Source organism: Halopseudomonas sp. L-58, assembly GCF_056859475.1.
In genome coordinates this window covers 1-57,671 of record NZ_JBSXON010000064.1, presented here as the reverse complement: position 1 = coordinate 57,671, position 57,671 = coordinate 1, and the positions used below count along the sequence as shown (strand labels likewise).

48 protein-coding genes and 2 pseudogenes (1 of these 50 running past the window's edge) are annotated in these 57,671 nt (G+C 62.3%); 17 read left to right on the top strand and 33 right to left on the bottom strand.

The annotated features are described in order from the left end of the window. The 4 genes from ubiM to AC13EY_RS10510 form a co-directional block, all read left to right on the top strand. Positions 1-803, top strand: partial view of a 5-demethoxyubiquinol-8 5-hydroxylase UbiM gene (gene ubiM, locus AC13EY_RS10525; RefSeq protein WP_228246998.1) — the 3' portion only. 370 nt of this gene lie to the left of the window's left edge; 803 of the gene's 1,173 nt are visible here — the last part of the coding sequence; its start codon lies beyond the left edge, outside the window; the stop codon is at positions 801-803. Positions 804-856: 53 nt separating this feature from the next. After that, positions 857-1,003: a hypothetical protein gene (locus AC13EY_RS10520; RefSeq protein ID WP_160003199.1), complete on the top strand. Its 147-nt coding sequence runs from the start codon at positions 857-859 to the stop codon at positions 1,001-1,003. Between the two features lie 62 nt (positions 1,004-1,065). Continuing rightward, complete coding sequence (locus tag AC13EY_RS10515; protein ID WP_228246997.1) at positions 1,066-1,473, top strand: DUF2946 domain-containing protein; 408 nt, start codon at positions 1,066-1,068, stop codon at positions 1,471-1,473. 99 nt (positions 1,474-1,572) lie between these two features. Beyond that, positions 1,573-3,693 carry a TonB-dependent copper receptor gene (locus AC13EY_RS10510; protein WP_410172331.1) on the top strand — a complete coding sequence of 707 codons (2,121 nt, stop codon included), beginning with the start codon at positions 1,573-1,575 and terminating at the stop codon, positions 3,691-3,693. A gap of 56 nt (positions 3,694-3,749) precedes the next feature. On the opposite strand, the gene AC13EY_RS10505 is transcribed toward AC13EY_RS10510, so the two are convergent. From AC13EY_RS10505 to AC13EY_RS10490, 4 genes are all read right to left on the bottom strand, one after another. Beyond that, positions 3,750-4,391, bottom strand: coding sequence for a DUF1826 domain-containing protein (locus AC13EY_RS10505; RefSeq protein ID WP_228246995.1), 642 nt, complete (start codon positions 4,389-4,391; stop codon positions 3,750-3,752). Further along, a complete protein-coding gene (gene folE2, locus AC13EY_RS10500; protein ID WP_228246994.1) occupies positions 4,388-5,293 on the bottom strand; it encodes a GTP cyclohydrolase FolE2 in 906 nt (301 codons plus the stop codon). Before folE2 ends, AC13EY_RS10505 begins: the two co-directional genes overlap by 4 nt. Before the next feature lie 173 nt (positions 5,294-5,466). Beyond that, positions 5,467-6,312 (bottom strand): glutathione-dependent disulfide-bond oxidoreductase, encoded by an 846-nt coding sequence (gene yghU / locus AC13EY_RS10495; RefSeq protein WP_228246993.1) that lies wholly within the window; start codon positions 6,310-6,312, stop codon positions 5,467-5,469. A gap of 128 nt (positions 6,313-6,440) precedes the next feature. Then, positions 6,441-7,052 (bottom strand): LysE family translocator, encoded by a 612-nt coding sequence (locus AC13EY_RS10490; protein WP_228246992.1) that lies wholly within the window; start codon positions 7,050-7,052, stop codon positions 6,441-6,443. A gap of 143 nt (positions 7,053-7,195) precedes the next feature. Here AC13EY_RS10490 and AC13EY_RS10485 point away from each other — a divergent pair, with 143 nt between their 5' ends. Then, the gene (locus tag AC13EY_RS10485; RefSeq protein ID WP_410172330.1) at positions 7,196-7,681 is read left to right on the top strand and encodes an Lrp/AsnC family transcriptional regulator; all 486 of its coding nucleotides are present in this window, start codon (positions 7,196-7,198) and stop codon (positions 7,679-7,681) included. 9 nt (positions 7,682-7,690) lie between these two features. On the opposite strand, the gene AC13EY_RS10480 is transcribed toward AC13EY_RS10485, so the two are convergent. After that, positions 7,691-8,677, bottom strand: coding sequence for a bile acid:sodium symporter family protein (locus AC13EY_RS10480; RefSeq protein WP_228246990.1), 987 nt, complete (start codon positions 8,675-8,677; stop codon positions 7,691-7,693). A 94-nt stretch (positions 8,678-8,771) separates the two neighbouring features. Here AC13EY_RS10480 and AC13EY_RS10475 point away from each other — a divergent pair, with 94 nt between their 5' ends. Together AC13EY_RS10475 and AC13EY_RS10470 are read left to right on the top strand one after the other, a co-directional pair. After that, positions 8,772-9,566, top strand: coding sequence for an AraC family transcriptional regulator (locus AC13EY_RS10475; RefSeq protein WP_228246989.1), 795 nt, complete (start codon positions 8,772-8,774; stop codon positions 9,564-9,566). 255 nt (positions 9,567-9,821) lie between these two features. Next, a complete protein-coding gene (locus AC13EY_RS10470; protein WP_228246988.1) occupies positions 9,822-10,709 on the top strand; it encodes a cache domain-containing protein in 888 nt (295 codons plus the stop codon). A gap of 41 nt (positions 10,710-10,750) precedes the next feature. Here AC13EY_RS10470 and AC13EY_RS10465 read toward each other — a convergent pair whose 3' ends face one another. The 4 genes from AC13EY_RS10465 to AC13EY_RS10450 are packed head-to-tail and all read right to left on the bottom strand — an operon-like array spanning position 10,751 to position 13,130. Beyond that, the gene (locus AC13EY_RS10465; RefSeq protein WP_104739396.1) at positions 10,751-11,017 is read right to left on the bottom strand and encodes a DksA/TraR family C4-type zinc finger protein; all 267 of its coding nucleotides are present in this window, start codon (positions 11,015-11,017) and stop codon (positions 10,751-10,753) included. Between the two features lie 13 nt (positions 11,018-11,030). Continuing rightward, positions 11,031-11,792, bottom strand: a complete 762-nt coding sequence (locus tag AC13EY_RS10460) for an SIR2 family NAD-dependent protein deacylase (protein ID WP_228246987.1) — start codon at positions 11,790-11,792, stop codon at positions 11,031-11,033. Positions 11,793-11,839: 47 nt separating this feature from the next. Then, the gene (locus AC13EY_RS10455) at positions 11,840-12,649 is read right to left on the bottom strand and encodes a DODA-type extradiol aromatic ring-opening family dioxygenase (protein WP_228246986.1); all 810 of its coding nucleotides are present in this window, start codon (positions 12,647-12,649) and stop codon (positions 11,840-11,842) included. 25 nt (positions 12,650-12,674) lie between these two features. After that, positions 12,675-13,130 (bottom strand): DoxX family protein, encoded by a 456-nt coding sequence (locus AC13EY_RS10450; RefSeq protein ID WP_228246985.1) that lies wholly within the window; start codon positions 13,128-13,130, stop codon positions 12,675-12,677. A gap of 86 nt (positions 13,131-13,216) precedes the next feature. Here AC13EY_RS10450 and AC13EY_RS10445 point away from each other — a divergent pair, with 86 nt between their 5' ends. From AC13EY_RS10445 to AC13EY_RS10435, 3 genes are all read left to right on the top strand, one after another. Then, the gene (locus AC13EY_RS10445) at positions 13,217-14,149 is read left to right on the top strand and encodes a LysR family transcriptional regulator (RefSeq protein ID WP_228246984.1); all 933 of its coding nucleotides are present in this window, start codon (positions 13,217-13,219) and stop codon (positions 14,147-14,149) included. 64 nt (positions 14,150-14,213) lie between these two features. Then, on the top strand, positions 14,214-16,127 hold the full coding sequence (locus tag AC13EY_RS10440; RefSeq protein ID WP_228246983.1) for a DUF294 nucleotidyltransferase-like domain-containing protein: 1,914 nt from the start codon (positions 14,214-14,216) through the stop codon (positions 16,125-16,127). Next, positions 16,124-16,861 carry a 3'-5' exonuclease gene (locus AC13EY_RS10435; RefSeq protein WP_228246982.1) on the top strand — a complete coding sequence of 246 codons (738 nt, stop codon included), beginning with the start codon at positions 16,124-16,126 and terminating at the stop codon, positions 16,859-16,861. Before AC13EY_RS10440 ends, AC13EY_RS10435 begins: the two co-directional genes overlap by 4 nt. Before the next feature lie 60 nt (positions 16,862-16,921). On the opposite strand, the gene AC13EY_RS10430 is transcribed toward AC13EY_RS10435, so the two are convergent. From AC13EY_RS10430 to AC13EY_RS10420, 3 genes are all read right to left on the bottom strand, one after another. Next, positions 16,922-18,589 carry a BCCT family transporter gene (locus tag AC13EY_RS10430; protein ID WP_228246981.1) on the bottom strand — a complete coding sequence of 556 codons (1,668 nt, stop codon included), beginning with the start codon at positions 18,587-18,589 and terminating at the stop codon, positions 16,922-16,924. Between the two features lie 248 nt (positions 18,590-18,837). Next, a complete protein-coding gene (locus tag AC13EY_RS10425) occupies positions 18,838-19,512 on the bottom strand; it encodes a TetR family transcriptional regulator (RefSeq protein WP_228246980.1) in 675 nt (224 codons plus the stop codon). A 4-nt stretch (positions 19,513-19,516) separates the two neighbouring features. Continuing rightward, entirely contained in the window at positions 19,517-19,711 is a 195-nt protein-coding gene (locus AC13EY_RS10420; protein WP_088277286.1) for a hypothetical protein, read from the bottom strand. A 105-nt stretch (positions 19,712-19,816) separates the two neighbouring features. Here AC13EY_RS10420 and AC13EY_RS10415 point away from each other — a divergent pair, with 105 nt between their 5' ends. Beyond that, the gene (locus AC13EY_RS10415; protein ID WP_228246979.1) at positions 19,817-20,824 is read left to right on the top strand and encodes an amidoligase family protein; all 1,008 of its coding nucleotides are present in this window, start codon (positions 19,817-19,819) and stop codon (positions 20,822-20,824) included. Beyond that, positions 20,821-21,492 carry a gamma-glutamyl-gamma-aminobutyrate hydrolase family protein gene (locus AC13EY_RS10410; protein WP_228246978.1) on the top strand — a complete coding sequence of 224 codons (672 nt, stop codon included), beginning with the start codon at positions 20,821-20,823 and terminating at the stop codon, positions 21,490-21,492. The genes AC13EY_RS10415 and AC13EY_RS10410 overlap by 4 nt, the downstream gene beginning before the upstream one ends. Here AC13EY_RS10410 and AC13EY_RS10405 read toward each other — a convergent pair. The 12 genes from AC13EY_RS10405 to AC13EY_RS10350 form a co-directional block, all read right to left on the bottom strand. Continuing rightward, positions 21,484-22,692 carry a Wadjet anti-phage system protein JetD domain-containing protein gene (locus AC13EY_RS10405; RefSeq protein ID WP_228246977.1) on the bottom strand — a complete coding sequence of 403 codons (1,209 nt, stop codon included), beginning with the start codon at positions 22,690-22,692 and terminating at the stop codon, positions 21,484-21,486. The two genes, AC13EY_RS10410 and AC13EY_RS10405, sit on opposite strands and share 9 nt — an antisense overlap. Next, positions 22,685-26,056, bottom strand: a complete 3,372-nt coding sequence (locus AC13EY_RS10400) for an ATP-binding protein (RefSeq protein ID WP_228246976.1) — start codon at positions 26,054-26,056, stop codon at positions 22,685-22,687. Before AC13EY_RS10400 ends, AC13EY_RS10405 begins: the two co-directional genes overlap by 8 nt. A gap of 2 nt (positions 26,057-26,058) precedes the next feature. Continuing rightward, on the bottom strand, positions 26,059-26,913 hold the full coding sequence (locus AC13EY_RS10395; RefSeq protein ID WP_228246975.1) for a DUF4194 domain-containing protein: 855 nt from the start codon (positions 26,911-26,913) through the stop codon (positions 26,059-26,061). Positions 26,914-26,921: 8 nt separating this feature from the next. Beyond that, on the bottom strand, positions 26,922-28,382 hold the full coding sequence (locus AC13EY_RS10390) for a DUF3375 domain-containing protein (RefSeq protein WP_228246974.1): 1,461 nt from the start codon (positions 28,380-28,382) through the stop codon (positions 26,922-26,924). Next, positions 28,379-28,594: a hypothetical protein gene (locus AC13EY_RS10385; protein ID WP_228246973.1), complete on the bottom strand. Its 216-nt coding sequence runs from the start codon at positions 28,592-28,594 to the stop codon at positions 28,379-28,381. The genes AC13EY_RS10390 and AC13EY_RS10385 overlap by 4 nt, the downstream gene beginning before the upstream one ends. An 18-nt stretch (positions 28,595-28,612) precedes the next feature. Further along, the gene (locus tag AC13EY_RS10380) at positions 28,613-28,882 is read right to left on the bottom strand and encodes a hypothetical protein (RefSeq protein WP_245841414.1); all 270 of its coding nucleotides are present in this window, start codon (positions 28,880-28,882) and stop codon (positions 28,613-28,615) included. Between the two features lie 169 nt (positions 28,883-29,051). Continuing rightward, positions 29,052-29,168: a nucleotidyl transferase AbiEii/AbiGii toxin family protein gene (locus AC13EY_RS10375; protein ID WP_228246972.1), complete on the bottom strand. Its 117-nt coding sequence runs from the start codon at positions 29,166-29,168 to the stop codon at positions 29,052-29,054. Between the two features lie 170 nt (positions 29,169-29,338). Then, positions 29,339-30,745 (bottom strand): DUF6880 family protein, encoded by a 1,407-nt coding sequence (locus AC13EY_RS10370; protein WP_228246971.1) that lies wholly within the window; start codon positions 30,743-30,745, stop codon positions 29,339-29,341. Continuing rightward, complete coding sequence (locus tag AC13EY_RS10365; protein ID WP_228246970.1) at positions 30,742-31,989, bottom strand: RNA-binding domain-containing protein; 1,248 nt, start codon at positions 31,987-31,989, stop codon at positions 30,742-30,744. The genes AC13EY_RS10370 and AC13EY_RS10365 overlap by 4 nt, the downstream gene beginning before the upstream one ends. Next, the gene (locus AC13EY_RS10360; protein WP_228246969.1) at positions 31,986-34,844 is read right to left on the bottom strand and encodes a DEAD/DEAH box helicase; all 2,859 of its coding nucleotides are present in this window, start codon (positions 34,842-34,844) and stop codon (positions 31,986-31,988) included. Before AC13EY_RS10360 ends, AC13EY_RS10365 begins: the two co-directional genes overlap by 4 nt. Further along, positions 34,841-35,038 (bottom strand): helix-turn-helix domain-containing protein, encoded by a 198-nt coding sequence (locus AC13EY_RS10355; RefSeq protein ID WP_228246968.1) that lies wholly within the window; start codon positions 35,036-35,038, stop codon positions 34,841-34,843. The genes AC13EY_RS10360 and AC13EY_RS10355 overlap by 4 nt, the downstream gene beginning before the upstream one ends. A gap of 90 nt (positions 35,039-35,128) precedes the next feature. Then, the gene (locus AC13EY_RS10350; protein ID WP_228246967.1) at positions 35,129-36,079 is read right to left on the bottom strand and encodes an AraC family transcriptional regulator ligand-binding domain-containing protein; all 951 of its coding nucleotides are present in this window, start codon (positions 36,077-36,079) and stop codon (positions 35,129-35,131) included. A gap of 70 nt (positions 36,080-36,149) precedes the next feature. On the opposite strand from AC13EY_RS10350, the pseudogene AC13EY_RS10345 reads away from it, so the two are divergent. From AC13EY_RS10345 to AC13EY_RS10330, 4 genes and pseudogenes are all read left to right on the top strand, one after another. Continuing rightward, a pseudogene (locus AC13EY_RS10345) lies at positions 36,150-37,004 on the top strand (sterol desaturase family protein). Next, complete coding sequence (locus tag AC13EY_RS10340) at positions 37,001-37,591, top strand: NADPH-dependent FMN reductase (protein WP_228246966.1); 591 nt, start codon at positions 37,001-37,003, stop codon at positions 37,589-37,591. The pseudogene AC13EY_RS10345 and the gene AC13EY_RS10340 overlap by 4 nt, the downstream one beginning before the upstream one ends. 97 nt (positions 37,592-37,688) lie before the next feature. Then, positions 37,689-38,648, top strand: a complete 960-nt coding sequence (locus AC13EY_RS10335; protein ID WP_228246965.1) for a hypothetical protein — start codon at positions 37,689-37,691, stop codon at positions 38,646-38,648. Further along, positions 38,645-39,145 (top strand): NUDIX hydrolase, encoded by a 501-nt coding sequence (locus AC13EY_RS10330; protein ID WP_228246964.1) that lies wholly within the window; start codon positions 38,645-38,647, stop codon positions 39,143-39,145. Before AC13EY_RS10335 ends, AC13EY_RS10330 begins: the two co-directional genes overlap by 4 nt. Positions 39,146-39,150: 5 nt before the next feature. Here the strand turns inward: AC13EY_RS10330 and recD are convergent, their stop codons facing one another. The 6 genes from recD to AC13EY_RS10300 form a co-directional block, all read right to left on the bottom strand. Beyond that, positions 39,151-41,205 (bottom strand): exodeoxyribonuclease V subunit alpha, encoded by a 2,055-nt coding sequence (gene recD / locus AC13EY_RS10325; RefSeq protein WP_228246963.1) that lies wholly within the window; start codon positions 41,203-41,205, stop codon positions 39,151-39,153. Beyond that, positions 41,195-44,830: an exodeoxyribonuclease V subunit beta gene (gene recB, locus AC13EY_RS10320; protein WP_228246962.1), complete on the bottom strand. Its 3,636-nt coding sequence runs from the start codon at positions 44,828-44,830 to the stop codon at positions 41,195-41,197. The genes recD and recB overlap by 11 nt, the downstream gene beginning before the upstream one ends. After that, positions 44,827-48,309 (bottom strand): exodeoxyribonuclease V subunit gamma, encoded by a 3,483-nt coding sequence (gene recC, locus AC13EY_RS10315; RefSeq protein ID WP_228246961.1) that lies wholly within the window; start codon positions 48,307-48,309, stop codon positions 44,827-44,829. The genes recB and recC overlap by 4 nt, the downstream gene beginning before the upstream one ends. A gap of 242 nt (positions 48,310-48,551) precedes the next feature. Then, positions 48,552-49,901 (bottom strand): glutamine synthetase family protein, encoded by a 1,350-nt coding sequence (locus AC13EY_RS10310; RefSeq protein WP_228246960.1) that lies wholly within the window; start codon positions 49,899-49,901, stop codon positions 48,552-48,554. Between the two features lie 154 nt (positions 49,902-50,055). Beyond that, entirely contained in the window at positions 50,056-51,294 is a 1,239-nt protein-coding gene (locus tag AC13EY_RS10305; protein WP_228246959.1) for a saccharopine dehydrogenase family protein, read from the bottom strand. Positions 51,295-51,341: 47 nt separating this feature from the next. After that, complete coding sequence (locus AC13EY_RS10300; RefSeq protein WP_228247016.1) at positions 51,342-52,439, bottom strand: carboxynorspermidine decarboxylase; 1,098 nt, start codon at positions 52,437-52,439, stop codon at positions 51,342-51,344. Between the two features lie 288 nt (positions 52,440-52,727). Here AC13EY_RS10300 and AC13EY_RS10295 point away from each other — a divergent pair, with 288 nt between their 5' ends. Further along, the gene (locus tag AC13EY_RS10295) at positions 52,728-54,692 is read left to right on the top strand and encodes an alkyl/aryl-sulfatase (RefSeq protein ID WP_228246958.1); all 1,965 of its coding nucleotides are present in this window, start codon (positions 52,728-52,730) and stop codon (positions 54,690-54,692) included. 45 nt (positions 54,693-54,737) lie between these two features. Here the strand turns inward: AC13EY_RS10295 and AC13EY_RS10290 are convergent, their stop codons facing one another. From AC13EY_RS10290 to AC13EY_RS10280, 3 genes and pseudogenes are all read right to left on the bottom strand, one after another. Next, the gene (locus AC13EY_RS10290; protein ID WP_228246957.1) at positions 54,738-55,349 is read right to left on the bottom strand and encodes a TetR family transcriptional regulator; all 612 of its coding nucleotides are present in this window, start codon (positions 55,347-55,349) and stop codon (positions 54,738-54,740) included. Between the two features lie 48 nt (positions 55,350-55,397). Continuing rightward, positions 55,398-56,438, bottom strand: a complete 1,041-nt coding sequence (locus tag AC13EY_RS10285; protein WP_228247015.1) for a putative urea ABC transporter substrate-binding protein — start codon at positions 56,436-56,438, stop codon at positions 55,398-55,400. A 147-nt stretch (positions 56,439-56,585) separates the two neighbouring features. Beyond that, a pseudogene (locus AC13EY_RS10280) lies at positions 56,586-57,530 on the bottom strand (type III glutamate--ammonia ligase); the annotation flags it as partial. Positions 57,531-57,671: the final 141 nt, after the last annotated feature.

The following is a 57,671-nucleotide window of genomic DNA, read 5'->3' as shown; positions in this document are numbered from 1 at the left end:
GAGTGCATCTGCTGTGCGACACCCGGCTGCGCCAGGTGCATCAGCATAGCGGCGGCGTCGAACTGCTGATGAATAACGGTACCCGGCTGGAAACCCGCCTGCTGATCGCCGCCGACAGCCGCTTCTCGGAAACCCGAAGGATGCTGGGTATCGGTGCGCAGATGAAGGACTTCGGCAAAAGCATGCTGGTCTGCCGCATGAACCATGAAGCCGATCACCAGCAGGTTGCCTGGGAATGGTTCGGCTACGGTCAGACCCTCGCCCTGCTGCCGCTCAACGGCAAGCAGTCCTCGGTGGTAGTTACCCTACCGCCAAGGGAAATCGAGCAGCTGCAGCAGCTTGATCCGCAGGCGTTTGCCCGCGAAATGGAGAGCCTATTTGCTCACCGGCTGGGTAATATGGAGCTGGTCAGCGAACGCCACGTCTATCCGCTGGTCGGCGCCTACGCCCGCCGCCTGACGACTCACCGCGCCGCGCTGATCGGCGACGCCGCAGTCGGCATGCACCCGGTTACCGCCCACGGCTTCAACTTCGGCCTCGGCAGCGTGCAACGACTCAGTCGCCTGCTACTCGAAGCTCACCAACTGAACCGCGATATCGGCTCGATCGCCCTGCTGGCCCGTTACGAGCGCCAGCAGCGACTGGCTACCTGGCCGCTGTACCAGGCGACCAACCTGCTGGTCGAGTGCTACACCAATGACCATCTGCCGATGCGCCTGCTGCGAGGTGCGGCGCTACGCGCTGCCCAACAACTGGCACCGCTCAAGCGCGGCATTGCGCGACACCTGACCGCAGGCAACTGAATGGCAGATGATCTAAGCTGACGTTTGTCATTATCGATGAGTGGACCTGAGTCATGTTGCTGATCGAACTGGGAACGCTGCTGATCGTCGTGGGTACCTATGTGGCGATCCATCTGTGTCTGGCCAACTACCGTGACAACGAGCTGGAACAGGCCGCGCAACTGCCGTTTGCCGAGGAGCCTGACCGCCTTGACGCCTGATGCGGCAATAAGCCACAGCCGCCGCAGCTCTGCGCCGGGGCACCGGTGCTAAAATTGCGCGCATGAATCTGACCCAAGACAACCGCCTTTCACTCACCCTGGTGCTCTACCTGTGCACCCTGGTGAGTCTGCTGACCTGCGGCTTCCACCAGGGTCAGATGAGCGGGCAGCATCTGAGCGGCGCCGGGGTGGTGTTCTGCAACCTCGGCAGCGACAGCCTGGGTGTGGATCTCGACGATCAGAAGCAGCACCAGATGAGCGACCTGCAGGCCGGCTGCCCGCTGTGCTCTTCCATCGGCCACGGCAGCGCGGTGGCCATGCATGGCTGGTCGCTCGACTACCTGCCCGCCAGCCCGGCCAGTGCGCCACCCAGCGGCCAATGGGCTCGCCCGCCTCCGCGCCATATCTGGCCCTCAATCAATCCCCGCGCCTCACCCTCCCCGCTCGACGCTGCGTCCCGCGCCGTCTGAGCCCGCCTGCGGCCACCGGCCGTGCGTTGCGTCACACCCCACAACACCCTGATCTGATTTCGGCCCGGCGCCGACTGCGCCGCTTTGGCCACTGTGTGGATGACAACAATGCAACACGCCAACCGTTTTACCCGAACTCCTGTCAGCCTGCGCTGGCAAGCCGCCTTCGCCCTGCTGTTCACCAGCCTCGGCGCTACCGCCCAAAGCCACGAAGGCCATGACCATGAAAGCAGCAACGCTGCGCTGCAACTGGCGCCCGTGGTGGTGACCGCCGTTCAGCAAAGCTCGCCGCTGACCATCGTTGCCGACCCCAAGGACGCCCGCCAGCCGGTGCCCGCCAGCGATGCCACCGACTATCTGAAGACCATTCCCGGGTTCTCGGCGATTCGCAGCGGCGGCAGCAACGGCGACCCGGTCCTGCGCGGCATGTTCGGTTCGCGCATCAACCTGCTGGCCAACGGCGGCCAGATGATCGGCGCCTGTCCCAACCGGATGGACGCGCCCAGCTCCTACATCGCACCGGAAACCTACGACCGCCTGACCGTCATCAAGGGTCCGCAGAGCGTACGCTGGGGGCCTGGGGCTTCGGCCGGCACCGTGCTGTTCGAACGTGAGCCGGAGCGTTTCGAGGAGCCGGACAGCCGCGTGCATGCCAGCGTACTGGGTGGCAGCAATGGCCGCTTCGACAAGCTGCTCGATGCCGCCATCGGCAACCAGAACGGCTACCTGCGCTTCGCCGGCAACGACGCCCAGTCCGACGATTACGAAGATGGCAACGGCGATACCGTGCCGTCGCGCTGGAGCAAGTGGAACGGTGATATCGCCGCCGGCTGGACGCCCGATGCCGATACCCTGCTGGAATTCAGCGCCGGCAAGGGTGACGGAGAAGCGCGCTACGCCGGGCGCGGCATGGACGGCACCCAGTTCGCTCGCGAAAGCCTTGGCCTGCGCTTCGAGAAACTCAACCTCGGTCAGGTCAGCAAACTGGAGGCGCAGGTCTACTACAACTACGCCGACCACATCATGGACAACTTCCGCCTGCGCAGCCCCGATCCGACCAGCATGATGCCGATGCCGATGGCCTCGCAGGTGGATCGCCGTACCCTCGGCGGACGCCTGGCGCTGAGCTTCGACTGGGACGCGGTCGAACTGGTCTCCGGTATCGATGCCCAACGCAGCGAGCACCGTGCCCGCAGGTCCAGTTACAGCATGATGACCGGCTATACCGATGCGGACGAGTTCGCCTGGGAAAAAGACGCAGTCATGCACAACTACGGACTGTTCAGCGAAGCCACCTGGCACCAGAGCGACCTGACCCGCTGGATCGGCGGCGCACGGCTGGACCGCGCCTCGGTCAAGGACTACCGGGTAGGTATTCGCAACATGATGGGCATGACCACGCCCAACCCGACCGCCGGCCAGAGCCGCAGCGACACCCTGCCCAGCGGCTTCGTCCGTTACGAACAGGATCTGACCGCCCTGCCGGCAACGGTCTACGCCGGCCTCGGCCACGCCGAACGCTTCCCCGACTACTGGGAACTGTTCTCGGCCAGCCTGGCGCCAACCGGCGAGCTGAACGCCTTTGACGGCATCGAGCCGGAAAAAACCACCCAGCTGGACGTCGGTATCCAGTACCAGGACGCACGCCTGCAGGCCTGGGCATCGGCCTACGCCGGTCAGGTCGACGACTTCATCCTGTTCCGCTACTCGACCATGATGGGCATGCGCCGCAGCCAGGCCTACAACGTCGACGCCCGCATTGCCGGTGGCGAGTTGGGCGTGGCATACGATCTGACCAGCAACTGGAAGACCGACGCCACGCTGGCCTACGCCTGGGGTGAGAACCGCAGCGACGGCCAGCCGCTGCCCCAGATGCCGCCGCTGGAAGCCCGCCTGGGCCTGAGCTACGAGCAGAACGACTGGAGTGCCGGCGCACTCTGGCGACTGGTCCGCGCGCAGAATCGGGTGGATGAAGGCGCCGGCAACGTGGTCGGTCAGGACATCGGCAGCAGCGCCGGCTTTGGCGTGTTCTCGCTCAACGGCGCCTGGCGCATGACCGAGCAGATGAAGCTGAGCGTGGGTGTCGACAACCTGTTCGATAAGGCCTACGCCGAGCACCTGAACCTGGCCGGCAACTCGGCATTCGGCTTCCCCGCCGACCCGGTTGCCATCAACGAGCCAGGCCGCTCGCTCTGGGCCAAGGTCGATTTCGACTTCTGACCCGCGCCCGTTCTGCGCTCGGCCCAAACCGCGCGCAGAACGGCGTCCTCAGTCGCTCAAAAGCAGGGATCAAGGGTCAGCAGCAGACGTTGCTGACCGTCCTTCAGGGCCGGACTGCGGTGCACAATACCGCGCTCTTCGTTGCCCACCCAACCGCTGCCCTTGAGCAGCGCCACATCCCCACAGCCCAACTGGCGAATAGCGCCAGGCTCGCGCACTGGATCAGGCTTGCCCAGATCCGGCACCCCGAGACCGCCACGCTCAACCGCCGAATCCGGCAACCACTCGCTGCCGGGGCCGAGGTAGGTGGTCACCAGTCGCACCGGCAGGTTGTCGCAGTGAAAGCGCGGACACATCGCCTTCTCCAGCATGCGCAAACGCACCGCCACCCGTTCGACACCAAACAGGCAGGCCGTCGCTTCTGCCAGCAGCTGCAAATCCGCAACCAGTGGCCCTGCCTGGCCTGGCGCCGGCAACTGCGCCGCCAGCTCACTGGCCAGCGTCTCGCCGGGAATACCTAGCCAGGCCGCCTGCCAGCCACCGCTGCCGCCTTGCGCCAGTACACTGCTGCGCAGCGCCGGCCCGAGGCGTCGCTGCATGACCGCAAGACTTACCGCTTTCTCAAAGATCGCTGCCAATGCTCCGAGATCACTTCCCATCGCCCAGTGCGCGGGCTCTGTCATCAGCGCGGCATTCATGGGTGCGCTCCTGCCGACGCGACCGCATCATGCGGATGCAGACTTTCGATATGCCGAACATGGACCGCGGCATGCTGTGCACCGGAAGCACTCAACGCCGCCCCCAGCCGCCGGGCGGCGTCCTCGACGAACATCAGATTGGCCCCATTGAGCGCGGCAAAGGCCTGCTCGTCAGCGCGCTTGACCGCAGTCTGTACCGGGGTCGCCAGCGCCTGCTCAATCCGGTCGATCAGCGCCAGCAGGCCCAGGCTCTCCTCTGCTGCCTGCAGGTCGACGGCAACCTTGGCTTCGCTGCGCTGGCTGTGCGGCGTTGCCAGACTCCCGTTGCGCCCAAGCCATTGGCTTACCGCCACCGGATCGAGCTGCTGCCGACCGGCAAAAGCTTTATCAAAAGCGCTGACCAGCAACTGCCGGCTGAGGGCAGCCGAGCACGGACAGGTTGAGGAATAGCTGACCGTCAGCTCGGCACGCGCCCTGAAACGGCCCTCAACCAGCGTCGCCTCCAGCTTTACCGGGTAGGCTTTCCAGCCCGACAGCTGCGGCGTAACCAGCGCCGGTCGCCGACACAGCAGACTGAACTGCAGTACCAGCCGTGCATTGCGACTGCCGCAATCGGCATGGCTCTCGACCATTGCCTGCAACAGCGCCTGCAGCACGGTCGGCGCCAGCGCCCGATCCTGACCCAACCGGTCCAGCAAGGTGTAGAGGCGCGACATGTGGATACCCTTGACCTCGGGCCGCGGCAAGTCCACCTGCAGATCGGCACGGGCATGAACCGTCTGCCGCTGGCCGGTCTCAATCAGGGTAATCGGCAGATCAATCCCCTGCATACCAACCCAGTCCAGCGCGGCAGGGTCAGAAGACAGGTCACTCAGAGAAACATCGGGCAGTGCAGCGGTCATCGGCGAGTTCCATCAGCAGGCACATAAAAGAATGTTAAGAATGCATTATTGTTACGTTATAACAAATAAATACACCTAACAATCCGTGCACAGCCCCCGCGCGAGCAAAAAGAAGCCCGGCTGATGCCGGGCTTGGGATGCCAACGCGTGTGTGTGCTCCACCGGGCGCGGGATCAGACGTCGCCGATATCGCTGGCGTCGTGCCGTTCAGCCACCTGCAGGGCTTCGTCGCCCCACACGCGGTTGACCCGTCGACCACGCTGCACGGCGGGCCGCGCGGCGATCTCGGCCGCCCAGCGGCGCACATGTTCGTACTCGTGCACCGAGAGGAATTCGGCAGCGTCGTACAGAGCGCCTTCAACCAGCACGCCGTACCAGGGATAAATCGCGATGTCGGCGATGCTGTATTCGTCGCCCGCCATGTAACGGTTGTCGGCCAGATGGCGATTGAGCACGTCCAGCTGGCGTTTCACTTCCATGGCGAAGCGATTGATCGGGTATTCGAACTTCTCGGGCGCGTAGGCGTAGAAATGGCCGAAGCCGCCGCCCAGATATGGCGCCGAGCCCATCTGCCAGAACAGCCAGTTCATCGCTTCGGTGCGCTTGCCGTGATCCGTTGGCAGCAGCGCGCCAAACTTTTCGGCCAGATACAGCAGGATGGAGCCGGACTCGAATACCCGGGTCGACGGGTTGGTGCCGTGATCCATCAACGCCGGAATCTTGGAGTTGGGGTTGACCTCAACAAAGCCGCTGCCGAACTGGTCGCCCTCGTTGATGCGTACCAGCCAGGCGTCGTACTCGGCGCCGCTGTGACCCAGCGCCAGCAGCTCTTCAAGCATGATGGTGGCCTTGACGCCGTTGGGCGTGGCCAGTGAGTACAGCTGGAACGGGTGCTTGCCGATCGGTCGATCCTTGTCATGGGTCGGGCCGGCAATCGGGCGATTGATGCTGGCGAACTTGCCGCCGTTCTCGCTATCCCAGGTCCAGACCTTGGGTGGTGTATAGCGGTTGTCACTCATGCGATGTCTTCCTGTGTTCTGAAACCAGACAGCAAAGGGTAGTCGACAGAGCATGTCGAGCCGGGCACAGCAGGTCAATGCCGAATTCTCGCGCAGCGATGCCCGGAACTGCCGCCGCATTCCACCAACTAGAACATCAGCCGGGCACCAAAACCCACCAGCAGCGCACCAAATGCCCAGCGCTGCAGCTGTTGCAGGCGCGGCCGCTCGCGCAACATGCCCCCCATCAGCTTGCCGCCAGAGACGTAAAGCAGGTCAAAGCACACGCCGACCAGCAGCACAATCAGGCCCAGGAGCGTGAACTGCAGCGCGACGCTAGCGGTCTGCGGGTGAATGAACTGTGGCAGCAGCACCGAACAGAACAGCAGCGCCTTGGGGTTGCTGATGTTGGTCAGCAACCCGCGCCGGAACGCCGCGAGCGCGCTCCGCGAACGCTTGGCGCAAGCGTCCTCCGGTACCAGCGATGACGCCCGCCAGATCGAGATGCCAAGCCAGATCAGATACCCGGCGCCAAACAGCCGTACCGCGTTGAAGGCCCAGGGGGCCGCCTGTAGCAGCGCCGCCAGCCCCAACCCGGCCAGCGCCACGTGGGCTGCGCGGGCCAACGCCAGCCCGGCAATGGTTGCAGCGCTCTGTAGCCGCGAATGGCTCGCAGCGGTCTGCAAGAGCAACAGCATGTCCGGCCCCGGCACCAGATAGGCCACCGCCAGGACACCCACAAACATCCACAATTCCGTCATCTCAGGCGCGCTCCGGCCGTGTCATCTCTCAACAACTATCCTAGGGCCGAATGGCGATACAGGTCATTGCGAGTTAGTGCGCCAAAGTTTTATTTATTGGCATAAACTGCCAGTGAAAACCCAAATAAGTTGAGAATATGCCAATGCAATTGGATAACCTGGACAGACGCATCCTCGACGCCCTGCAGCGCAATGCCAAACTGAGCAACGTGCAACTGGCCGAAGAAGTCGGCCTGTCTCCTTCGCCGTGTTTACGCCGCGTGCGTCTGCTGGAAGAGGCAGGCGTGATTCGTGGCTACCACGCGCAGCTGGATCGCAGCAAAGCGGGCCTTGGGCTAACGGTGTTTGTTGGGGTAAAGGTCGAGCGGCACCACGACGCGTCGGCCAACGCCTTTCGCGCCGCGGTGATTGATTTGCCGGAAGTGATTTCCTGCCACGTGGTGTCAGGCGAGTCCGACTTTCTGCTGCAGGTGGTACTGCCGGACCTGGCATCCTACGAGGAATTTCTGTTCAGCGCCCTGCTCAAACTCCCTGCGGTCAGCGACATCCGCAGCAACTTCGCCATCTCGACCGTCAAGTCGCAGACGGCGCTGCCGCTGGATCATCTGCCGCAGGGCAGCCTGAGCTGACCTTCGTACTCAGGCGACGTCTTCGATGCCGGTCTCTTCGCGCCGGCCGTAACGCTCGGCCAGTACCGCGCAGACCATCAGCTGAATCTGGTGGAACAGCATCAGCGGCAGGATCAGCGTACCCAGTGCGCCGCCGGCAAACAGCACCTGCGCCATCGGTACACCGGTCGCCAGACTCTTCTTGGAACCGGCAAAGATGATGGTGATGCGGTCTTCAACGTTAAAGCCCAGTCGGCGACCCAGCCAGGCGGTCAGCCCCAATACCAACGCCAGCAGCAGGCAGCAGGCGACCACCAGACCCAGCAGCTCGGTCAACGGCACGGTTTGCCAGATACCCTCAACTACCGCGTGACTGAACGCACCAAACACCACCAGCAGGATCGAGCCCTGATCCACGCTCTTCAGCCAGCCCTTGTTGCGCGCCACCCAGTCGCCGATCCAGCGACGGGCAATCTGGCCGGCAATAAACGGCAGCAGCAGTTGCACCACAATCTTGCCGATCGCATCCAGGGTATTGGAGTCACCGGCCTGCGCGCCCATCAGCAGCAGCACCAGCAACGGCGTGACAAAAATACCAACCAGGCTGGAAGTCGCCGCGCTGCAGACCGCCGCAGCGACGTTGCCGCGGGCAATCGAGGTAAAGGCAATCGCCGACTGAACCGTTGCCGGCAGGGCGCAGAGGAACAGGATACCCAGATAGAGCTCATCCCCTACCAGCGGCACCAGCGCCGGTTTGAGCAATACGCCCAGCAGCGGAAACATGATGAAGGTGCAGGCAAATACCAGCAAATGCAGGCGCCAGTGGGTCATGCCGGCAATGATCGCCTCACGCGACAGCTTGGCACCGTGCATAAAGAACAGCAGCGCGATGGCGGCATTGGTCAGGCCATCAAAGGCGACAGCAGCCTGCCCGTGCACGGGAAACAGGCTGGCGGCAATGACGACAGCAATAAGGCAGAGGGTCATGTTGTCAGGTAAAAAGCGTGGGCGTGCCATGGCAATGTCTCGTTTTTCGTTATCAATGTTGCGACGTGCAGGGGAGGAGTTTACTGTCTGGACCAACGACCGACTAACGCGATTGGACAGCACAATGTCGACAAACGGACAAAAGCGCCTGAATCACCGTGCCGTACCCGATCTGCCCGCCCTGCCGCGGCCGTTGTATGCTCGCAGCGAATCGCTGCAACGCGGCACCACCACGCTCTGGCATAGCCACCCGTGGGCACAGCTGTCCTACGCCATTTCCGGCGTGCTGTCGGTGCATACCCACAGCGGGCGCTTTCTGGCCCCGCCGCAGCGGGCGATTCTGGTGCCGCCCGATCTGCCCCACGCGGTCATCAGCTCGCCCGACACCGAGATGCGCAGCCTCTACATCGAGCGCGACGCCATGCCGTGGCAGGCCGGGCAGTGCGCGGTGCTGGAGATCAACCCGCTGACCCGCGAACTGATCAACCAGTTCGGTCGCATTCCGGTCGAGTACGACGAGAGAGGTGCCGACGGGCGACTGGTCGCGGTATTGCTCGACCAGTTGACCGCCGCCCGCGATACCGGCCTGTATCTGCCCTGGCCGGATGACTCACGTTTGCAGCAGGTCTGTCAGGCGCTGTTCGACAACCCGGAGCAGGGCCTGACGCTGGGCGACTGGAGTCGGCAGCTGGGCTGTTCCGAGAAAACCCTGACCCGCCTGTTCCAGCGCGACACCGGCCTGAGCTTCCGGGCCTGGCGCCAGCGTTTGCGTCTGCTCAGCGCCTTGCCGATGCTGGAACGCGGCGAGCGGGTCACCGACATTGCGCTGGCCTGCGGCTACGACTCCACCTCGGCCTTTATCGCCGCCTTTCGCACGCAAATCGGCATGACGCCCAGCCAGTTCGCCAGCCACCAGTGATACTCAGCGGCGGACACTGACAATCTGCTTCCGACTATCAGCGTCCTGAATACCGCGCTCACTGAGCGCGCATCCTGCGCCGCCGAAGGCCCGTTTAGAGCGCGCCTCCGGGAATCAGCGTAAGATCAGTCCCAGTCCATTGGCACCGCGTTGATCCCGGACAATATCAGCCCGCTCGACAGCCCCCAGTATCCACCTAAGCTGAGGAAGGACGATTGCGTCCAAGCGACAACAACATCCCCCAGAGGAATGCTTATGAACTTCAAGAATCCGGTCATGATTGCTGCTCTGACCATGGCAGCACTGTGCCCGCCGGCCTTCGCCACTTCGCCCACTCCGCCCCCACCGTCGGCCGAACCAGGTTACGAACAGCAGGCAGCCAGCGCTGCCCAACTGCTGCAAAAGGCGATTGCTGCCTATCGCGAGGAAGGCAACGCGGCTTTTGCCCGTTTCAGCCGCCAGGGCGAATTTATCGATGGCGACCAGTACGTTTACGTGGTCGACGAGAACGGCTACATGCTGGCCAGTGGCGGCCCGTCGGCGGCCCTGATCGGTCGTGATATCACGCCGCTGCTGGACCCGGAACTGAAGGAAGCATTCAACTCGGCTCTGCAGGCACCGGAATCAGACACGGTGTCGAGCGCCGAATACCGCTGGATGAACTGGAACGACGGCAAGGTGGAACGCAAACAGGTGTTCTATCAGAAGGTCGACGGCAAGACCTTCGCCGTTGGCTATTACCTGCCACGTTCCAGCGAAGCTGCTGCCAAGGCACTGCTGGATGACGCGGCTGCCGCGATCGCAGACGATGCTGAGGCTACCATCGCCCGAATCAATCGACTGGACCCCGAGTTCAACCGGGACGACCTGTATGTATTCGTGGTGGATATGGACAGCATGAGCATGGTGGCGCACGGCTACAGCCGGCGTTTGCTCAACATTCACTTCCCGGATCTGAAAAACCGCGACGGCCTGCGCGTCGGCCAACAGATTCTGGATGCTGTTGAGGCCGGTGAAGACAGCGTCACCTACACCTGGCCCAACCCGGTAACCGAGAGGCCGGAAGAGAAGAAGACCCTGATCCGCAAGGTCGGCAACTATCTGGTTGCGGTGGGTTACTACCAGGAGCCGGTAACCGAGTAAGCCTGACAGGCTGGTGGCGCCCGCCATCAGCCTGCTTGCAGCTAGCGCAGCTGACTGTCCTTGCTGGCGCTGCGGTTATAGCCGGAATCGAACCGGGCGTCTTTCTCCTGCTCTGCCTGACAGGCCAGACACAGGCGCACACCCGGCAACGCCTGACGACGACGCTCGGCAATCGGCTCCCCACAGTGTTCACAGTGACTCAGACTTTCGCCCTTGGGCAAATCCTGCCGGGCGCGCTCGACAGCGGAATCGAGTGTCGCGTCGATCTGCTCCTGTACCGCTCCGTCCTGTGCCCAGCCACTGGCCATGATGCCTCCCGCTTTACTCGTCGAAAGCCGCTTGCAACAACAATGGCAGCACTTCGCCGGCCGCGCCAGCCAACAGCCATTCATGCTGACCACCCAACGCCTGCGGCTGCGGGTTGACGTGAACCACGGCCGCCCCGGCCTGCAGCGCAATTTCCGGCACCTGCGCAGCTGGATAGACCACGCCGGAGGTGCCAACCGAGAGCAGCAGATCACAATCAGCCGCCGCCGCAAAGGCCGCTTCGAGCGCATCGACCGGCAGGCTCTCGCCAAACCAGACCACGCCGGGCCGGACCAGACCGCCGCACTGCTTGCAACGTGGCGGCGCAAGACGCCGACCTTCGGCAGGTTCTAACGGTGGTTCGGGCGGCATGCTGAATGGCGAAGCACACCGACTGCACCGCGGCTGATGCAGGCTGCCATGCAGGTGCAACGCATCGGCACTGCCGGCGCGCTCGTGCAGGTCGTCCACATTCTGGGTGACCAGCGTCAGCTTCGGCACCCGCTTTGCCAGCTCGGCAATCGCCAGATGGCCCGGGTTGGGCTGAGTGCTCAGCACCTGCATGCGCCGCCACTCGTACCAGCCCCAGACCAGCTCCGGGTCATCCTCGAAAGCCTCGGGCGTTGCCAGGCGCATGGGATCAAACCGCGACCAGAGCCCGCTCAGCGCATCGCGGAAGGTGGCAATACCGCTCTCCGCCGACACCCCGGCACCGGTGAACACCACCATATGCTGCGCATCACGCAGCCGCGCCAGCAAGCCCTGATCAAACGTCATCACCGCGCCTCCATAACCAGTTGCCGTCATCGTGCACCAGGGCGGAGTCAGTCGGCAAATACAAAGCCGGCCAGCGGTACGCCCATCGCAACCTGATGAAAGTCAGCGCGACCGGGGCTGTCAGCAGCAGCGCCTGCCACCACATGCAGCGGCAGCAGATGCTCGGCATCAGGGTGTGCCAGCAGAGCGCCCGGCGCCTGCTGCCAGTCAGCCAGCGCAGCATCGCGCTCGGCCTGCGGCAGCACGATCATGTTCTGCAGCCAGCGATCAAAGGCTTCGACCGCCGGCGCCGGCGTCGCCAGATTGGCGCGCATCAGCGGGATATTGTGAAAGCTCATGCCACTGCCGACGATCAGCACACCCTGCTCGCGCAGCGGCGCCAGCACGCGGCCCAACTCCAGATGGGCCTGCGGGTCCATATCGGCCCGCAGCGACAACTGCAGCACCGGCATATCGGCCTCGGGCCGCACCAGCTTGAGCGGGATAAAGACCCCGTGATCAAACCCTCGACGGTGGTTGAACGCAGTATCGAAACCCGCTTTGCCCAGCAGCTCGGCGACCTCAGCTGCCAGCTCCGGCGCGCCCGGCGCGGGCCAGGTCAGCTGGTAGGTGTGCGGCGGAAAGCCGTAGTAGTCAAACAACAGGCCGGGGGCGGCCTGAGTATTCAGGGTAAAGACCGGTTCTTCCCAGTGGGCAGAGATCACCAGCAGGGCGCGGGGAGCCACATTCAGGCTCGGCAGCAGATTGCGCAACCAGGCTTCCATGCCCTGCCAGGTGTCGGCCGGTTCCCACTCCATGAAGAAGCAGGGACCGGCGCCATGGGGAAGAAAGACCGTCGGCAGTCGATTGGCAGACATCATTCGTCCTCCATCCGGTGAATGATCAGATACGCAGACCCAGGCGGGCATCCAGGGAGAAACGATCACCACCGCGCAGGAAGATACCGAAGGCAGTCATTGCCCACAGCAGCGGGTATTCGATTCCGCCATTGGTCCAGAAGAAGCCATTGGCCGTGTGCACAGTCAGCGCCACCCCAAGCATGAAGGTGACCGCCAGCGCTGCCGGACGGGTCAGCAGGCCAAGAACCAGTGCCAAACCACCAAAGAACTCGACCAGGCCGGCCAGCAGCGCAAACAGAATCCCGGGTGACATGCCCAGCGAACCTTCAAAGAACTGGCCGGTTGCTTCCAGACCGTAGCCGCCAAACCAGCCAAACAGCTTCTGCGCGCCGTGCGGCATCAGCATCAGACCGGCGGTAATACGAATCAGCGGATAGCCCAGCGGGGCCAGACGTTCAAAGATGGCCAGGCCGGGGGTAGCTGTGTGTTGGTTGCTCATGATGTGTCTCCAAAGGTTGCGTTGAGTTGATGGAGAGCAGAGTATGTTGGTTTCCAAAACGAAAGAAGACCGCAAAAAGGGAACCCATGGTTAACAAATCGGAAACCTTTGGCGGATCACTCGAAGACCTGTACGCCTTCTGCGCTGTCATCGAGTTTGGCACTCTTTCCGCCGCCGCCCGTGAACGGGGAGAAACCAAAGGCAGTATCAGCCGCCGCCTGTCGCGCCTGGAGCAACGCCTCGGCGTCGCCCTGCTGGCGCGCACCCCTCGGTCGGTATCGGCAACCGAGGAAGGCACCACGTTCTATCTGAAGGCCCGCGACGCCCTGACCTTGCTGGCCGACGCCAGCGCCAGCGCCCGCGCCGCGCAGGACGTGCCAGCCGGTCATCTGCGCCTGACCGCACCGCTGGACCTGGGAGTTGGCGTGTTGCCGTTGCTGCTTACACGGTTCCGCGCGCAGTATCCGCAAATCGACATCGAGCTGCTGCTGACCGACACCCCACTGGACCTCAGCGCCCATCGTATCGATCTGGCCCTGCGCGCTACGCCGGGCAACCTGCCGGACATGAGCTATCGCGCCTCTGCGCTGGTGAACTTCCACATCGGGCTGTATTGCTCACCAGGCTATCTCGCTGAACGCGAGCCGCCGAGCCAGCCTGCCCACCTGGCCGGGCATCAATTGCTGGCCTGTCGTGAGCGGGTCGGCGCAACAACCCTGCTGCTGAACGACAGTCGCGGGCATGGGGCCAGCCTGACCCTGAAGCCGGTCATGCGCACCAGCGACTACGCCAGTGCCCACCAACTGCTGTGCAACGGCGCTGGTATCGGCCCCCTGCCGGACCTGATTGCCCGCCAGAGTCTGGCCCGCGGCGAGCTGGTACCGATTCTTGCCGACTGGCAGGTAGCAACCGGAACCCTTTACGCAATCACTCTCAGCGGCGCTCAGGCCCCCGCCAGGGTGCGGTTGTTCCGCGAGTTTCTGCGCAAAGAGCTGACAACCCTGCAGCAACCGACCTGACCGCTGGCGCCATAGCCATTACACTGGCAACAGCTGCACTCCCCACACCCGAACCGGATGCCACATGCAGATTGAACTGATCGAGATTCGCGACCACCTGAGCCGCTTCCCGCCGTTCGACGAGCTGCCCGAGGAGCTGCTGGACGAGATTGCCCGGCAGGTCGAGATCGGCTACTTCAAGGCGGGAACAGATATTCTTGCCTTTAATCAGGAAATCCACGAGCTGCACTACATCCGCAGCGGCGCGGTCGATATCTTTCGCCGCGGTGGCGATCTCTACAACCGCCTGGGCGAAGGCGATATTTTCGGCCATTTCGGCCTGCTGCGACGCAACCGTGTGCGCTTTCCAGCCCGCGCTATCGAAGACACGCTGATTTACTACATCCCCGGCACGCTGTTCGACCAACTTTGTGAACAGCATGAGCACTTTGCCGACTTTGTCGAAGCCGAGGGCCAGTCACGTCTGAAAGCCGCCGTCGAAAACGGCCGCGCCAGTGAGCTGATGAAGATCAAGGTGCGCAAGCTGATATCCCGCCTGCCGGTCACCGTACCGCTGAACACCAGCGTGCAGGAGGCTGCGCAGGTCATGACGGCGCAAAGCGTGTCATCGCTGGTAGTCGTGGACCCGCACAGCCAGTGGCCCAATCCGGATCGCGTTCCGGTAGCCGATGCCCAGCACGGGGTGATGGTCGGCATCATTACCGACCGCGACTTCCGCACCCGGGTACTGGCCGAAGGCTTGCCACTGGACACGCCGGTCAGCGCGGTCATGTCACCCAACCCGATTACCGTTCAGGGTGACGACACCGTGTTTGAAGCCATGCTCAGCATGCTGCGCAACAATATCCACCATCTGCCGGTGGTCAAGCGTCGTCGCCCGATCGGACTGATCAACCTGAGCGACATCATCAAGTACGAATCCCAGAGCAGCCTTTATCTTGTCAGTGCGATTTACAACAAGAAATCGGTAGCCGAGTTGCAGGCCCTGCTGCCCGATGTGCGCGCCACCTTCGTGCGCATGGCCCGCGACGAAGCCAGCGCACACATGATCGGCAGTGCCATGTCGGGCATTGGTCGCAGCTTCAGCCAGCGTCTGCTGGAGCTGGCCGAAGACGAACTCGGCCCGCCGCCGGTCCCGTACGCCTTTATGGCGCTTGGCTCCATGGCGCGGGACGAGCAGCTGGTCGTATCCGATCAGGACAACGCGCTGGTACTGGACGACAGCTTCGACCCGGCCCTGCATGACGATTACTTTTTCAAACTGGCCACCTTCGTCAGCGATGGCCTGGCCGCCTGCGGCTACACCTATTGCAAGGGCGGCATCATGGCGACCAACCCGAAATGGCGCCAGCCGCTGTCGGTCTGGCGCAAATACTTTATCGACTGGATTGAGCACCCCAAGGCAGAGGCCCTGCTCAACAGTTGCATTTTCTTCGATCTGGATGCGGTCTATGGCGAGTCAGCACTGGTGGAAGAGCTGCAGGAATTGCTGGCAGAGCGCGCCAGCAGCAACGAGCCCTTCCTCGCAGCCCTTGCCCGCAATGCGCTGAACCGCACGCCACCACTGGGCATCTTTCGTACCTTCGTGATGGAGAAGGACGGCCGTCAACGCGATGTAATCAACCTCAAGCGCCGCGGCACTGCGCCACTGACCGATCTGATCCGAGTGCATGCACTGGCCTGTGGCTCACGGGCGCAGAACTCGTTCGAGCGACTGGATGCCATCGCCGCCACCAAGTTGATGCCGCCGGAATCACTGGAGCGGCTGCGCTACGCGCTGGAGTTCCTGTCGCTGGTACGCATCCGCCACCAGGCCATGGATATCGAGGACGGCATCGAACCGGACAACGAAATTGAGCCGGAAAAGGTACCCACCGTCGAGCGGCACAACCTCAAGGAAGCCTTTCAGGTGCTGAGTAACGCCCAGAAGTTCCTGCGCTTTCGCTACCCGCACCTGCCGGTCACCCGCACCCTATGATCCGCTTCAACCCCGCCGCCAACGCCGTCGACACGCGCACGCCTGAGTGGCCGACCGAGCTGGCCAGACTGGCCGAACGCAGCAGCCAGCCCGGCTTGCAGGCGTACTACCGCGCCGGCTGCCCTGCTGGTGACACGCCGCTGGAAGAGGTGCCGCTGGCGGCACTGGATATCGAAACAACTGGCCTGGATGCACGCCGTGATGCCATCGTCAGCATCGGACTGATGCCCTTCAACCTGCAGCGTATCCGCTGTCGCGAGGCCTTCTACGAGGTGGTGAAACCCGACATTCCGCTGAGCGAGGAGTCAATCACCTACCACCGCATCACCCACTCTGATATTCGCCAGGCGTCAGACCCTGCCAGCACCCTGAACCGCCTGCTGGAGGCCATGGCCGGGCGCATCATGGTGGTTCACTACCGGGCACTGGAACGCGCCTTTCTTGATCGAGCTGCCCGTCAGTATCTGGGTGAGCCGCTGTTTTTCCCGGTTATTGATACCATGCAGCTCGAAGCCCGAATGCACCGCGGCAGCGCCCAGCCCGGATGGCTGGCCCGCCTGTTCGGACGCGAGATCGAATCCATCCGCCTGGCGGACAGCCGCCAGCGCTACGGTCTGCCGCACTACCACGCCCACCACGCGCTGACCGATGCGCTGGCGACCGCTGAGCTGCTGCAGGCGCAGGTACTGACCCACTATCGGCCAGACACCCCGCTACGCGAACTCTGGTATTGAATAGGCAAACAAAAAAAGCCGCTCCCTGCCAGGGGAGCGGCCTTATCCGGCAGACGGCGATCAGCGCGGTTCGCTCATCAGCCCCTTGATGATCGCGATACAGCCAACCAGCAGCACGATGGTAAACGGCAGCCCGGTCGACACCGACATCGCCTGCAGCGCCGCCAGGCCACCACCCAGCAGCAGCGCGATCGCAACCACGCCTTCACTGATGACCCAGAACACCCGCTGGGGCACCGGCGCATTGACCTTGCCGCCGGCGGTTATGGTGTCGATCACCAGCGATCCGGAGTCGGACGAGGTAACGAAGAACACAATGACCAGTACGATGCCGACAAAGGAGGTAATCGCGGTCAGAGGCAACTCTCCAAGCATGACGAACAGCTTCAGCTCAAGCGCGGCGTCCTGAACGCCGGTGAACCCATCGGCCACGAACTGACCGATTGCGGTACCGCCAAAGGCCGTCATCCACAGTACCGACACCAGTGAAGGTACCAGCAACACCGCAATCAGGAACTCACGCACGGTGCGACCGCGGCTGACCCGAGCGATAAACATGCCGACAAAGGGTGACCAACTGATCCACCAGGCCCAGTAAAAGGCAGTCCAGCCCTGAGTAAAGTTGGCATCTTCACGGCCAACCGGGTTTGACAGTGCCGGCAGGTTGGCAAGATACGCCAGCAGATTGTCGAAAAAGCCGGTGGCAATGGCCAGCGTCGGGCCGACAATGATGACAAAGCCCATCAGTACGATGGCCAGTACCATGTTGATCTCCGACAGGCGCTTGACCCCCTTGTCCAGACCGGCGACGACCGAAAGCAGGGCCAGACCGGTGATCCCGGTAATCAGCAGCACCTTGGTGACATTGCCGGAGCCAACGTCAAACAGGTAATGCAGACCGGCAGTTGCCTGCTCGGCACCGAAGCCTAGTGATGTCGCCAGACCAAACAGCGTCGCGAAGACCGCCAGGGTGTCAATGACGTGCCCCGGCCAGCCCCAGACCCGCTCCCCGAGAATCGGGTAGAAGATCGAGCGAATGGTCAACGGCAGCCCCTTGTTGAAAGAGAACAGCGCCAGCGCCAGCGCCACCACCGCATAGATCGCCCAGGGGTGCAGCCCCCAGTGGAAAATGGTCGCCGCCATCCCCAGGCGCGCTGCTGCCTCGGTATCGCCTGCGGCGGCACCCAGCGGCGCCCAGTCGGTACGCAGGCCGTCCTCGCCAACTGAGACCCCGCCCAGCGATGAAGAGAAGTGCGACATCGGCTCGGATACGCCGTAAAACATCAAACCAATCCCCATGCCGGCAGCGAACAGCATGGAAAACCAGCCGAGGTAGCCGTAATCGGGTTTGGCCTCCATACCGCCAAGACGCACCTTGCCCAGCGGCGAGACGATCAAGCCGAGGCAGAGGATGACGAATATGTTGGCGGCACCGATGAAAAACCACGCCAGATTGCCAGTCAGCCAGTTGCGCAGGGCGGTAAACAGCGGCGCCACTTCGGTCTGCAGTGCCAGGGTCAGCACCACAAACAGCACGACCGAGAGCGCTGAAATGATGAAGACCTTGCCGTGAATATCCAGGTTCAGCACAAAGCTGCCGGAAATGTTGTCCTGACCAATTACGTAGTCGGTATCGATCAGGTTGGCATCACCGGTCGGCGCCGGGATACCGTCATTACCGATAGGATCGGCGTTAGAGTCGTGCTCGTTCAATGGTTCTCTAGCCATCTAAAGATGCTCCGATACTTCAGTGCGGGCTATGCCCGATGACGTGTCGACGGCACCGCGAGAGCGGCGCAGCGAAAACAATTTACAGCCCCTAAAGGCAGTGAGGTGCACACCACAAAGGGTGTGCAGCAAAAACATCCAATCCGCCAGGCGGCCGTGTCAATGCGAAGCGCTTTCCCAATAAAAGCAGCACAATGATAGCCAGTTGACAGGAATTAGTGAAATCGGCGGGACAATCAACAGCCTGTTCAGGGGCGCAATTCACCCTGGTCAAGCAGGCTGACGGCACCACGGAACAGCATCAGTACCTGCTCCTCTGCCAGCGCAAGAATGTCGCTACGGCGCGCAGGGTCACCCAGATAATCAAGCGACTGATAGAGCATGTTGCGGTTGACCATGCCAGCAACCCGGCGCAGCTGCGCCGGACTGACCCGCTCAGGAATCAGCCGCAGCTCGCGAATATCCTCGGCCATATCGTCGGCAAACTCGTCCATCTGCCGACGCAACTCCTCGCGCAGCAACGCCGAGGGCCCATGCAGTTCGCGCAGGGCGATCAGCACCCGATCGCGATGGGTGTGCACGTAATCGAAATACAGTCGCAGCGTCTGCCGACACACAGCGCGCCCCTTGCTTACGCCCGGCTCGCCGGTACCCTGCTCGACCTCGGTCGCTGCCTGACGACGCAGGGCTCGCAGCGCCGAGCGCAACTCGCTTTTGGACTGTCTCAGCAACTGCAGGCCGAGGTCTTCCATATCACGGAAGTGACGGTAGAAGGTATTGGGATTGAGACCCGCCTCACGGGCAAGTTCGCGCAACCCCAGACTGGTCACACACCGGCTGCTGGCGGCCAGGCGCTCGGCGGCATCAAGCAGCGCCCGCTTGCCGGGCGGCTCGGCATGTTTCTTCGGTTCGGTGCTGGCCACCACCTCAGTTGCCCGGTGCGGACCTCAGAATCGCCAGCACCTGACGGTTGGACAGGCCATACTCATCCATGAGTGCCCGCAGGGCATCGTTAAAGGCCAGCTCCTGCTGCAACCCGGAGTCCTGCTTCATCTTTTCCAGCTGGGCCAGCTGGGCGGCCAATTGACGCTCGGCGGCGCGAAACTCGGAAAGCTTGCTCATGTCATACCTGTGAGAGTGGATACAAGAGAACCAACGACGAGAATACTACACCAGTTCAGCGCAAACGCCCTGTCGCCACCGCTGAGCAACGCAAAGGAGTACGCCATGGATGACAGTCCCCCCGCACTGGTCATGCCCCCAAGACAGCAGACCGCAGAGGGAGCGCAGCGTCGCGTCGGCGTTGAGCTGGAGATGAACGGCATCGATCTGGACCGGTTGAGCACGCTGGTCGCTGCCAGAGGCGGCTATCGAATCGAACAGCCAGGCCGCTGCGAGCGACGCCTGACCGGTGACCCGGCTGGCGACTGGGTGGTTGAGCTGGACTCGCAGTGGATCAAGAAAATCGGCCGTGAGCCGCGACCGCAGGGTGACGAGTCGGCAGAACTTCTCGGTTCGGCCGAGGATGCCCTGATCTGGATGGCTGAATCGCTGGTGCCGGTCGAGCTGGTTAGCCCGCCGTTGCCGCTGGACCGCCTGGACGAGATCAACGAGCTGATCCACCAGCTGCGCGAGGCAGGAGCCAAGGGCACCAGCGACCGCCTTACCAACGCCTTCGGCATGCAGTTCAATCCGGAAATTCCGGACGCCGACAGCCGCACCCTGTGTGCCTATCTGAAGGCCTTTCTGTGTCTCTACGACTGGATGAACGAGCGGGCGCAAGTAAACCTGACGCGCCGTATCACGACCTACGTTGATCCGTTCCCGGCCGATTACGTCAGCCTGGTTACCGACCCCGACTACTGGCCCGACCAGGCCCAGTTGATAGACGACTACCTGAAGCACAACCCGACCCGCAACCGTGCGCTGGATATGCTGCCACTGTTTCGGCATCTGGACGAGGAACGGGTGCTCGCCTGCACCCAGGACCCGCTGATCAAGGCCAGGCCGACCTTTCACTACCGGCTGCCGGACTGCCGCATTGATGAGCCCGACTGGGATATGACCGAGGCCTGGAACGACTGGCTCGAGGTCGAGAAACTGGCCGCCGATCATGAGCGCCTGCAAGGCTGCTGCAAGGCCTATCAGCAGTGGCAACAACAGGGGCTGGGCCGACTGCTGGACAGCTGGCCACGGCAGCTGGAACGTGACTGGCTGCAAAAGGATACGGCATGAAGAAGCCCGTGATCGCCATCACCGGCCCAGACCGCGGCGCCACAGGGCCACGCTTTCTGGTGGCCTGGGCGATACGCCGCTATGGCGGCATCCCGCTGCAGCTCAGGCCTGGCGACGAAGAGCGCGCACAACGCTATCAGGGCGTGGTCATTACCGGCGGGCACGACATTGACCCGGTACTCTACGCCGCCGAGCCCGAGGTCAAGCCACGCTACGACGGCGCCCGGGACCGCCTCGAGTCCGCCGTCATCGACCATGCCCTCAGCCACGGGCTGCCGCTGCTGGGCATCTGCCGCGGCGCACAGCTGCTCAACGTGCGCTGCGGCGGCAACCTGTTTCAGGACCTGCGCTCACGACGCAAGCTGACCTCGCATCGACGTACCGTGCTGCCGCTGAAAACGCTCTGCGTGGAGCCGGACAGCCATCTGGCACGCCTGCTGGGCCGCCAGCGGGCTCGGATCAACAGCCTGCACAACCAGGCGATCAATCGGGTGGGTGATGGCCTGGTCATCAGCGCCCGGGATCTGGACCAGATTCCCCAGGCCATCGAGGCGCCGGGGCGCAGCTTTGTTATCGGCGTGCAGTGGCACCCGGAGTTTCTGCTGTTCCTGCCCCGTCAGAGACGCCTGTTTCAGGCGCTGCTAGCCGCGGCACAAGAGTCACTCTGACCAGGCAGTGAGTGCTGCATGCACCCAGTCCGGCGCAAGACGCTCCTGTTCCAGCCTTGCAAAACCAAACCGGCCAGCACGCAAATCGCGGAACAGCTGCGCTTCGGTAGCGGTCAGCGCTGCCGGCTCAGCTACAACAGAGGCAGGCTCAGGCACCATGCGCGCCTGATGCTGCAACAGGGTCTGTTGGTCCATCAGCAGCGGCTCGATATTCGGAAGTTTGCTTCTGGCGTCAGCAAGCATGGTCAGGCCTTCAGAGTCGATATCGCCCCAGTAGGCCACCTGTTTGCTCTGCAACCATTCGGCCTGTAGCCAGCTCAGATTCTTGCCGCCGCCGAACACCGCAATGCAATCATCCAGCGCCGGCAAGCCCAGGCCGGACTGCACGTTCTCTACCACCAGAATGCGACCGGCGGGCAGCGCCGTTGTCAGCAGAGTGTCGGTCGACAACTGAAGCAGCGGTAGGCCGCCCAGCGCCGCGCGACTGGACTCGCACAGCGGACGCACCCACAGCCAGCCGCGTGGATTGGCCTGACAATTGAGCCAGCTCAACAGCCCGCCTGCGTCGCTGATCGCGCCCTGCTGCAGCACATCCAGCATCAGTTCGATAAGGCGCTGGTGCTGCTCGACAAACTTGGTGTCCACCTGCACCAGCGGCAGGGCACGCAAATAAGCGCCCCCGCCCATGCTGGGGCGTAGCTGAGGCAGTAGCGCAAGCAGCAGCTCCAGATCGTTATCGCTCAGCCGCTCCAGCTCCTCCAGTTGACTGACCAGCAGCGCAAACATCGAGCGTTGCAGCGTAGCATCCTGCAGCCATGCCACCGACAGGCAGCGGCTGATGCGCTGCTGCCAACCCTGTAAGGCCTGCTCAGCCGCCGGGCCAAGCAAACGGGCTAGCATGGCCGGGTCCTGTGCAACCAGATGGGTGGGCACCGGCTGGTTACCCAAGTGCCGATAGGTCGTCTTGCCCCAGCACACCGCGTGCGGCGGGGCGAAGTCACGCCACGCCTGCACAAAAGCATTGAAATGCGCCAGCTCACCCAGTGCCGCCGAGCCTTTAGGCGGCCTCAGAGAAATCTTGGCGGGAAACGGTAACTCACCTGTCAATCGCGCCTTGAGACGCCGCCGGTTGTCCCACTCACGGCGTTGCAGCAGCGCCAAGGCCTGTGCAGGTAACAGCCCCCAGCGCGGCTCAGCCATCGACCTGCACACCCAGCGCGGCCGCCTCGTTCTGCAACTGCGCTTGGCGCGCCTGCGCCATACGCTGGTCAATCTCCTCCCAGGTCAGCTCGCACAGGTGGCTCTCGTGGCTATCCGCGTCGCGCTCGGCAATCAGCAGTGAACGGGCCGATTCTCTGGCGAGGTTAAGGTTCTTGTAGGGCGTAATCAGGTTAACGTGAATGTGCAGCTCCCGGAAAACCCGCAGAACGCGCCGGCTGACCGACTCGGCGGTATTGGAGAAGGCCTCGTCGAGAAACACCGTGCAGTACACCGGCTTATCATGGCCGTCGGGCGTCAGCACATAAGCCAGACTGGCCGCCACCACCATGCCGGCAAAGGATTCTTTCTCTCCACCGGACTTGCCGCTGGAGGAGTTGAGCACGTCACGCACATCCTCGGTGATGCTGTCGACCTCCTCGGCGTAAAAGGTCATCTGATAGCGCGGATCCAGCAGGCGCAGGCTTTCCAGGGTGCCGGCGGTGCCGGTGGAGCTAGCCTTGTCGAGGATGGCGACTACCTCGGACAGCGACTGAAAGCGCAGCTCGTGCTCATCGCTGTTGATCTGGCTGAGCGCCCGATTGAGCTTGCGCTGAAAGTCCAGCACATGCGGATACTGCTCGCGCCGCGAGCCCAGTCGCAGGTAGCTGCCGACCTTGAACTCGGTACGCTGCAGTACTGCGTTGATGGTTTGTATGCGTTCCAGAATCTGCTCACGCTCGGCGTCCAGCTTGTTGCGGATGCGCGCCAGCGACTGGGTCGCGTGGCGGTTCAGGCGTTCACGGAACTGCTCCACCAGCGCCGGTAGGCCTTCACGCTGCAACGCCTGGAGGTGCGTAAGAAAGTCGCCCAGCCCGGCGAGGCCGGTCGGCCAGTCGACTACCAAGGGCGCCCATTGATCTTTCAGGCGAAAGCCACCCATGATGCCGTTAGCGGTATTCTCAGAGGTGCCCTTGCGCCCACGCTCGGTATCGATTAACCGGTCCAGCTCGCGATCTACGGCAGCCTGGCGCTCACCGTCCTCCAGGGTGACAACACCAACGCGCTGCGCCAGCAAGGCACGCCCCTGGTCGCTAACACCCTCGGCGGCCAGTTCGGCGGCCTGCGTGTGGGCCTTTTGCGCACTTTCCAACTGGCCCTGCACCTTGCCCTTGGCCTGTTGCAGGTCACCGAGCCGTTGGCCGCAAACGGTATGCTCGCTCTTCGCCTGCTGCCAGCGCGCCAAGGCCTTGGCCAGGTCGCCGTCAGCGGACTCCAGCGCCTGCAACTCGGTCCGAAGTGCACTCTGACGCCCTTCCCAGTAGGGCGCATCCAGCTCATCCCAGTGATAACTCCGCACCCGCTCCAGCAAACTCTGCCGGCCGGTTACCTCGTCCATCGCCGTGCGCGCCGTTGCCACTTCTCGCTCCAGGTTGCCAACACTGCTCTGCAGACGCGTTCGCTCGCCATTGAGCAGCGCCAGCCGCGAGGTATTGGAAAACCCCAGACACCAGCGCCGGCGATCATCCACCCGCGCCTGGTCCTTTTTCTCGAAGCGGCCGTGTTCACGTTGCACGAGACCTTCGCGGGTGGTCGAAAAAGGCGTGGCGTCCAGCACCTCGGTGCTATCTACACAGTGCAGGTCATGCCGGCTCAGGTGCTGCTTGAGCCAGTCGCGGTAGGGGTGCTGACGCCAGACCAACTTGCGCAAAAAACCGTCGTCCCAGAACGACGGCGGCGTAGCTGAGCCCGCCGCGCGCACTACCTGTACCCGCACATGCAGTCCGGTGTGCCGCGCATTCAGCCAGCGGGTAACCATCGAATAGCCCTGCGCCGGCACCAGCAGTGTGGTGCGCAGCCCGCCCAAGGCGCGCTCGATAGCGCCCTGCCAGGCCGTTTCTTCATTTTTCACATCGATCAGTTCGCCGATAAACACCAGCTGCTCGGCGTCCAAATCCAGTGCCGTTACCAGCTCATCGCGCAAGCGCTGGTAGGCCGGCTCGATATTGGAATTGGGCCGCGCCTCGATCTCGCGGATCTGCTCAACCGTCTCGCGTAATTGCTGCTGCGCCTGACTCAACTGGCCACTGGCCTCGGCAAAGCGGTTCTGGCTGTCTTCGCGGCTTTGGTCGATGGCCTGCAAGGCGCTGCCAGCCTGGCGCTGGTTTTCGACAAACCGGCTTTGCTGCAAAGCCTCCGGCAAACCCAGCGCGCGCATGTCCTGCTGATACTGCGACGCCTTGCGGGCAATATCCTTCAAGCGAGCTTCAGCATGCACCAACTCCTTGCGCAGCGCTTCGACCTGATTACCGCCGTGTTGCAGATAGGCCTCGTGCCGCAGCTCGACCTGCTGGGCGGCGTCGTCCAGGGCCCGCTGTGCGGCCTCGAGCTGCCGTGTCACGTCAGCCAACTCTGCCTCAACGACCGCAATGCGCTCGGCCCAGAGCTGGGCCTGCGCCTCGGCAAAGTAGCTACGCAGGTCATGCTTTTCCAGCCAGAGCTGCTGCAGCGCCTGCTCCGCGCGCTGGATGCTGGCGGCGAGTTCGGGCAAGCGCTGCAAGTGCTCGACCTGGGCGCGGGCATCGCTCAGACGGTCATGAATGGCCACCAGATCAGCAAATTCGTCGACCACCTCGCGCGCGTCCTCACGCACGGCGCTGGGTTCCAGCACCAGTTCGCGGATCAGGCGAGTCAGGTCATCAATCTTTTTCAGACCCAGCGCCCGTGACAACAGCGCCGGGGCATTGCGGTTATCCATATGCAGCAGCTTGCGATAGAGCTCCTGGTACTCGGCAAAGTGTTCGTCACAACAGGTGATGCGCGGGTCATCACGCAACCACTGCTTGAGCTGTCGGGCATTACCCTCGCCAAAGGCATTAAGCATGTCCTTAAGCGCCAAGTTGCGCTTCGCCACCACATACACCCGACTGACATCACTCAGTGCGTTGCTGGACTGTGTGGTCCAAAAGAGCGCCGCCAGAGTAATTTCGGCGCCGTCATCGGCGCGATAAAGCGCCCGCAGGCCGGTTACCACTGCTTTGTCCCGCTTGCTTTTTACTCGCGTTCCGGCACCCTCATGGGCCGCGCCGAAGCTACCGCGCATATAAGACAGCAAGGTGCGGTCAGCGCGGTCGCCCTGGGCTGCCGCCACGTTGAAGGTCGCCTTGCCCGCGGGCAACAGCAGCGCCATCAGGCCATCGACGAAGGTGGACTTACCGGCGCCATTGTCCCCGGTGATCAGAGTGCCAAAGGGATCAATACTGGCGCTGTGCAGCCCGTCAAAGGAGCCCCAGTTGTAGACTGTCAGCTCGCTGAGCCGAATCTGCCCATGCTGAAACAGCTCCGCTGCGCTCGTTGCGTTATCCATCATCAGTCATTGCCTCCCAGCAGGTCACCCTGGCTGACAGTGGGGTCTAGTGTGTTTGATGGCTTGACCGGTGGGGCCGGCAGCGCAATATCATCCTCCGCGGCCAGCCGCTGATACTCGGCCAGCATGGTTTCAAGGAAGGCGGCATCCACTACATAGCGAATCAGCGGGGTGATTTCAAAGCGGTCGTCACTGCCACGCAGCGGCGCCAGCAGTTTGCGGTCTTTCATGTTTTTCACCGCGCCATTGAGCTTTCTGCGGTCGGCGCTGGCGTGGTTGGTCAGCGGCAAAAAGGGCGTGAGATAGGACTCCAGCCGCTCGATATCCACGGTAATTTTCTGCTCCCCGGCAGCCTCTCGCTCCTGATAATGGCGGCGCAGTACCAACAGCAACAGGGTGTCGTAAAGCGACAGGGTGCGCCGGGTGATCAGCGAAACGAAAGAGTCGGTGCTGTCGTTGTCGTTTTCGCTGTCTGACTCATCGCTCGCTTCATCGTCGCTATCAAAGCGAGCCACAAAACCCAGACCCGCGCGCTCATCCAACACAAGACGCAGATACACTTCGGCCAGATGGCGGCGAATCACGCCATGGTGACGGCACAGGGCCTCGTACAACTTGCCCTTTTGCGCCGCGATAATAGCGCCCTGGCGCATCAGGTAGACCAGCACCCGGCGCGCCTCATGGGGCATCTCGGCGCCATCACCTGTGTCTTCGGCGCTGCTCTCGCTTATCTCTGCTTCATCGGTCTCGGCGCTGCCAGCCTGCTCTGCCTCGGGCCGAGCCTGCTGCAGCGGCACGCCACTGACCATACTGAAAAAGCTGTTATCCGCGCCGCCCTCGCCGTCATGCTCTGCCATACCTGCTCCTACAGCACCAATTCATCCAGATTGTCCGGGAACAACTCCGCGCTCAGCAACAGCGCCGGGACAGTTGCCCGTAGCTGCGCGCCGCTGCGATCAACAATGATGACCTGTTCGCTGCGCTCCAGGGTGGCCGCATTGACCGCCTTGGCCACCCGCACGTAGGCCACCAACTCCTCCAGCCCGGCCTGAACCGGCAACACCTTAAGTAACCCGGCGATGGTCTGTGGGCCGCGCTGGCAGAGCGCCAGATACACCTTTTCTGCCACCTCGCGCACGCGCACCGACTCCAGACTCTGCAGTATCTGCGCACTTGGCTCACGGCTATTGGTCTGCGCCTGCACACCCCGTGTATCGAGTTTCTCGTCCGGGCTGCGCAAGCGCAGGCTGTCTGGCGAGAACAGCGTCAGCGCACCGACAGGCAGATCGAGCCGAGTCTCGCTGCGCAGGCTGCAACCGCCATCCCGCAGGATCACAGCGGCCTTCTCCAATTGCGCCAGCAATTGCTCTACCGCGCGGTTCTCACTCGCTGCGCCGCTTTCAATGTACGCGCGCAGCCCTTCCTCTGTGCGCCGCCGTACCTGAAACACACGCTCGCTCTCACGGCTCAGTTCACGCATCAACTGCGCCAGAAACTGTTGCTGCGCGGCGGTCAGTTGCTGGGCGATGGGGCGCGCCAGAATACTGCGCAACTGCTCACTCAATTCGGTATAGCGGTTGTGATCACAGAGCAGCTGGAAGAAGCCCTCGAAGGCGCTGCCCGCGTCAGTCGCCGCCAGCAGCGCTTCGCGCTCCATCACCGACAACAACACCTCACCCCGGGTATTACCGCCCTCAATCAACTGCACGCGCAGGTCTTTATCCAACTGGCGAATTTCATCCTCGACCCGGCGAAAGTCCCCGGTCAGCACCGAGGCCAACTGGTAGACCTCGCGAATACGCTCGCGCTGCTGCTGCTCGCTTAGCTCACGCACCACGCCGGCCTTGAGCTCATCAATCTCGCGCTGCAGCTCCGCCTTACGCTGCTCCAGCAAGGTAACGCGCTCATCCACATTCGGGCTGATCGCCACGGCCAGATCACGCACGGCTTCCTGCACAATACGCAGGTGCGATGCGCTGGTGCCGGTACTGCGCTCATCCAGGCTACGACTAAAACGCAGCGCGGTTTCGCAGGCATCGGTCTTGCTCAGTTGATCATCCAACTCGCGCAGCCAGCCGGCGGCAATCCACTGATTGAGGTAGGTACCGGCCGGCGTTTCGGTCTGCCACTGACCCAATTCACGCAAGCGCTCTATCTCGGCATCCAGCCGCACTCGCGCACGGCTGAACGGCACCTCACCTTCCTCGCTGAACAGGTCGGCGATAAACGCCAAGACATAGGGCGCATTATCGGCCCGCAGCAGCTTCCACGCAGCGCTTTCACCGTACAGCCGACGAAAGCGTGCTTGCAGTTCGTGAAAACTCATAGGGTCGGCTTACCTCCGGGCAAGCTGTCAGAGCGCGACTTTATCCGCGCCAGGATCTCATCATGCTGTAGCCGATCCACCGCGTGCTTCGCCACAGAACGCCGCCGCAGGTTGCGCAGCTTTCCCTGTACAGCGGGTAGCGCCAGGGCCTGCGGCAAGCCGATCAGAGCAAACTCGGGGCGTTCGCTTTCCATGGAGTCAATAAAGGCCATTGAGTCGGTATCCAGCCACTACGCCATGCATGCCAGAAGCCGTTCGCGTTTTTTCAGCTGGGCGCCAACCCTGATGGGTTGTGTGCTCATGCCATTGAAATGCGACACAATGATTGCGTCAAAATCAGGCGGATCAATCGGCTCCGGCAATTTCCAAGCCGGTTTTGGGCTGCAGGTAAGATACACCAGAAAGGTGCCCCATAGCTGCTCGCCGACTGCATGGTCTTGCAGCATGGCCCCGAGGTCAAACACGTCACGCGGACGCTGTCGAGATAGCGCGGTAGCCATCTTGCCGACATAAAGATCGGCTGGCGATTAATCACATTATCCTTCTGATGCTTCGCGTAGCCGATGTTTCCACCCGCAGGCGCAATGACGCGTCCGCCAGCCCCTTGGCAAGTTGCTCCAGGGCAGGCTTAAGCTCCCGCGAATCATCCTCATAGTCGCCAGTGGGCAGTCAGGTCAGGTCAATACCCACCGACAGGCGCGGCAAGTAATGCTCAAAGAGATTGATAGCCGTCCCACCCTTGAGGGCAAAGCTTGCTTCACAGGCCAACAGCGGCAGGATATCCACAAGTAATTGAACACTCTCGGCATACCAGTTGCTGATCCAGAACCGCCGGCAAGGTGATGCGGTAAGTTGGATTCAAGCGATCACCTGATATCAAGGGAGGCGCCATGCAGGATGTTAGGCATGCCCTTGTCCATAGGTGATTGCAGGTATTCCGTGTTGGCGGGTGCCAATCAGCGGGCTAGGGCTTTGTTCGGGTGGCCGGCAGCCTCCCAGAAGGAGCGCTTGCGCCAGTGCTTACTTTGCAAAGTGGCGATATAGCACTGAGCGTTCTCCAAGCCACGGTAATCGGGCTGCGTCTTGTCCAGCTCAAGGAGGTCACGAAAGTAGCGTGCGCCATGGTGGTAGGCCTTGCTGTAACCACGGTCGAGCAGGTCGTTTAGCAACAGTCGGTAGCAAACAATGCTGGCCAGCGTTTGCCCGGCAATCTCAAAGTGCTCCAGCCAATTGAGCAGCGTGCCGTACCAGCAGCCTTGCAGGCGAGCATGCTGGGCAATCAGATGCTCGGCAGCCAAGTCCACCGCATCAATAAACAGCAGCGTCTGGATAGTTGCACTGGGGTCACTCTCAGCGCTGAGCTGCTGCTTGATCTGCTGGCTCAGAGCTTGCCGCTCAGCGGGGTCGGCATACTCCCAGTAGGCTTCAAGATTAAACAGGCTGGGGCTTTGCTGGTATGTCTGCAGCAGGTTGTGCTTGAGCTGGTCTAGGTTACCCTGAAGCTTGAGCAATTGGTTGTGCAGTTGCGTCTTACGGCGCAGATCAGCCTGCCACTGGGGCCGCTGCAACCAGTGCTCAGCCTGCTCCAGAGCGTTGATACGCAGGGCAAACTCGACCAGCTGTTGCAGTTGCAGTGGGTTAGGCTGCGGGTTAGTGAGCAGGATTGCCTGCTCATAAAGATCGATGTCCCCCAATGCCTCTGCGACCGAACGCAAGCCGATACAGGCATCAGCGGCCTGGTGATTGTAATCATCACCTTTGTGGGTGGCGATTGCGCTGCGGGCGGTCTGGGTAAAGCCGGCTGCCAGAGAGTGCAGTTCCTGCGGGGTCAGCAGGGTGTGACTGAACCTCAGCAAGTCATCAAAGCAACCGTAGTCATTGTTGTCATACAGGGCGCAGACAGCGGCGACCCAATCGCGGGCTTGCGGCTGCTGGCGGCGCAAGTTGCTGGCAACCTCTAGCCAGAATTCCACCGCGGTGCCCAGCACCTCGCCCAAGCAACCGTCGGAGTCATCGACCCGCTCAACCATATCGCTATGGCGTTCCAGCAACTGATCAAGCAATGCCAGCGCTTGGTCCGCATCCGCGTCGGCCAGCTCGCAGATATCCACCAACAATTGCTCAAGCCGTTGAGCAAAACTGGGGGCGATGTGGTAATCAATAAACTCATGACTGCTGGTCACCTGACTGACCTGCCTTTGCAAATAGGGCAGCAGATTCGGCAGCGGCTCCGGTGCATCTCTCTGCTGCCCCAGGTGCTTCTCGATGGTCTTGTCGATATCGGCATTACGGCCATACAGGTCATCCACCAGAGCAATCAATGCTGGCGTTGGCATAGCGCGCAGTTGTTTGACAATGCTCATTCGTCCTGAACATCCTTGCTGGCGGCATAGATGATCAGCAGTAGCTCGTCATCATCGACCAGCCGATATTCCGGTCGTTTACCACTCAGCGCTTCGCTGGCTTTGATGATTTTGGGCACGCCCTCACCACGGCGCTCAATCAGCGCCTGGCGCCCCGCTTCTTCGCGGGCGTTGTAGTAACGGCTGAGCAGGTTGACGATGGTTTCATTACGGGTGACGGTGTTTTCCATCAGACCATCCAGGCTCAGGCTATTGGGTAAGGCGCCGGGGCTGTACAGCTCCAGACGGTCGACAAACATGTGCAAACGAATGCGCCGTCCGGTCATGGAATAATCGCGGTGCGCGACGGCGTTAACAATGGCTTCAAACACCGCACCCAGATCGTATTGGGGCAGATCCTGTCGGCCGATGGTTTTTGTGGCCGCCAGACGCATGTTTCTACGCACAAAGGCCAGGGCATCGTTGATTTGCTGGTCCAGCGGGCCGGTGCAGTCAGCGGCGTCCAGTTGGTCATGAGCATCGCGCTCGGTGCCGCTATAGCACACGCACTGCACATAGGCGTTACCGAGCCACTGGGTGGGGTTTGGCGTCAGCAGCAATACGCCACTGATAGACAGGCCAAGCTGGCCGTGCTCGCTAGCGCTCAGGTGCAGCTTGCGCAATTGGTCGGCTTCTGGGGTGTCGGCGCGCAGGAAACGCTGCAATAAGCTGCGGTCGAGGTCATCCAGCGTGGTCGCGGGTACCAGGGTTTCATCAAAGCGAATCAGCCGCGACTGACTGCGCTGTTGAAACAGGCGCATCAGCACCTCGGGTTTCATCTCTTGCTTGGTGGAACCAACGCGTTGGTAATAGCGCCCATTGCTGGCGTGCACCATGATGCTGCGGGGAATCTCAACATAAATAACCGTTTTCGCCATGCCCGCCCGATCCGGCAATTGCAGCAAACGTGTGTGCAGGGGCACCGGCGGGTTGATGGCCTGCTGGCTGAGTGTGACCACCCACTCCTCCACCCTGGCCACTTGCTCGTCAGCAATGCCCAGCACCTCACGGGTTTTGTCATCCACACCCAGCACGATGCGCCCACCCTGACTGTTGGCAAAGGCGGCAATCTCAAGCGCCATCTTGTCCTTATGCGGGCCGATAATGCGCGGGCCCTCACATACCACTTGCTTGAATTCGATGCTGGAGTCTTCACCCAGGCGGATATGAAACAGTAGCTCTCTGGCCAAGTCCGTTTTGGTCATGCGCTTACCTGCGAGTGGTCGGTCAATGTCCAGCGGATGCTGAACAGGGTGGTGGTTTGGGTGTCGAGCTCCAGCTTGTCGCTGATCTCATCGAGCAAGGCATCTTCCTGCTGTTCAATCTGCTTTCTTGCTTCGTGGTATTCGGTCAGGGCGTCATCGCGCTGACGCTCCAGACTGCGCAAGCCCTTTTTGGCCTGCACCTTCTCAGCGGTGGAGGCGAGCTGCCGAGCCTGTTTCTTGTAGGCTCTGATCTCTTCATCCAGCTCTTGCACGCGTAGCGACAGCGCTTGGCGACGATCTTCAGCCCAACGTTCGAGCTTGGTCGTCTCCTGCTCAAAGTAGGTTGCCAGTTGCTGCTCGGTAAGCGCCTGCTGCTCGGCCACGGCCTCTTCCAATAGCGGCTGAAATACCCGCGTATCCAACTGCACCGGGGCGCTGTCTATGCGGGCAGGCACGCACAGCAAGTGCTCGGCATTTTCGCGGCTGAGCACCTCACCGTTGTCAGAGACGGCAAGCGCCAGCAGGTGCCGACGCTGGGTATTGGCAAAGGTGAAGGTCAATTGCACCAGCTGCAAGAGCCCACTGTGACCGATCAGAGGGCGCAGCGCAGCAAACTGCCCAGCCTGGAGGTCTGCGTAGTCAAACACCAGATGAGCATCAGGTAGCGGACGCGCCTTGGCGCGCTTAACCAACTCCCAGGCCAGATAATGTTCGGTGGTTTGCAGGCGGAAAAACTCGGAATCGTTAGCCTGCACCAACGGCCAACTGAGGTCAAAGCGCTGCCCCTGATAGACAAAATGATTACGTTCAACCTGCGCCCCCGGCAGCTCGGCGCGGGCCAAGTCCAGCAGCACCTGCTCGTGGCTGGAGAGGAAGTCCTGGCTGCTGTCGCGCGTGTTCTTCAGGGCGGCCACGACGTCATGGTCAAAATGACTTAACAGGGTTTGCCGAGCATGCTCTTCACGCACCTGGAGAATCGCCTCCATGTCGCTTTGCAGCTGGTCGAAATGGGCCTCAATCTCGGCGTCGGTACGGCAGTGCTGATAGATATCGTAGATACGCCGTTCAATGTCGATATCGTCGGCAATAGCGCCGAGAATCTCGTCGGAGGCGCCAAACACCCCTTCAAACAGCTTGAGCTTGTCGTTCAGCAATTGGAACACTCGCTGATCGGCGGGGTTCTTGCGGTTAACGAAGTTGACCACCACCACATCGTGCTTTTGCCCGTAACGGTGCACACGGCCAATGCGCTGCTCGACCTTTTGCGGGCTCCACGGTAGGTCGTAGTTGATAAGTACCGAGCAGAACTGCAGGTTGATACCCTCCCCACCCGCCTCGGTGGAGATCAAAATGTCGGCCTGGTCGCTCTTGAAATGCTCAACCAGCGCGGCCTTCATATCGGCTGGGCGTGAGCCGCTGATGCGGCCACTACCGGCATGACGCTGTAGCCAGGCCTGATAAATCTGTTTGGAGCTGGCGTCGCTGTTACTGCCATTGAGCAACACGGTGCGCCCGGTATAACCGTGAGCCTGCAGGTGACGGTCCAGGTACTGCTGGGTGCGGCAGGATTCGGTAAAGATCACCGCCTTGCGTTGGCCGCCCAGGTTCTCGGTCATCTCCAGTGCGCGCTTTAACACCACCACTAAGGCGTCGCCCTTGGCGTTATCGGTAATGCTGGCGGCCAGCTGCTGATACTCGCTCAACAGGGCAATCTCTTCGGCCAAACGCGCCTGCTTGCCTTGCTCTGGCGGCGGCTCTGCGTCGCCATCAACCTGACCAAACTGATCTAGCCAGTCGTCAGCTTCCTCCAAATCGCCAAGGCTATCTTCGGTCAGCAATTGTTGGTCGCGCAGCCGTTCAACCATACCCTTGAGCGTCTCGGCGATGGCAAAGCTGGAGGAGGCCAGAATCTTGCGCAGGCCAATGCTAACCAGATGCCGCGCCTGCTGGGAAATGGCCTGCAAATCGGGCCGTTGCAGGTAGCTGGAGACCTTCTGGTAGAGCGCCCACTCGGCTTCATTCGGGGTGAAGTCCTGCGTAATGGCATAACGATTGGTGAAGTTAATGCCGCCTTCCTGCTGTACCTGTTTACGCAGGGTGCGGTGGCACAGCGGCTCAATGCGCTGCTTGAGGTCATCCAGTGCGTCGCCGTTTTTCTGCCGGTTAACGTACAGGCTGCGAAAAGACTTGGCGTCGCCAAAGTAATGCGGGTCGATCACGCTGGCCAGACCATACAGCTCCATCAGGTTGTTCTGGATTGGCGTGGCAGACAGCAACACCCGCGATTCGGCGCGCGCAGTGGCGCGCACAACGTCCTTGGCGCGTTTGTCGCCTTTGGGGTTATAGATGTTGCGCAGCTTGTGCGCTTCATCAAACACCACCAGATGCCAATCGATCAGCCCTACCCGATCTCTTTGCGCGGCCACATACTCGTAGGAGCAAATGACAATATGGTCTGGCTGATCAAAAGGGTTGACGCGGCCCAGCTGGCGCTGCTCGCGCGCGACCTTGCTGTCGATGATGATGGACGGCAGCTCAAACTTGTCGACTAACTCCTGACTCCATTGTTTGCGCAGCGACGCCGGGGTTACCAGCAAAATACGCCTTTTGCACTCGGCCCACTTTTGCGCAATGACCAGACTCGCCTCGATGGTTTTGCCCAGGCCCACCTCATCTGCCAGCAGCACACCCTTGGCCAGCGGCGACTTGAGTGCGAAACAGGCAGCCGCGATCTGGTGCGGATTTAAGTCAACCCGCGCAGCGGCCATGGTGCGAGATACCTGATTTTCCAGCCGGTCAGTCTGAGTCAGCCAGTAGGCAAAGTAGGCGCTCTGGTAAGGTGTAAAAACGCTCACTTGTTATCTCCAACTTGCTGCTCAGCATCCAGCCAGCGGTCAATAGCAGCGCGACCAAAACGCCATTGCTTGCCAAGCTTCTGCCCAGGTACACGGCCCTGCTGCACCAGTTTGTACAGGGTGGACTTGGGCAGCTTCAGATAGGTGGCCAGTTCGTCTAGCGTCATGACTTGACCGGGATTGGAGTCGCTCACTGTGGGCTCTGGTTTTTAACAGTATTTAGCAGGTAATGGAGTATCGGCCAGAGCACTGCACCGCGCAACCGTCTGCCGTGGCGCCGGGCGTCATTTCTGCCAACGCTTGCGCGCATGCAGGTAGGCGGCGGTGTCACCATAACCCAGCCGGTCCGCAATCTGCGCCCGGGTCAGCCCCTGCAGGGCCAGGTACTGATCCAGTTCGGCGCGCACCAGGTCCAGCAACTGACGAAAATTCAGGCCCTGATCCTGAAGACGTCGGCGCAATGTTCGAGTGCTCAGATGCAAAGCCGGCGCGACCTCTTCCAGCGACACCTGCACCCCGCCCAGCAGGCCACGACGAACCAGCGCCGCTACCTGCCCGGCCGTACCGCCAAATTGTTGCTGCTGCGCCAGGCGTCGGTCCAGCTCGCAACACACCAGCTCAAACATCGCCCGGTTGGCACCGGGATGGGCGTGCTGCATGTCCGCGTCGCTAAACCACAACTGATTCTCGGCAGCGGCAAACTCCACGCACTCGCCCAGCACCGGCCGATAGGCCTCGTGATAGTCCGGTTTCCGGTGACGCAGACACACCCGTACCGGCGTCAGCGCGATCTGAGCCGCTGCTCGCATCTGGGTTACCGCCATATTCATGTAGTGCTCGACCAGATAGCGCTCCAGCCCGGCTGCTGCATGCACCCGAATGCTGACCCCGGTCATGCCGTCGATCTTCACCGACCGGATCGAGTCCATGGACGAGGCCAGTGACTGGTAGCGCACCCAGCAGTCCAGCGACTGCTGCGGGTTGGCTGCGTAGAAGCCAAGGCAGGCCAGCACATGCCAGTCCTGCGGAGTAAACAGCGAGGACAGATGCAGGCCAATGGCCGGATCATGCTCTGCCGCCCTGTGCCAGAGCTGCTCAAGCGCCACCAGATCGAAATCGTCACGGTCGCCACGCTCGTGCAGGAAACGCTGCAAGATCTTGCCAAGTGGGCCGTGATGAAAGCGCTGAATCGACACCTTGGCCGATTCAACCCTGTTTTTGTCCTCTGCACGCATGTTGGACCGATCCGATTTGGATTCTTATTGGCTGGAAGTCGAGTCAATCAAACCGCCCGCAGAGGTTAGCATGGAAACAATAACAACAAGCCTGAACCCCGCCGTCATCGTCGCCGGGATCTTTTTCTCCTTCGTCCTGCTTGAACTCATCCTCGGCCGCTTTTTCCAGCCGGCCGGTCAGCGCCGTGACGCGCTGATCGAGATCATCGGTTCAACGCTGCTGCTCGGCGTAACCGTTCCGTTCATTACCTTCGCCAGCGGCGCGATCATGGGCACACTGGCCCCCGAGTGGAAAGGTGCTCTGAGCGGGATTCCGTGGCTGGCCGGCTTCGCCCTGTTTCTGCTGTTCGATGACATGACCCAGTACTGGTAGCATCGCCTCGCACACAAGGTGCCGTTCCTCTATGACCTGCACCGAGCGCACCACTCGGCCAGGTACATGAGCATCCGCATCGTCTACCGCAACAACAGCTTCTACTACCTGCTGATGCCCGGTATCTGGTTCTCGGGCATCCTCATCTATCTGGGCCTGGCACACGTCTACTTTGTGTATCTGATTCTCAAGATGTGCGTTATCTACGGCGCCCACAGCAGCGTGCCGTGGGACGCCAAGCTGTATCAGATCAAGTGGCTGAAGCCGGTCATGTGGGTCGTCGAGCGCACCATCTCCACCCCCTCCACCCACTCTGCTCACCACGGACTGAGTGCCGAGGATGGCGTAACCAACTACAAGGGCAACTTCGGCAACCTGCTGTTCTTCTGGGACATTCTGTTTGGCACCGCCAAGATCACCCGTCGCCGTCCGCCGAAGTACGGTATCGAGAACCTCGGCCCGGTCAGCTGGACGCAGGAGCTGTTCTGGCCGCTGGTACGCAAGCCCAAAGCCAAAGCCACACCCGAACTCAATCCTGAGGTAAGCCAATGAGTCGTCATATTGCCCTGATCGCCGGTTCCAGCCAGCAAAACAGCCAGAGCGCCAAGGTGGCGTACTGGCTGGCCGCCAGCCTGCAAGCCAGGGACTGCGAAACCAGTGTCATCGAACTCGGCCAGCAGCCACTGCCGCTGTGGCCCGAAGCTGACAGCAACGGCGTCTGGCCGGCGATTTCTGCGACCCTGCGCAGCGCCGACGCGCTGGTTGTCATCAGCCCGGAATGGCACGGCATGGCCAGCCCGGCACTGAAAAACCTGTTCATGTACGCCGGTCGCGCCGAACTGGCGCACAAACCGGCGCTGCTGGTCGGCGTCTCCGGCGGCCAGGGCGGCAGCTACCCACTGGCCGAGCTGCACGCCTCCAGTTACAAGAACTGTCGCATCTGCTACCTGCCGGAGCACCTGATCGTGCGCAACGTGGAGCAGGTCATGAATCCGGGCGAACCGACCAGCGAAGACGACCTGCGCATCCGCGCCCGCGCCGACTGGGCCATGGACCTGCTGCTCGATTACGCCGAGGCGCTGGCGCCGCTGCATGCGCGTCATCGCAACCCGCCAACAGAGTGGATGAACGGCATGTAAGCGTTTGAAAAACAGTTGAAAAGCGCCAGCAGCCAGATCGCTCCCGGAGACAAAGGTCGCTATGATGGCACGCGACTGTCCGAGGAGATGGAACACCGTGCTGTTCAAGGAAAAACTGCTGCTGGCCAACTGTGACTCGGTGCACGCCCACGGCCACGAAGAGTTGCGCAAACGCTTTCTGACCGGCCTGGCCTTTGCTGATGGCGTGGTGCTGCCACCCAACACCCTGATCGACAACCTTGAGCTGGCCAACGCCCTCGGCCAGATGAACGTGATCAAGTACCTCAACGAAGAGGGCAAGGGCAAATTTGTTATCCGCGGCTTCGGCCTGTCGCGCTTCGCCACGTTGCAGGAGTACTACGATGCCCTGCCCGACAACTTCATTCTGTCCAGCCTGCCGGGTCGCCCGCGCAAGGGGGAGCTGGACCGGCAACAGCGCACGGTCATGGCCGAGCGCCTGCGCAAACTGCAGGCCGCGCTGAGCGAACTGCAGCCGGTGCTGGACGACGTCAGTGTGCCCCGCGAGGCACTGCAGCAGGAAGTCTTGCGCCGCCTGGACACCCTGCCCGGCTCCGGCGGCTACTTTGAGCATGACGGCGACTACCAGCTGTTCAGGCTCGGCGGGCTGAGCAAATATTCGCGCTCGGACTGGTACCTGTATGCCGAGCAGTTTTTCCGTGAGCGCGGTCAGGCAGGGCTTGAGGCGCTGCGCTTCGAGTTGATCGACCCGGCCTACAATTCACTGTTCGCCAAGGCGTCCGAGGGCTTTTTGCAGGACAACATTCGGTTTCTGCAGGGCGTTCCCGAGCAGGTGCTCGATTCCAGCATTGCCTTCAAGGCCCTGCGCAGGGAAATTGAACTGGTTCAGTACCCGATCAAGGTGTTCAACTTCATCTCGAGTCTGGGCGCAGGCGAGGTAATCAAGTTCCTCACCGACGAGGCACTCGGCTATCTTGAGGACAAGATGATGGAAACCGGCGAGTCCTATATGACCCGCCGCAACTGGTTTGGGTTGTATCCGCGCATGCGCAGCTTCATGGGCCTGGAGATCAAATGAGCACGGTTTACGAGAACCCCTGGTTCAAGGTTGTCCGGGAGGAGGGCTTTCACTGGGTTGAGGAAAGTGGCGCAAACAACGGCGCGGCGGTGCTCGCGGTGGTGGATGCACGGAAGGCACTGCTGGTCCGCGTGAAGCGCCCGGCCCAAGGCGAGCAGGTCATGCTGGAAATACCCCGTGGTTATGGCGAGTCAGGCGAAAGCAGCCTGCAATGCGCCTGCCGAGAGCTGCACGAAGAAACCGGTTACCGCGCCACACCAGAGCAATTGACACGACTTGGTCGCTATCGTCCCAACTCGGCGATTCTGGCCAGTTGCGTCGACCTTTATCTCGCCGAGCTGACCTCCACCGATCTGGTTGGCAGCCCCGACGGCGAGGTACTCGCTGTCGAAGCCGTGCCCTTGGACGATCTGCCGGCGCTGCTGCAAGACGGCACGCTGGACGACGGCTTCACCCTGGCGGCACTGGCACACTACTTCGCCCGCGCACAGGGCTGAGACGCTCAGGCGCCCAAATCCAGCCCACTGATCCGCCGCACCGGCGTCTGCACCGCCGCCTCAAACACCCCGGGGCGGCTTTCCAGCAGGCTGAAGTGTTTGCTGGCGCGGGTAATGGCGGTGTAGACCAGCTCCTTGGTCAGCACCGGGTTGCGCGCCTCCGGCAGCACCAGCACGGCGTGCTCGAACTCAGAGCCCTGCGACTTGTGCACGGTCATGGCAAACACCGTCTCCACCTCCGGCAGACGGCTGGGCAGTACGAAGCGAATGCCACCCTTGCCGTCGTTGCGCGGGAAGGCGACGCGCAGCGCCTCAGTCTCCGGCTCCCCTGCGTGCAGCGCCGGTTCGCGGATGCGCAACGCAATGCCGATGTCGCCATTCATCAAGCCCAGACTGTAGTCGTTGCGGGTGACCAGTACCGGGCGTCCCTCGTACCAGAGCTTGTCGGCGTGCAGCAGGCCACGACGGCTCAGCAGATCCGCCACACGCTGATTGATGCCTTCGACGCCCCAGTCGCCGCGGCGCACCGCACACAGCAGCTGGAAACGGTCGAACTCGCGCAGCACATCGCCCGCCCAGGCTTGCCAGCGGGGATCATCGGCAGCCGCATCTGCGCCCGGGCGCTGCGCCTGCAGCGTGCTCAGATAGGCGCCATAGCCCGGCAGGCCACCCTCGCTGCCCAGCACCAGCGCGGCAAACCCGGGGTCGCGCAGGTCCGTCAGGCGCCGGCTGTGAATATCGGCAAACAGCCCCCGCTGCAGCAGGTCGCGCGCAGCAGTCGCGTCGCAGCGATTAACCGCGCGGGCCAGCTCACCGATGCCGCTGTCAGAACCAAAGCGGTGGGAATGGCGCAACATGGCGGTCTGCTGCTCGAGCAGATGGGTCGACTCGTCACCGGGCTGCAGGCCGCTGCCTGCCAGCGACTGACCGCTGACCTGCTGCAGCCAATCGACCGTGGCCGGTGAGTAGCAACCCGCGTCGGCGCGTCGACACAGATCACCCAGCACCGCGCCGGCTTCCACCGAGGCGAGCTGATCCTTGTCACCGAGCAATACCAGTCGCGCCTGCGGCGGCAACGCGGCCAGCACGTTGGCCATCATTTCCAGATCGATCATCGAGGCCTCGTCCACCACCAGCACATCCAGCGCCAGCGGGTTGCCGGCGTGATGGCGGAAGTGGCGGCTGTCCGGCAGGCTGCCGAGCAGGCGGTGCAGCGTGCTGACCTCGGTCGGGATGGCAGCTTGTACCGCCGGAGCGACCGGCAGCGCGCCGACCTGACGGCCAATCGACTCGGTCAGTCGGGCAGCGGCCTTGCCGGTCGGTGCGGCCAGGCGGATACGCAGCGGCTTGCCCGCTTCCACTGCCGGCGTCTGCAGCAGCGCCAGCAGCCGCACCACCGTGGTGGTCTTGCCGGTACCGGGGCCGCCGGTAATGATGCTGAAACGCCCGCGCGCCGCCAGTGCGCAGGCAATGCGCTGCCAGTCCGGGTTCTGCTGACTGCCGGCAAACAGGGCATCCAGCCGCTCAGGCAGATCCCCGGCAACCTGCAGTGGGTGCTGCAGGCGCTGATGCAGGGTCGAAACAACATGCCGCTCGTGCTGCCAGTAGCGACGCAGATACAAGCGCTGGCCAACCAGCACCAGCGGGCAACTGCCCTGCTCCGGCAGTTGGCTGTCTACCACCCGGCTGGTCTGCAACGCCCCACGCCAGCTGTCCAGCGTAACGCCCGCCAGTATCGCCGACGGCAGCGGCGTATCGATCAGGCTCTCCCCTTCCGGCGGCAGCGACAGGGCAAAATCCGGTTCGGACAGCGTGGCGGCCAGATCCAGGCAAACATGCCCATGGCCCAGTTGATGGCTGACCAGCGCCGCCGCCAGCAGCACTGCCGGGCTGGTTTCCGGCGCCTGCTCCAGCAGAAACCCGGCGAAGGCCCGGTCCAGCGCCCGCAGCCAACCGTTGGCCAGCCAGTCATCCAGCAATTGCAGCAGCGCGGTTGCGCTATCCAGCTGCGCGGCGGAGCGGTCGAGACTGCCGAGCAGATCCAGTTGATCACCCTGCATGGTCAATCTCCTCAACCGGCTGGCCGGCGAACAGGCGGTCCAGCGTTTCAATCAGCTCGCGCGGCGGGCGCTGATGGCAGAGGCCGCCGTTCTCCGCGTCCACACCCCGCATGAACCAGTAAAGCGCGCCGCCGATATGACGGTCGTAGTCGTAGTCCGGCAGCCGCGCCTGCAACTGGCGGTGCAGCGCCAGCAGGTAGAAGACATATTGCAGATCGTAACGGTGCTCCAGCAGCGCACGGCTCATGGCCGCCTCGCTGTAATCGGCCGCCGTTGCGCCCAGCCAGTTGGACTTGTAGTCGAGCACGTAATAGCGCCCCTCGTGCTCCAGCACCAGGTCGATATAGCCCTTGAACAGGCCGTTCAGACGGTCACGCTGCAGCGCCGGACGCGGCTGCCCGTCCAGCGTCATCGCCGTTACCAGCCGATCGATCTGCTGCACGTCGACCTTGCTGGCGGCAAACATAAAGGCCATTTCGCTCTGGTAACGCGACGGCGGCAGCTCACCCAGCGCCAGCTCGGTACCCGGCACCAGCCCCGGGCGCTGCAGCAATTGCCCCAGCCATTCGCTCAGGCAATCACTCCACTCACCCCAGCCACGGCGCTGGCAGCGCGGCGCCAGCCAGCGGCGGCAACGCTCAGCATCCTGCAACGCCGAGAAGCCTTCCTGCGCCGCCAGCTCCAGCAGACCGTGCAAAAAGGTGCCGGGCTGCGGGCCACGCGGGAAGCGGTGAATACTCGGCTGCTCGCCACGACGCAGTGGCACAAAGCGGCTCTGGCGCTCGTCGTCGGCAATCCACTCGGCCAGCGCGCTGTCGGTACTCTCGCCACTGAGCGCCAGCGCACTGTAGGAGCCGATCCACCATGCATCGAAGCGACCGTGCGCAGGGCGGCGGGCATCGACCAATGCCGGGCCATCATCCAGCAGCGGCAGCCGATCATCACGCGGCTCCGGCGCACCCTGCAGCGCGACCACCTCGCCGTCCGGCTGCCAGCGGGCCAGCCAGTCTTTCAGTTGAATAGATGATTCCAGCGCCGCGCCACCGCCCAGCAGCCAGGCAATGGCACTGCGGTGCAGCACCGACTGCTTGTTGTTGCCGCTCTTGAGGTCGGCCATGCCCAGCCAGCAGGCATGCTGCGCGCGGGTCAGCGCCACATAGAGCAAGCGCAGATCTTCACCGAGCCGCTCGCGGTCAGCCTCGGCCACCTGATCGGTGGTTGGCTTCAATACCCAGCCGTCACTCAGGCGCAGCGGCTGGTCCGCCCGCACCGGGCGGCTCAGGCAGATAAAGGGCAGGAACACCAGCGGGTACTCAAGACCCTTGGACTTGTGGATGGTTACTACCTTGACCAGTTCGGCGTCGCTTTCCAGCCGCAGTACCTGCTCATCAGCAGCCCCCTCGTCCGCCTGCCGAATCAGCTCGGCCAGGTGGCGAATCAGCGCCTGCTCGCCATCCAGCTCGCGGGCGGCGCGCTGCAACAGCTCGGCCAGATGCAGCAGATTGGTCAGCGCGCGCTCGCCATCGTCCTGCTGTTGCAGCCGTGCCGGCAGTTCAAAGTCGTGCAGCAGACGGTGCAGCATCGGCAGCACACCCTGGCGCTGCCAGATGCGCCGGTAATCACGGAACTGGTCGAGCCGTTGCTCCCACAGGCGCTCGTCCTGATTCAACTGATCCAGCGCCTGCCAGTTGAGGTGCAGGCTGTGGCTGGCCAGCGCCGCGCGCAGCAGGCGGTCGTTGCCGGGCTCGGCACAGGCGCGCAACCAGCGCAGCACATCCTGCGCCTGTTGGGTTGCCAGCACCGAGTCCTTGTCGGACAGATACACACTGCGCACGCCGCGGGCGGCCAGCGCATCACGAATCAGCTGCGCCTCGCGACCGGTGCGCACCAGCACCGCCATGTCTGCCGGGCGTACAGCGGCGAAGGGTTCTCCGTCACGGGCAAAGCCGGCACGCCCCTGCTGGCCCGCCTGCAGCAGCGCCGTCATCTCGCTGGCGCAGCGCTCGGCCATCTCCCGGCGGTAGACATCACCGCTCAATGGCTCTTCCGATTCCAGCAACCAGGCAGTCAAGGCCGGCGCGGGCTCACCGTCGGAGCACCAGACTTCCTTGCGTCCACGTGCCCCCACCGGCAGAAACGGCATGGGGTTGTCATCAGCCTTGCGAAACAGAAAGGCGCCAGCGGCGAAGTTCTGCTCGGCCTGCTCGAAGACCCGATTGACCGCCGTGACCATCGTCTGGCTGGAGCGGAAGTTGGTATCCAGATTCTCGTGCCGCCCGGCGGTGTCGCCACGGGCGCGCAGGTAGGTATGAATATCCGCCCCGCGGAAGGCGTAGATCGCCTGCTTGGGGTCGCCGATCAGCAGCAGCGCGCAGTCCTGATCGTTTTCCGCTACCCGATAGATGCGGTCGAAGATGCGGTACTGCAGCGGGTCGGTATCCTGAAACTCGTCGATCAGCGCGACCGGGAACTGCTGACGGATAACCTCGGCCAGCCGGTCGCCATTGGGGCCCTGCAGCGCCGCATCGAGCCGGGTCAGCATGTCGTCGAAGCCCATTTGCGCACGGCGGCGCTTTTCCGCCTCAAAGCGCACCGACATCCAGTCCGCCGCATGGCGCAGCGCATCGCTGTCCGGATTCGGCAGCGCAGCCAGCGCCTCGCGCAGTTGCGGCAAGCCGCGCAACGCCGGGTGATCGGGCACGGCGCCCATCTTCCAGGCCTCGCCGAGGCCGTCTTCGCTGAGCCGGGCCCAGGCCGCCGGCGGCAGTTCAAGCTTTATCTGCTCCGGCGTCAGCGCCCATTGGCGCAGGGTCTCGAACCAGGGCGCGTAGTAGCGCTTCTGAATCTTGCGCTTGTCGACCACGCCCTGCTCGACCGCCTGATCCAGCAACGCTTCCAGCTCATCGGCCCACTGCACACAGGGCACCTTGAGCGCGGCCAGTTCGGCATCACGCTGGTTGAGCACCTGCTCCAGCAACGCCTGCAGTTCGGTAGCAGGCGCTGCGGCTGTCGGGTCGAACAACCGGCGCGCCTGCGCCAGCAACGCGTCCGGCTGGCCCCAACCGGACTGCACCCAGGCCAGCGCACTGCCGTGCAGGTGGTAGCAATGCAGCCGCCAATAATCCCGCGCGACCTCGGCCAGCAGGTCGCGCTGGTCGGTTTCCAGCGTTTGGGTAAACAGGCTGCCGCTGTCAAAGGCGTGCTCGCGCAGCATGCGCTGACACCAGCTGTGAATGGTCGATACCGCGGCCTCGTCCATCCACTGGGCGGCGATATCCAGCTTGCGCGCGGCGCTGGCGTGCTCGGCTTCGGGGATATCCGCCAGCAGGCCGGAGAGAATCGGGTCCGGTTCAGTCAGTTCACCGCGGAACGCCTGCGCCCCCTCCACCAGCCGTGCGCGAATGCGGTCGCGCAGTTCCTGGGTCGCGGCCTCGGTAAAGGTCACCACCAGCACGTCCGGCGGCAGCAGTTCACGGCTGAAGGCGTTGTCGCCCTCGCCATGCCCCAGTACCAGCCGCAGGTAAAGCGCCGAGATGGTGAAGGTCTTGCCGGTACCGGCACTGGCTTCAATCAGGCGACTGCCGCGCAGCGGGCAGCGCAGGGCCAGAGGTCGTTGGTTGCTCATGCCTGGTCCTCCGATGCCTGCGTAATCATCAGCCATTCATCCTCAATCGCCTGCGCCAGCGGTTGATACAGTGACTCTGCCCAGCCAATAAATTCGTCGTTCGCCTGCAGGCTGGCAAAGTCGGGATAGCTGCGCTGCAGCGCCGGGCTGCCGTCGACCTCGCCGCGACTGAAGTCGTTGCCCTCGTAGCAGAGCCGCGCGGCACCGAGGCGCTTTTCGTCCTTGCCCTCGGTCAGCCAGGCGAAGGCGGTTTCCACGGCGACCGGCAACGGTCGGCTCAGGCCGTGCAGATACCCCAGCAACCAATCGCGCACGATACTGGCGGCGCGTTCCTGCTCCAGCGGCAGCAGCTGAATGCTGGCGTCGGCACCGATCAGACAGGTCGTGAGCCGGTGACCAGAGGCCGCAGCCAGCACGTGCTGGCACAACTCGCCCAGCAACTTGCGCCAGCGCAACGCGCCCTTTTTACCGAGCAGGCTGCCGGTCACCAGCTGGACCCGCATCAGGCCGTCCAACGGAGCACAGCGGCGCACGCCGGCAAGCCAGCTGACCACTTCGATAGTGGCGTCCGGTGCGCTCGCCACCGCCTGCAGCAGCAACGGATTTTCCAGCGGCTGATCCCACAACAGCAGTTGCTCACGGAAGCGCTCAAGCTGTGCGCCCAAGGGCGCAACCAGTTGCGCCAGGGTCAGCTCACCGAACCCGGCCAGCGGCAAGCTGCCGCGCTGCTGCAGGCGGCTGGCCTGCTCAAGCAGCAGGGCCTGCCAGTCATCCTGCAAATCGGCCTGCTGCACCTGTTCCAGCAGCCACTGACTGAGCTGGTGCCGTTGCAGGCCATCGAGTGCAAAGGGTTCGTCGTCTTCGCTGGTGCTGTGCTGCTCCTGCAGCCAGACCTTCAGCCGAGCGGCAAAAAAGTGCTCAACCGGGTTACGCAGAAAGCGCTGCAGCGCCAGCAGCTCGATGGGCGCTTCCAGCGTGACCGGCGCCAGCGGCTGGTCTGCATCATCGCCAGCACGGGAGTCGTGCAGCTGACGCCACTCGCTGGCGTAACTGAACAACGCGGAATCGGCGCTGAAATAGGCGCGACTGAACGGCTGCAACGGATGCTCGACGGTCAGCGCGTGCAACAGATCAGCGCCATCAGCCGTGTGCCAGCCGGCGGCCAGATGATCGCGCAGCTGCCCGATCAGCACCGACGGCGGCCGTTCGCTGTTGTCGCGGATACTGCGCCCGACCCAGCTGATATGCAGGGCGTCGCGCGCCGACAGCAGCGCCTCCAGCAGCAGATAACGGTCGTCCTCGCGGCGCGAGCGGTCGCCCGGCCGGTAGTCCTTGCCCATCAGATCAAAGTCCAGCGGTGGCTGCGCGCGCGGGTAGTCGCCATCATTCATGCCCAGCAGGCAGATGCGCTTGAACGGAATGGCGCGCATCGGCATCAGCGTGCAGACGTTGACCGCCCCGGCGAGAAAACGCTGGCTGAGCTGGCTCTGGCCGACACCATCGAGCCAGGCCTCGGCCACCACGTTGAGCGGCAGTGCCACGTCCAGCGCGACGCCGTCACACAGCTCCAGCCAGTCGGCCAGCCCCTCGTGCAGCTGCGCCAGCAGCAGTTGATCCCGATCACTCTCGGCGATAAAGAAGTCATCCAGCAGCTGGCGCAGGCGTTCGCCCCATTCACTCGGCACGGTCGCATTGGCCAGCCGCGTTTCGTGGCGGTCCAGTGCATCCAGCAGGCCGCTGAGCGGGCCGATCAGCGCCGCGTCCAGCCCGCCAATCTCGTCATAGGGTTCGATCTGCTGCCAGGCCTCGGCACCGCCGCTGGCGTAACCCAGCAGCATCCGGCGCAGGCCGAAACGCCAGCTGTTGACTTCCAGCCCGTCTGGCAAACCCAGAGCGGCGCGGCGCTGCTGATCCAGCCCCCAGCGGATGCCTGCGCCCTCGATCCAGCGTTGCAGGGTCGGCAGGTCGGCCTCACTCAAACCAAAGCGACTGCGCAGCGCCGGCACATCGAGCAGGTCCAGCACCTCACTGACCGGCAGCCGGCTGTCAGGCAGACGCAGCAGATGTTCCAGTGCAATCAGCAGCGGTTCCTGACCGCGCTGGCCCTGATCAGCCAGGGTAAAGGGAATCGCCCGCGGGTCGTCGCCACTGTGCTGACCAAACACCGCCTGAATATGCGGAGCGTAGAGGTTGACGTCCGGCACCATGACAATGATGTCGCGCGGTTTGAGGTCCGGGTCGGCAGCAAAGGCGGCCAGCAGCTGATCGTGCAGCACTTCGACTTCGCGCTGCGGACTGTGCGCCAGGTGAAAGCGGATGGAGTGATCCCGTGCGGTGTCGACCGCCGGCCACAATGCGCGGGACTCGGCCAGCGGCCGCAGTTGCAGGATGTCCTGCTGCAGTTGCTGCAGCAGCGTGTTGCCGGCGGGTGCTTCAAACAGGTCAACCCGGCCACCGGCAATATTGGCGAAGCGCGCTTCGTAACCGGCGCGTTCGTCGTGCTGGTCGAGCAGGTTGATGTAGTCACGGCCCTGCTTGCCCCAGGCGGCCAGCAGCGGATGGGCGTGCTGGTGCAGGGTGTTCTCGTCCAGCTGCAGGGGCGTGCCCGGCCGCCTTTGCTGACGACGGTATTCGTGGCGCAGCAGGTCCTGATCGGCAACGATATCGCCCCAGTGGTACTCACAGGGGTTGAGCACGCAGAGCAGCACCTGCGAGAAGCGGCCGATCACCGCCAGCGCCTCGAGCGTCTGCGCCGGCAGCGACGAGATACCGAACACGATCACCCGGCGCGGCAGGCTGGCTGGCCGGCTGTCACAGTCGAGCAGGTGCTGAACAAAGCGCGGATGGATGCCCGCCCGGCTGTCACTCAGGCGTTCGGCACCCACGTCTGCCAGCACCGCGCGCCAGAGCGCCGGCTGCCAGCGTTCCTCGTCATCCAGCGGCCGCGCGCCGGTACGCGCCAGGCCGATATGGTCGCGCCCGGCGGCCCAGTCGTTCAGCCAGTCGGCGCGGTAAACCTGATACTGGTCAAACAGATCGGCCAGCCGCACCGCCAGTTGGTAACGCTTGCGGCAATCGTGGTCATCGGCGAGAAAACGCTTGAGCGGCGCAAAATCGGGCTGATCCTGCAGTGCGGGCAGCAGCCGCATCAGCCGCCAGGTCAGCGGCTGCTTGTCGAGCGGCGATTGCTCGGGCACGCTGTCGCGTCCCAGAACGCCGCGGTAACTGTGCCAGAGAAAGCGCGCCGGCAACTGCACATCCAGCGCTGCGGCAATGCCGCAGCCGCCTTGCGCAGGGTCTGCCGCCAGCGCCATCTGCAACCATTGAGCAATACCGTTGCTCTGCACCAGGATGACTTCGTTCTCCAGCGGCGCCAGCGGGTGCGCCCGCATCCAGTCCACCGCCAGCTCGCGCAGGGTCTCCAGGCGGTTGCCGTGGATGATCATCAAACCGGGGGCGAGGCTGTTGGCGTCCTGCATGGAAGCTCCTTATAGGTGAAGAGACCGCAGTCTATCACCGGGCAGCGACAGGCGCGGTCGCAGCTTACACCGCAAGTGGTTGAGAAGCGTTGGCGAGGCAGGCAGCGCAAGGCAAAGATCGCCGAGAAGCGATCGGAGTCGCGCTCGACTTTACAAATTGTAAATGAGCACTTCGATCGGACTCGCGCCCGAGGCGATCTTTAACGCAGCGATGGCAACGCAGGTAGCTTCTCGGCGACTTGCTAGACCTGGCTGCCCAGAAACCGCCGCTCCCACGGCGTAATTTCATCCATAAAGCTCTGCAGCTCCATGCGTTTGCTGGCCAGGAAGCCGTCAACAAACTCGGCGCCGAACAGCTCACGCGCCAGCGTGCTGCGATCCAGCCGCAGGATCGCGTCGTGCAAGGTGCCGGGCAGGGTCAGCTCGTCCGGCGCCTCGAACTCGCCTTGTGCCGGAGCAGATGGCTCGCACTGGTTGTCGATGCCATACAGTCCCGCCGCGAGCGAAGCGGCCACGCTCAGATAGGGGTTGGCGTCGGCGCCGGGCAGCCGGTTTTCGACACGGCGCGCTTCCGGGCCGCTGGCCGGAATGCGCAGGCCGGCGGAGCGGTTGTCGTAAGACCAGCACAGGTTGTTTGGCGATGCGTACGCGTGGCAGAAACGCTGGTAGGAGTTGATGTAGGGCGCCATCAGCAACGTCAGCTCGCCCATGCACTGCTGCAGGCCACCAATGAAGTGCCCAAAATGCGCCGTGGCCTCGCCGGTCGCCGCATCGGTAAAGATATTGTTGCCGCTCCCCTGCTCCACCACGCTCTGGTGAATGTGCATCGAGCAGCCGGGCACCCGCGCCAGCGGCTTGGCCATGCACACGGCAATCAGCCCGTGCTTGAGCGCGACTTCATGCAGAGCATGCTTGAACAGAAAGGTCTGGTCGGCAATCAGCAGCGGATCACCATGGACAAAATTGATCTCGTACTGGCTGACGCCCATCTCGTGCATAAAGGTATCGCGAGGAATGCCCAGCGCGGCCATGGTGTCGGCCAGCTCGTCGAAGAACGGCTTGAGGCCGCTGCTGGTGCTGACACTGAACGCGCCGTAACCGGCTTCGCGGCGGCCATCCAGCCCCACCGGCGGCTGGAACGGCTGGGTGTCGTCACGGTTGGGCTCGAACAGGAAGAATTCCAGCTCGGTCGCTACCACCGGCGCCCAGCCACGTTCGGCATAACGCTCAACAATCCGACTCAGCAGAGCGCGGGTCGACAGCCCGGAGAGCTGACCATCCAGCTCCACCGCCTCGCAGATTGCCAGCGCACGAGGGCGCTCGATCCACGGCAGCACATGCACCTGATCCAGCAGCGGGCGCAACACCAGATCGCCATCGTCGCTGCCGTAATACTGCGCCTCCGGGTAGCCACCCATCACGCACTGCAGCAGCACGCCACGCGCCAACTGCAAACGGCGATCCGCCAGAAAGCCCTCGCCGGTCATGACCTTGCCACGGGGAATACCGTTCAGATCCGGGGTGACACACTCGACGTCGCCAACGCCGGCAAGGCGTTCGGCAAGGGAACCAAGGGATACGGGGACGTTCATGCAGCACTACCTGTGTTTGATCTAGCCAACATGGCGATGCCGGATCATACCCCATCCGAGCCGCCACCACTCAAGCGCCCGCGCGCGCCATGCCGGCCCTGAATGCAAAAAGGCCAGCGCAAGCGCTGGCCTTTCCTGGTATTGCCGGTGCGGATCAGAAGCTCAGAGCGCGATCGCCCTGCTCATCCTTGATCCGGGTAGGCAGGCCCATTTCGTTCAGCAGGTTGATGAACGGTTTGGGGTCCAGCTCTTCGACGTTGACCATCTTGCCCGCATCCCAGGTGCCCTGGGCGATCAGGATGGCAGCGGCAACCGGCGGTACGCCTGCAGTGTAGGAAATACCCTGGCTGCCGACTTCGGCGTAGGCTTCGGCGTGGTCCGCTACGTTGTAGATGAACACTTCCTTGTCCTTGCCGTCCTTCTTGCCTTTGACCACATCACCGATGCAGGTCTTGCCGGCATAATCGGGTGCCAGTGACGACGGATCGGGCAGCACGGCCTTGACCACTTTCAGCGGAATCACTTCCAGGCCTTCGGCAGTGGTGACCGGCTGTTCGGACAGCAGACCGAGGTTCTTCAGCACGGTGAACACGTTGATGTAGTGCTCGCCAAAGCCCATCCAGAACCGCACGTTCGGCACGCCCAGATTCTGCGACAGCGAGTGCACTTCGTCGTGACCGGTCATGTAGCTGGTCTGCGAGCCGACAACCGGCAGATCGTCGGTACGCTTGACCTCGAACATCTTGTTGCTGGTCCACTGGCTGTTCTGCCAGGACCACACCTGCCCGGTGAACTCACGGAAGTTGATCTCCGGGTCGAAGTTGGTCGCGAAGTACTTGCCATGACTGCCGGCGTTGATGTCGATGATGTCGATTTCCTCGACAGTATCGAAGTACTCGTTGACCGCAACCGCAGCGTAGGCGTTAACCACGCCCGGGTCGAAGCCGACACCCAGGATCGCGGTGATGCCCTTCTCGGCGCACAGTTCCTTGCGCTTCCACTCGTAGTTGGCGTACCACGGCGGGGTTTCACAGATCTTGTCCGGCTCTTCGTGAATGGCGGTATCCAGGTAGGCAGCACCGGTCTCGATGCAGGCCTGCAGTACCGACATATTGATGAAAGCCGATCCGACATTGATCACCAGTTGCGACTGTGTCTTGTCAATCAACGCCTTGGTGGCCTCGATATCGAGGGCATTCAGGGCATGGGCTTGCAATTCACCGGCAACCTTGAGGCTGCCCTTTTCCTTCACGCTGTCGACGATGGCCTGACACTTCTCGGCGGTACGCGACGCGATATGGATGTTACCCAGCACGTCATTGTGCTGGGCGCATTTGTGTGCGACCACCTGGGCCACACCACCGGCACCAATAATCAGAACGTTTTTCTTCATTTCTTTTCCTCGAAACGCCTCCTTGGAAAGGCTGGGTAGGTTATGCCTCAGGAGAGGCTGTCCAGGTAATCCTGGAATCCGAACTCGCGCACCAGTTTCACCGAGCCATCAAGCTCCCTGATTGCAATGGCGGGCATGTTGACGCCGTTGAACCAGTTCTTCTTGACCATGGTGTAACCGGCCGCATCAATAAAGGACAGGCGATCGCCGATCTTCAGCTCGCTGTCAAAATTGAATTCGCCGAAGATGTCGCCAGCCAGACACGACTTGCCACACACCATGTACTGGTGCGGGCCATCGCAGGGCTCCATCTTGGCCTCCTGACGGTAGATCAGCAGATCGAGCATGTGTGCTTCGATCGAGCTGTCGACCACGGCCAGCTGCTTGCCGTTATAGAGGGTGTCGAGCACAGTCACTTCGAGGGAAGTGCTCAGGGTAATGGCGGCCTCGCCGGGCTCCAGGTAAACCTGAACACCGTAGCGCTCGGAGAATGCCTTGAGGCGGGCACAGAAACGATCCAGCGGGTAACCCTCGCCGGTAAAGTGGATACCGCCGCCCAGACTGACCCAGCTCACCTGCGCAAGCAGGTGGCCGAAACGCTCTTCGATCTGTCCGAGCATCTGGTCGAACAGGTCAAAGTCGCTGTTCTCACAGTTGTTGTGAATCATGAAGCCGGAAATCAGCGGCAGCACCGCCTCGATCTTGGCGGCGTCCCACTCGCCCAGACGGCTGAACGGGCGGGCCGGATCAGCAATCAGGAAGTCCGAGCTGCTGACGCCGGGGTTCAGGCGCAGGCCGCGAACCTTGTCGGCCGAGGCCGCGCTGAAGCGGGTCAGCTGACTGATGGAGTTGAAGATGATCTTGTCCGAATGGGCCAGGACTTCGTCGATCTCGTCATCGGCATAGGCCACGCTGTAGGCATGCGTCTCCCCCGGGAACTTGAGCTTGCCAAGTTTCACTTCATTCAGGGAGGAAGAGGTAGTGCCGTCCATGTACTGACTCATGAAGTCGAACACGGACCAGGTAGCAAAGCATTTCAGTGCGAGCAGCGCCTTGGCGCCGGAGTGCTCACGCACATAGGCGATCTTCTCCATGTTGCGTTCGAGCTTGCTCTTGTCGATGAGATAGTACGGCGTCTTGATCAATTCGTTCATACCCTCCAGCTGTCAGAACCCGGTACCGGGCGAGTAAAAGCGCGAAATTATAAATTAACGCGCCAACAGTCGATAGGAAAAATCACCCCCTCAAGCCTAGCCGTCGATTACTGCAGTTTCACTTCAACACAACAAAACATGCAAAAAAAGCATCGAATTTAAAATAAAAATGCATTGGCCATATATCCGCAGTAACTCCTATAGTGTCTGCATGCCGGCGTCGCCGGTTACCAACAACAACTGCGCCGCATGTACGGCGACGACACACGGAGACACCCCATGCGCTCACGCACTGTCATCCTCGGTCTTGGAGCCCTTGCCGCCGGTATAAGCCTGGCGGTCAGCGCTGCCCCCAACCCGGCGACCGAACTCACCGCCGCCAGCAACCATGCGATCCTGGAGCAACTTCCCTTTGCCGACCAGCAGGCCTTCGCCGACGCTCAGCGCGGATTTATCGCCCAGCTACCTGATGGCAAAGTCCTCAACGCCGACGGTTCAGTTGCCTGGGACATGAGCGAGTATGCGTTCCTGAACGACGAGAGCGCACCCGATACCGTTAACCCCAGTCTCTGGCGGCAGGCTCGACTGAACGCCATTCACGGCCTGTTCAAGGTGACCGACGGCATGTACCAGATCCGCGGCATGGATCTGGCCAACATGACGATCATTGAAGGTGACACCGGCCTGATCATCATTGATCCGCTACTGTCTCCCTCCACCGCCAGGGCCGGCCTGGAGCTGTACTACCAGAACCGTCCGCAAAAGCCGGTTGTTGCGGTGCTCTACACCCACAACCACGTCGACCACTGGGGCGGGGTAAAGGGCGTGACCAGCAATGAAGATGTGGCCTCCGGCAAAACGCGTATCTATGCGCCGGCCGGCTTTATGGAGCACGCGGTCTCCGAGAACGTGATTGCCGGTCCCGCCATGAGCCGCCGTGCCATTTACCAGTTCGGCGCCATGCTGCCGCCGGGTGAACGCGGCCATGTGGATACGGGCTTGGGCAAGGCGCTGTCGAAGGGTGATCGCTCCCTGATTGCACCAACCGATACCGTGCCGGATAACGGTAACCTGAACATCGATGGTGTAGAGATCGAGTTTCAGATGGCCCACGGCACCGAAGCAGAATCGGAAATGATGATGTACTTCCCTGCGTTCAAGGTCCTGAACACCGCGGAAATCACCAGCCAGCACATGCACAACGTGTACACCATTCGCGGCGCTGCCGTGCGTGACGCCAGCGCATGGGCCCACTACATCGACCTGGCGCTGGAGCGCTTCGGTGATCGCGCCGACATCGTGGTGGGACAGCACCATTGGCCAATCTGGACCCAGGAGGATGCCAAGCGCTTCCTGTCGGTACAGCGGGACATGTACAAGTACCTGCACGATCAGTCCGTACGCATGATCAACAAGGGCTACCTGCCGGGCGATATCGCCGAGCAGCTGAAACTGCCAGCCAGCCTTGACCAGCAATGGTACGCCCGCGGCTACTACGGCACCCTGCGCCACAACGCCAAGGCCATTTACCAGCGCTACATGGGCTGGTACGACGCCAACCCGGCCAACCTGAACCCGCTACCACCGGTACAGAACGCAGCCAAAACCATCGAATACATGGGCGGTGCCGACAAGGTGATCGAGCAGGCACGCAAGGATTATGACAACGGCGAGTATCGCTGGGTCGCCAGCGTAATGAATCAGGTGGTGTTTGCCGACCCGAGCAATCAGGCCGCCCGCGAGCTGGGTGCCAATGCACTGGAGCAACTCGGTTATCAGGCCGAAGCCGGCACCTGGCGCGGAGCTTACCTGATGGGCGCTCAGGAACTGCGTAACGGCACGCTACCGCCAACCGTGGGCTCGCTGTCACCGGACGTACTGCAGGCGCTGGACACCGGCATGTTCTTCGACCTGATGGGGGTACGACTGGATGCCTCCAAGGCTGAGGGCAAGCATCTGGTAATCAACTGGCAGCTGACAGACACCAATGAGAACTACCGTCTGAACCTGGAGCACTCGACGCTGACCTATCGCGCCAATACTCAGGATGACAACGCCCAGGCAACGGTCAGCATGAACCGCGACACGCTGGACCAGATCCTGCTGCGCCGCACCACCTTCCCGGACGCGGTCAAGGCTGGGCTGATCAAAATCAGCGGCGAACCCAATGCGTTCTTCGGCTTGCTGCAAATGCTGGAAGTACCCTCCGGTGACTTCCCGATCGTGACTCCGGTCAGTAACTGACCTTTTTAGCCCCGTTCGTACCTTGGCGGACGGGGCTCTTTTTCTTCAGGACTGCTGCAGCGAACGCAGCAACCGCTCGGCAAAAAATCCCCGCTGTTCATTCAGGTCAAACAAGCCCGGTGCAAACAACCAGGTCTGGGTCACGCCCATCAACTGGGTGTAAATCATCAACGCCAATTGCCCCGCCGTCTGACCTTGCGGAATCTGGCCCTGTGCCTGTGCGGCGCAAACCAGCGCTTCCAGCGTTTCTATCATGCTCTGGGTCAGCCGCCGCTCACGCTCAAGCGTTGTCAGCATCGCCTCGGTCAGCTCGGTCTTGTTGAGCAGAATCTCGAAGGACTGGCGAAACCAGGCGTCCTCGACCAGCAGCGCAAACCAGCTGCGGACAAAACCGTCGATTCGCTCCAATGGTGACAGACCGGCGCTGCACGCCTGCGCTACCAACTGCTCGAGAGGCTCCTGCGAGTAGGCCAGCACCGCCTCGAACAGGTCTTCCTTGTTCTTGAAGTGCCAGTAGATAGGGCCACGACTGAAACCGGCTTCGGTGCCAATCATGGCCAGAGTGGTGTTCGAATAGCCGTTACGGCTGAACAAGGTCAGCGCGGCTTCAATAATCTTCAGGCGGGTTTTTTCCGCGTCTTCTTTTGTTCTGCGCATGGGTGTTCCAGCAAGCGCGGCGGGGATACCCCGCCGCTATCAGACTACTCAGAGAGCGCCGTCGGCTGCCATCTGCATATACTCGGTATCAAACCGCAGCTTGATGTTAGCGGTATCGCCCAGCGTCTTGCCATCGGGCATCGCAATGCCAACAAAGTCAGGCGAATCGGCGCCCTCACCCAGCAGCCCTTTATCGAAAGAGAACTGACGTACGCTGTCCATCGCCTCATAGGCTTCGTCGCTACCGATAAAGGCAACCGCATCTGCCGGCTGCCAGAACATCTTCATGCCGGCCAGTTGCGCCTCATACCCCGCCTGGTCGGTCGCCGATGCTTCGCCCAGGAAGGCGCGCGCCTTTTGACCTTCTTCGCTGTCGGTGCCCATTTCGGCCATCAGCTCAAACCAGGCGCCGACCAGCGCCTTGCCCAGTGCCGGGTTGTCACGCAGGGTTTCGGTGTTGACGATGGTCAGATCCTTGATGTGGCCCGGAATCTGACTGGAGTCGAACACACGATTGGCGCCCGGCTGGCTGAGAATCTCGTCCAGCAGCGGGTTCCAGGTGACAACGTTACGCACATCCTCCGTGTTGTAAGCCGCGACCATATCCGCATCGCTGGTGTTGACCACAGTGACATCGCTCTCGCTCAGGCCAGCCGAGTCCAGCGCGCGGGCCAGCAGATAGTGCGATACCGACAACTCGACCAGATTGACCTGCTGCCCCTTCATGTCGGCAACATCGCTGCTGTCTTTCATGACAATGCCGTCGTTGCCGTTGGAATAATCGCCGACGATCAGCGCCGTAGTATCCACACCACCGGCAGAGGGGATTGAGAGCGCGTCCATGCTGGTCGCCACCACGCCGTCAAACTGTCCGGCGCTGTACTGATTGATCGACTCGATGTAATCGTTGATCTGCACAATCTCGACTGTGATGCCGTATTTGTCGGCCCACTTTTTCATCAGCCCGGATTCGTCGATGTATTTCCACGGAATCCAGCCTGCATAAATGCTCCAGGCCAGCTTGAAGCTGTCTTTCTCTTCCGCCTGAACGGCGGGAACAGTAGCAACCGATGCCGCCAGTGCAATCATGGCGCCTGAAACAACCTGCTTGAAACGTCGTGCAAAAGGAACGGACTTTTTCATGGTTCAACTCCAGATGGTTCTCGTTGGCAATGATGTGAAGTCTTGGCAGTAACTGAGCAGCAAGAACCGCGCCGTATTCGGCGCGGAACCAACTTAAAAGAACTTCAGGTAGCGTTGCAGCTCCCAGTCGGAGACGTGGGTGTGATACTCGGTCCATTCCTGGCGCTTGAAGCCGACGAAGCTGTCGAACATCGCATCGCCAAAAACCTCGCGCGACAGCGGGTCAGCTTCGAAGGCATCAATTGCTTCGCCAAGGTTCTGCGGCAACAGCTCAATGTCCATTTCACGCACCTGCTGATCGGTGTAGTTGTACATGTTCTCGCGATGGGGATTACCCGGGTCCATAGCTTCGCGAATGCCTTCAAGACCGGCAGCCAGCATCATCGCGGCACCAAGATAGGGGTTGCAGGCAATATCGGCCGCACGGCACTCGACCCGACCGCCTTGCGACGGGATACGCAGCATGTTGGTGCGGTTGTTGTTGCCGTAGCAAACGAATACTGGCGCCCAGGTAGAGCCGGACATGCTGCCCTTGCGTACCAGACGTTTGTAGCTGTTTACCGTCGGCGCGATGACTGCGCTGATTGCCTTGGCGTGCTTCATTACGCCGGCGATGAAGTGATACGCCATCTGGGTCACCCCGCAGCCGTAGGGATCTTCGCCATTGGCAGGATCAAACAGATTTCGGCCGGTCTCGCGATCAGCCAGCGACATGTTGTAGTGCGCGCCACTGCCGGTGCGGTTGGCCGACGGCTTGGGCATAAAGCTGGCAAAGCCACCGTGCTTGCGGGCAATCTCGTTGGCCATCAAACGGAAGAAAACCAAGCGGTCAGCCATGCCGAGAGCGTCGGTGTAGGTGAAGTCGGTTTCGAACTGGCCGTTGGCGTCTTCGTGGTCGAAGGAGTACACATCCCAGCCCATGGCATTCATGGCTTCGACCAGCTCGCCCACAATCGGCATGTTGTCCATCAGGCCGCGCGGGTCATAACAGGGTTTGGCGAGGGTATCGCGAGCACTGATCGGCTCGAACCCGCCATCTGCGTATTCCGGCGAACGTGACCGGTCATTCCGGGGATCGTGACCGATTTGCACACGGCCTTCACGCTGGAACGTGTTTTGTACTCTGAGCGGTCACGATGGGTCAATCGATACCGCGTTTTGAGCGTTAGCCTTTCTCAG

Bases quoted from the DNA above. Each gene is read 5' to 3' on its own strand.
- yghU (WP_228246993.1), bottom strand. From the start codon at position 6,312: ATGAGTGACAACCGCTATACACCACCCAAGGTCTGGACCTGGGATAGC.
- AC13EY_RS10475 (WP_228246989.1), top strand. From the start codon at position 8,772: ATGTCGACAAACGGACAAAAGCGCCTGAATCACCGTGCCGTACCCGAT.
- AC13EY_RS10395 (WP_228246975.1), bottom strand. From the start codon at position 26,913: ATGGCAGAGCATGACGGCGAGGGCGGCGCGGATAACAGCTTTTTCAGT.
- AC13EY_RS10455 (WP_228246986.1), bottom strand. From the start codon at position 12,649: ATGTCTGCCAATCGACTGCCGACGGTCTTTCTTCCCCATGGCGCCGGT.
- AC13EY_RS10350 (WP_228246967.1), bottom strand. From the start codon at position 36,079: ATGCGTGCAGAGGACAAAAACAGGGTTGAATCGGCCAAGGTGTCGATT.
- AC13EY_RS10390 (WP_228246974.1), bottom strand. From the start codon at position 28,382: ATGAGTTTTCACGAACTGCAAGCACGCTTTCGTCGGCTGTACGGTGAA.
- AC13EY_RS10290 (WP_228246957.1), bottom strand. From the start codon at position 55,349: ATGCGCAGAACAAAAGAAGACGCGGAAAAAACCCGCCTGAAGATTATT.
- AC13EY_RS10515 (WP_228246997.1), top strand. From the start codon at position 1,066: ATGAATCTGACCCAAGACAACCGCCTTTCACTCACCCTGGTGCTCTAC.
- AC13EY_RS10405 (WP_228246977.1), bottom strand. From the start codon at position 22,692: ATGGCTGAGCCGCGCTGGGGGCTGTTACCTGCACAGGCCTTGGCGCTG.
- AC13EY_RS10445 (WP_228246984.1), top strand. From the start codon at position 13,217: ATGGTTAACAAATCGGAAACCTTTGGCGGATCACTCGAAGACCTGTAC.
- AC13EY_RS10520 (WP_160003199.1), top strand. From the start codon at position 857: ATGTTGCTGATCGAACTGGGAACGCTGCTGATCGTCGTGGGTACCTAT.
- AC13EY_RS10310 (WP_228246960.1), bottom strand. From the start codon at position 49,901: ATGAACGTCCCCGTATCCCTTGGTTCCCTTGCCGAACGCCTTGCCGGC.
- AC13EY_RS10370 (WP_228246971.1), bottom strand. From the start codon at position 30,745: ATGAGCATTGTCAAACAACTGCGCGCTATGCCAACGCCAGCATTGATT.
- AC13EY_RS10420 (WP_088277286.1), bottom strand. From the start codon at position 19,711: ATGAGCAAGCTTTCCGAGTTTCGCGCCGCCGAGCGTCAATTGGCCGCC.
- AC13EY_RS10385 (WP_228246973.1), bottom strand. From the start codon at position 28,594: ATGGCCTTTATTGACTCCATGGAAAGCGAACGCCCCGAGTTTGCTCTG.
- recB (WP_228246962.1), bottom strand. From the start codon at position 44,830: ATGAGCAACCAACGACCTCTGGCCCTGCGCTGCCCGCTGCGCGGCAGT.
- AC13EY_RS10460 (WP_228246987.1), bottom strand. From the start codon at position 11,792: ATGACGTTTGATCAGGGCTTGCTGGCGCGGCTGCGTGATGCGCAGCAT.
- AC13EY_RS10295 (WP_228246958.1), top strand. From the start codon at position 52,728: ATGCGCTCACGCACTGTCATCCTCGGTCTTGGAGCCCTTGCCGCCGGT.
- AC13EY_RS10450 (WP_228246985.1), bottom strand. From the start codon at position 13,130: ATGAGCAACCAACACACAGCTACCCCCGGCCTGGCCATCTTTGAACGT.
- AC13EY_RS10340 (WP_228246966.1), top strand. From the start codon at position 37,001: ATGAGTCGTCATATTGCCCTGATCGCCGGTTCCAGCCAGCAAAACAGC.
- AC13EY_RS10365 (WP_228246970.1), bottom strand. From the start codon at position 31,989: ATGACCAAAACGGACTTGGCCAGAGAGCTACTGTTTCATATCCGCCTG.
- AC13EY_RS10465 (WP_104739396.1), bottom strand. From the start codon at position 11,017: ATGGCCAGTGGCTGGGCACAGGACGGAGCGGTACAGGAGCAGATCGAC.
- AC13EY_RS10440 (WP_228246983.1), top strand. From the start codon at position 14,214: ATGCAGATTGAACTGATCGAGATTCGCGACCACCTGAGCCGCTTCCCG.
- AC13EY_RS10435 (WP_228246982.1), top strand. From the start codon at position 16,124: ATGATCCGCTTCAACCCCGCCGCCAACGCCGTCGACACGCGCACGCCT.
- AC13EY_RS10470 (WP_228246988.1), top strand. From the start codon at position 9,822: ATGAACTTCAAGAATCCGGTCATGATTGCTGCTCTGACCATGGCAGCA.
- recD (WP_228246963.1), bottom strand. From the start codon at position 41,205: ATGCAGGGTGATCAACTGGATCTGCTCGGCAGTCTCGACCGCTCCGCC.
- AC13EY_RS10400 (WP_228246976.1), bottom strand. From the start codon at position 26,056: ATGGATAACGCAACGAGCGCAGCGGAGCTGTTTCAGCATGGGCAGATT.
- AC13EY_RS10480 (WP_228246990.1), bottom strand. From the start codon at position 8,677: ATGGCACGCCCACGCTTTTTACCTGACAACATGACCCTCTGCCTTATT.
- AC13EY_RS10430 (WP_228246981.1), bottom strand. From the start codon at position 18,589: ATGGCTAGAGAACCATTGAACGAGCACGACTCTAACGCCGATCCTATC.
- recC (WP_228246961.1), bottom strand. From the start codon at position 48,309: ATGCAGGACGCCAACAGCCTCGCCCCCGGTTTGATGATCATCCACGGC.
- AC13EY_RS10415 (WP_228246979.1), top strand. From the start codon at position 19,817: ATGGATGACAGTCCCCCCGCACTGGTCATGCCCCCAAGACAGCAGACC.
- AC13EY_RS10410 (WP_228246978.1), top strand. From the start codon at position 20,821: ATGAAGAAGCCCGTGATCGCCATCACCGGCCCAGACCGCGGCGCCACA.
- AC13EY_RS10485 (WP_410172330.1), top strand. From the start codon at position 7,196: ATGCAATTGGATAACCTGGACAGACGCATCCTCGACGCCCTGCAGCGC.
- AC13EY_RS10505 (WP_228246995.1), bottom strand. From the start codon at position 4,391: ATGAATGCCGCGCTGATGACAGAGCCCGCGCACTGGGCGATGGGAAGT.
- folE2 (WP_228246994.1), bottom strand. From the start codon at position 5,293: ATGACCGCTGCACTGCCCGATGTTTCTCTGAGTGACCTGTCTTCTGAC.
- AC13EY_RS10305 (WP_228246959.1), bottom strand. From the start codon at position 51,294: ATGAAGAAAAACGTTCTGATTATTGGTGCCGGTGGTGTGGCCCAGGTG.
- AC13EY_RS10380 (WP_245841414.1), bottom strand. From the start codon at position 28,882: ATGGCTACCGCGCTATCTCGACAGCGTCCGCGTGACGTGTTTGACCTC.
- AC13EY_RS10330 (WP_228246964.1), top strand. From the start codon at position 38,645: ATGAGCACGGTTTACGAGAACCCCTGGTTCAAGGTTGTCCGGGAGGAG.
- AC13EY_RS10490 (WP_228246992.1), bottom strand. From the start codon at position 7,052: ATGACGGAATTGTGGATGTTTGTGGGTGTCCTGGCGGTGGCCTATCTG.
- AC13EY_RS10510 (WP_410172331.1), top strand. From the start codon at position 1,573: ATGACAACAATGCAACACGCCAACCGTTTTACCCGAACTCCTGTCAGC.
- AC13EY_RS10285 (WP_228247015.1), bottom strand. From the start codon at position 56,438: ATGATTGCACTGGCGGCATCGGTTGCTACTGTTCCCGCCGTTCAGGCG.